Origin of the sequence: Amycolatopsis sp. NPDC051373, assembly GCF_040689465.1 — a bacterium.
GTDB lineage: Bacteria > Actinomycetota > Actinomycetes > Mycobacteriales > Pseudonocardiaceae > Amycolatopsis.
This window is the reverse complement of the sequence record NZ_JBFBAE010000011.1, coordinates 55925-112363: the sequence shown is the minus strand read 5'-3', so window position 1 is coordinate 112363 and position 56439 is coordinate 55925. Positions and strand designations below refer to the sequence as shown.

The 56439-nt window shown below is 70.7% G+C and carries 55 protein-coding genes and 2 pseudogenes (2 of these 57 only partly in view); 29 read left to right on the top strand and 28 right to left on the bottom strand.

Annotated elements, in window-relative coordinates; translation table 11 throughout:
- From AB0383_RS21845 to AB0383_RS21835, 3 genes are all read right to left on the bottom strand, one after another.
- On the bottom strand, positions 1–302 hold the start of the coding sequence (locus AB0383_RS21845) for a thiamine pyrophosphate-dependent enzyme (protein ID WP_366188378.1). The gene continues 1303 nt to the left of window position 1, outside the view; the window shows 302 of its 1605 coding nt (coding positions 1–302); it begins with the start codon at positions 300–302; its stop codon lies off the left edge, out of view.
- A gap of 82 nt (positions 303–384) precedes the next feature.
- Positions 385–1110 carry an IclR family transcriptional regulator gene (locus AB0383_RS21840; protein WP_364171062.1) on the bottom strand — a complete coding sequence of 242 codons (726 nt, stop codon included), beginning with the start codon at positions 1108–1110 and terminating at the stop codon, positions 385–387.
- A gap of 122 nt (positions 1111–1232) precedes the next feature.
- A complete protein-coding gene (locus tag AB0383_RS21835) occupies positions 1233–2186 on the bottom strand; it encodes a PHB depolymerase family esterase (RefSeq protein WP_366188449.1) in 954 nt (317 codons plus the stop codon).
- A gap of 154 nt (positions 2187–2340) precedes the next feature.
- Between AB0383_RS21835 and AB0383_RS21830 the strand changes: the two are divergent.
- Positions 2341–3689 (top strand): annotated as a pseudogene (locus AB0383_RS21830) (tannase/feruloyl esterase family alpha/beta hydrolase).
- Positions 3690–3705: 16 nt separating this feature from the next.
- On the opposite strand, the gene AB0383_RS21825 reads toward AB0383_RS21830, so the two are convergent.
- From AB0383_RS21825 to AB0383_RS21795, 7 genes are all read right to left on the bottom strand, one after another.
- Positions 3706–5061: a solute carrier family 23 protein gene (locus tag AB0383_RS21825; protein WP_364171066.1), complete on the bottom strand. Its 1356-nt coding sequence runs from the start codon at positions 5059–5061 to the stop codon at positions 3706–3708.
- A 91-nt stretch (positions 5062–5152) separates the two neighbouring features.
- Positions 5153–5830, bottom strand: a complete 678-nt coding sequence (locus tag AB0383_RS21820) for an SRPBCC family protein (RefSeq protein WP_364171068.1) — start codon at positions 5828–5830, stop codon at positions 5153–5155.
- A 10-nt stretch (positions 5831–5840) separates the two neighbouring features.
- Positions 5841–8192, bottom strand: coding sequence for a xanthine dehydrogenase family protein molybdopterin-binding subunit (locus AB0383_RS21815; protein WP_364171069.1), 2352 nt, complete (start codon positions 8190–8192; stop codon positions 5841–5843).
- A complete protein-coding gene (locus AB0383_RS21810) occupies positions 8189–8653 on the bottom strand; it encodes a (2Fe-2S)-binding protein (protein ID WP_366188448.1) in 465 nt (154 codons plus the stop codon). Before AB0383_RS21810 ends, AB0383_RS21815 begins: the two co-directional genes overlap by 4 nt.
- A 46-nt stretch (positions 8654–8699) precedes the next feature.
- Positions 8700–9581 (bottom strand): xanthine dehydrogenase family protein subunit M, encoded by an 882-nt coding sequence (locus tag AB0383_RS21805; protein WP_366188377.1) that lies wholly within the window; start codon positions 9579–9581, stop codon positions 8700–8702.
- Positions 9578–10381, bottom strand: a complete 804-nt coding sequence (locus AB0383_RS21800) for an alpha/beta fold hydrolase (protein WP_364171073.1) — start codon at positions 10379–10381, stop codon at positions 9578–9580. Before AB0383_RS21800 ends, AB0383_RS21805 begins: the two co-directional genes overlap by 4 nt.
- Positions 10378–11412: an amidohydrolase family protein gene (locus AB0383_RS21795; RefSeq protein ID WP_364171075.1), complete on the bottom strand. Its 1035-nt coding sequence runs from the start codon at positions 11410–11412 to the stop codon at positions 10378–10380. Before AB0383_RS21795 ends, AB0383_RS21800 begins: the two co-directional genes overlap by 4 nt.
- Before the next feature lie 236 nt (positions 11413–11648).
- On the opposite strand from AB0383_RS21795, the gene AB0383_RS21790 reads away from it, so the two are divergent.
- From AB0383_RS21790 to AB0383_RS21780, 3 genes are read left to right on the top strand one after another with little or no spacing between them, the layout of a single operon-like run.
- Positions 11649–12233: a UbiX family flavin prenyltransferase gene (locus AB0383_RS21790; protein ID WP_364171077.1), complete on the top strand. Its 585-nt coding sequence runs from the start codon at positions 11649–11651 to the stop codon at positions 12231–12233.
- 36 nt (positions 12234–12269) lie between these two features.
- Positions 12270–13178, top strand: a complete 909-nt coding sequence (locus AB0383_RS21785) for a LysR family transcriptional regulator (RefSeq protein ID WP_364171079.1) — start codon at positions 12270–12272, stop codon at positions 13176–13178.
- The gene (locus tag AB0383_RS21780; protein WP_364171081.1) at positions 13175–13924 is read left to right on the top strand and encodes a GntR family transcriptional regulator; all 750 of its coding nucleotides are present in this window, start codon (positions 13175–13177) and stop codon (positions 13922–13924) included. The genes AB0383_RS21785 and AB0383_RS21780 overlap by 4 nt, the downstream gene beginning before the upstream one ends.
- 107 nt (positions 13925–14031) lie before the next feature.
- Here AB0383_RS21780 and AB0383_RS21775 read toward each other — a convergent pair whose 3' ends face one another.
- From AB0383_RS21775 to AB0383_RS21745, 7 genes are all read right to left on the bottom strand, one after another.
- The gene (locus tag AB0383_RS21775; RefSeq protein WP_220241180.1) at positions 14032–14736 is read right to left on the bottom strand and encodes a GntR family transcriptional regulator; all 705 of its coding nucleotides are present in this window, start codon (positions 14734–14736) and stop codon (positions 14032–14034) included.
- Positions 14736–16172 (bottom strand): UbiD family decarboxylase, encoded by a 1437-nt coding sequence (locus AB0383_RS21770; protein ID WP_366188376.1) that lies wholly within the window; start codon positions 16170–16172, stop codon positions 14736–14738. The genes AB0383_RS21775 and AB0383_RS21770 overlap by 1 nt, the downstream gene beginning before the upstream one ends.
- Positions 16169–16900, bottom strand: coding sequence for an isochorismatase family protein (locus AB0383_RS21765; protein ID WP_220241183.1), 732 nt, complete (start codon positions 16898–16900; stop codon positions 16169–16171). Before AB0383_RS21765 ends, AB0383_RS21770 begins: the two co-directional genes overlap by 4 nt.
- Positions 16897–17880 (bottom strand): ABC transporter substrate-binding protein, encoded by a 984-nt coding sequence (locus tag AB0383_RS21760; RefSeq protein WP_364171085.1) that lies wholly within the window; start codon positions 17878–17880, stop codon positions 16897–16899. Before AB0383_RS21760 ends, AB0383_RS21765 begins: the two co-directional genes overlap by 4 nt.
- Positions 17877–18581 (bottom strand): ABC transporter permease, encoded by a 705-nt coding sequence (locus AB0383_RS21755; RefSeq protein WP_366188375.1) that lies wholly within the window; start codon positions 18579–18581, stop codon positions 17877–17879. The genes AB0383_RS21760 and AB0383_RS21755 overlap by 4 nt, the downstream gene beginning before the upstream one ends.
- 37 nt (positions 18582–18618) lie before the next feature.
- Positions 18619–19572, bottom strand: a complete 954-nt coding sequence (locus tag AB0383_RS21750) for an ABC transporter ATP-binding protein (protein WP_364171089.1) — start codon at positions 19570–19572, stop codon at positions 18619–18621.
- Positions 19573–19882: 310 nt separating this feature from the next.
- The gene (locus tag AB0383_RS21745; protein WP_364171091.1) at positions 19883–20632 is read right to left on the bottom strand and encodes a nucleotidyltransferase domain-containing protein; all 750 of its coding nucleotides are present in this window, start codon (positions 20630–20632) and stop codon (positions 19883–19885) included.
- Positions 20633–20711: 79 nt separating this feature from the next.
- On the opposite strand from AB0383_RS21745, the gene AB0383_RS21740 reads away from it, so the two are divergent.
- From AB0383_RS21740 to AB0383_RS21730, 3 genes and pseudogenes are all read left to right on the top strand, one after another.
- Positions 20712–22109, top strand: coding sequence for a hypothetical protein (locus AB0383_RS21740; RefSeq protein WP_364171093.1), 1398 nt, complete (start codon positions 20712–20714; stop codon positions 22107–22109).
- Positions 22110–22474: 365 nt separating this feature from the next.
- A pseudogene (locus AB0383_RS21735) lies at positions 22475–23958 on the top strand (sugar porter family MFS transporter).
- A 9-nt stretch (positions 23959–23967) separates the two neighbouring features.
- Positions 23968–24858: an NAD-dependent protein deacetylase gene (locus tag AB0383_RS21730; protein WP_364171095.1), complete on the top strand. Its 891-nt coding sequence runs from the start codon at positions 23968–23970 to the stop codon at positions 24856–24858.
- Between the two features lie 86 nt (positions 24859–24944).
- Here AB0383_RS21730 and AB0383_RS21725 read toward each other — a convergent pair whose 3' ends face one another.
- The gene (locus AB0383_RS21725; RefSeq protein WP_366188374.1) at positions 24945–25763 is read right to left on the bottom strand and encodes an NAD(P)H-binding protein; all 819 of its coding nucleotides are present in this window, start codon (positions 25761–25763) and stop codon (positions 24945–24947) included.
- Between the two features lie 93 nt (positions 25764–25856).
- Between AB0383_RS21725 and AB0383_RS21720 the strand changes: the two genes are divergently transcribed.
- The 3 genes from AB0383_RS21720 to AB0383_RS21710 all read left to right on the top strand — a co-directional run bounded on the left by AB0383_RS21720 (position 25857) and on the right by AB0383_RS21710 (position 29051).
- The gene (locus AB0383_RS21720) at positions 25857–26267 is read left to right on the top strand and encodes a helix-turn-helix domain-containing protein (protein WP_364171098.1); all 411 of its coding nucleotides are present in this window, start codon (positions 25857–25859) and stop codon (positions 26265–26267) included.
- Positions 26268–26269: 2 nt separating this feature from the next.
- Positions 26270–28675: a glycoside hydrolase family 2 TIM barrel-domain containing protein gene (locus AB0383_RS21715; protein ID WP_364171100.1), complete on the top strand. Its 2406-nt coding sequence runs from the start codon at positions 26270–26272 to the stop codon at positions 28673–28675.
- Between the two features lie 67 nt (positions 28676–28742).
- On the top strand, positions 28743–29051 hold the full coding sequence (locus AB0383_RS21710) for a helix-turn-helix transcriptional regulator (RefSeq protein WP_220241202.1): 309 nt from the start codon (positions 28743–28745) through the stop codon (positions 29049–29051).
- Positions 29052–29087: 36 nt separating this feature from the next.
- On the opposite strand, the gene AB0383_RS21705 is transcribed toward AB0383_RS21710, so the two are convergent.
- The 5 genes from AB0383_RS21705 to AB0383_RS21685 form a co-directional block, all read right to left on the bottom strand.
- Positions 29088–29780, bottom strand: a complete 693-nt coding sequence (locus AB0383_RS21705) for a TetR/AcrR family transcriptional regulator (RefSeq protein ID WP_354875420.1) — start codon at positions 29778–29780, stop codon at positions 29088–29090.
- Between the two features lie 130 nt (positions 29781–29910).
- On the bottom strand, positions 29911–31125 hold the full coding sequence (locus tag AB0383_RS21700; protein WP_364171102.1) for a cytochrome P450: 1215 nt from the start codon (positions 31123–31125) through the stop codon (positions 29911–29913).
- On the bottom strand, positions 31122–31649 hold the full coding sequence (locus AB0383_RS21695; protein ID WP_364171104.1) for a PadR family transcriptional regulator: 528 nt from the start codon (positions 31647–31649) through the stop codon (positions 31122–31124). Before AB0383_RS21695 ends, AB0383_RS21700 begins: the two co-directional genes overlap by 4 nt.
- Positions 31650–31720: 71 nt before the next feature.
- The gene (locus AB0383_RS21690; protein ID WP_364171378.1) at positions 31721–32716 is read right to left on the bottom strand and encodes a zinc-binding alcohol dehydrogenase family protein; all 996 of its coding nucleotides are present in this window, start codon (positions 32714–32716) and stop codon (positions 31721–31723) included.
- 105 nt (positions 32717–32821) lie between these two features.
- The gene (locus tag AB0383_RS21685) at positions 32822–34330 is read right to left on the bottom strand and encodes a glycoside hydrolase family 30 beta sandwich domain-containing protein (protein WP_364171106.1); all 1509 of its coding nucleotides are present in this window, start codon (positions 34328–34330) and stop codon (positions 32822–32824) included.
- Between the two features lie 313 nt (positions 34331–34643).
- Between AB0383_RS21685 and AB0383_RS21680 the strand changes: the two genes are divergently transcribed.
- The 6 genes from AB0383_RS21680 (at position 34644) to AB0383_RS21655 (ending at position 38550) form a co-directional block, all read left to right on the top strand.
- Positions 34644–35456 carry an LLM class flavin-dependent oxidoreductase gene (locus tag AB0383_RS21680; protein WP_364171108.1) on the top strand — a complete coding sequence of 271 codons (813 nt, stop codon included), beginning with the start codon at positions 34644–34646 and terminating at the stop codon, positions 35454–35456.
- A gap of 331 nt (positions 35457–35787) precedes the next feature.
- Entirely contained in the window at positions 35788–36174 is a 387-nt protein-coding gene (locus tag AB0383_RS21675; RefSeq protein ID WP_364171110.1) for an STAS domain-containing protein, read from the top strand.
- Between the two features lie 34 nt (positions 36175–36208).
- Complete coding sequence (locus AB0383_RS21670) at positions 36209–36706, top strand: hypothetical protein (RefSeq protein WP_364171112.1); 498 nt, start codon at positions 36209–36211, stop codon at positions 36704–36706.
- A 180-nt stretch (positions 36707–36886) separates the two neighbouring features.
- Complete coding sequence (locus AB0383_RS21665) at positions 36887–37315, top strand: STAS domain-containing protein (protein ID WP_364171114.1); 429 nt, start codon at positions 36887–36889, stop codon at positions 37313–37315.
- Between the two features lie 91 nt (positions 37316–37406).
- Positions 37407–38309, top strand: coding sequence for a TIGR03619 family F420-dependent LLM class oxidoreductase (locus AB0383_RS21660; protein WP_364171116.1), 903 nt, complete (start codon positions 37407–37409; stop codon positions 38307–38309).
- A 55-nt stretch (positions 38310–38364) separates the two neighbouring features.
- A complete protein-coding gene (locus tag AB0383_RS21655) occupies positions 38365–38550 on the top strand; it encodes a hypothetical protein (protein ID WP_354875434.1) in 186 nt (61 codons plus the stop codon).
- A 227-nt stretch (positions 38551–38777) separates the two neighbouring features.
- On the opposite strand, the gene AB0383_RS21650 is transcribed toward AB0383_RS21655, so the two are convergent.
- Both AB0383_RS21650 and AB0383_RS21645 read right to left on the bottom strand, forming a co-directional pair.
- On the bottom strand, positions 38778–39311 hold the full coding sequence (locus tag AB0383_RS21650) for a bifunctional nuclease family protein (protein ID WP_364171118.1): 534 nt from the start codon (positions 39309–39311) through the stop codon (positions 38778–38780).
- 85 nt (positions 39312–39396) lie between these two features.
- The gene (locus AB0383_RS21645) at positions 39397–40128 is read right to left on the bottom strand and encodes a GAF and ANTAR domain-containing protein (protein ID WP_220241220.1); all 732 of its coding nucleotides are present in this window, start codon (positions 40126–40128) and stop codon (positions 39397–39399) included.
- Positions 40129–40344: 216 nt separating this feature from the next.
- On the opposite strand from AB0383_RS21645, the gene AB0383_RS21640 reads away from it, so the two are divergent.
- From AB0383_RS21640 to AB0383_RS21625, 4 genes are all read left to right on the top strand, one after another.
- Positions 40345–40797, top strand: a complete 453-nt coding sequence (locus tag AB0383_RS21640; protein WP_364171120.1) for an ATP-binding protein — start codon at positions 40345–40347, stop codon at positions 40795–40797.
- Entirely contained in the window at positions 40794–41579 is a 786-nt protein-coding gene (locus AB0383_RS21635; protein ID WP_364171122.1) for a SigB/SigF/SigG family RNA polymerase sigma factor, read from the top strand. Before AB0383_RS21640 ends, AB0383_RS21635 begins: the two co-directional genes overlap by 4 nt.
- Positions 41580–41768: 189 nt before the next feature.
- Complete coding sequence (locus AB0383_RS21630) at positions 41769–42182, top strand: VOC family protein (RefSeq protein WP_364171123.1); 414 nt, start codon at positions 41769–41771, stop codon at positions 42180–42182.
- An 88-nt stretch (positions 42183–42270) separates the two neighbouring features.
- Positions 42271–43566, top strand: a complete 1296-nt coding sequence (locus AB0383_RS21625; protein ID WP_364171125.1) for an NAD(P)/FAD-dependent oxidoreductase — start codon at positions 42271–42273, stop codon at positions 43564–43566.
- A 37-nt stretch (positions 43567–43603) separates the two neighbouring features.
- Here AB0383_RS21625 and AB0383_RS21620 read toward each other — a convergent pair whose 3' ends face one another.
- Entirely contained in the window at positions 43604–44134 is a 531-nt protein-coding gene (locus tag AB0383_RS21620) for a L,D-transpeptidase (RefSeq protein ID WP_364171127.1), read from the bottom strand.
- A 148-nt stretch (positions 44135–44282) separates the two neighbouring features.
- On the opposite strand from AB0383_RS21620, the gene AB0383_RS21615 reads away from it, so the two are divergent.
- Positions 44283–45314 (top strand): LLM class flavin-dependent oxidoreductase, encoded by a 1032-nt coding sequence (locus AB0383_RS21615; protein WP_364171129.1) that lies wholly within the window; start codon positions 44283–44285, stop codon positions 45312–45314.
- 22 nt (positions 45315–45336) lie between these two features.
- Here the strand turns inward: AB0383_RS21615 and AB0383_RS21610 are convergent, their stop codons facing one another.
- Both AB0383_RS21610 and AB0383_RS21605 read right to left on the bottom strand, forming a co-directional pair.
- Positions 45337–45879: an enoyl-CoA hydratase-related protein gene (locus AB0383_RS21610; protein ID WP_364171130.1), complete on the bottom strand. Its 543-nt coding sequence runs from the start codon at positions 45877–45879 to the stop codon at positions 45337–45339.
- 46 nt (positions 45880–45925) lie between these two features.
- Positions 45926–47644, bottom strand: coding sequence for a helix-turn-helix domain-containing protein (locus AB0383_RS21605; protein WP_364171132.1), 1719 nt, complete (start codon positions 47642–47644; stop codon positions 45926–45928).
- 340 nt (positions 47645–47984) lie between these two features.
- On the opposite strand from AB0383_RS21605, the gene AB0383_RS21600 reads away from it, so the two are divergent.
- The 8 genes from AB0383_RS21600 to groL all read left to right on the top strand — a co-directional run.
- Entirely contained in the window at positions 47985–49622 is a 1638-nt protein-coding gene (locus AB0383_RS21600) for an aromatic/alkene/methane monooxygenase hydroxylase/oxygenase subunit alpha (protein ID WP_285966586.1), read from the top strand.
- A gap of 91 nt (positions 49623–49713) precedes the next feature.
- The gene (locus AB0383_RS21595; protein ID WP_366188372.1) at positions 49714–50763 is read left to right on the top strand and encodes an FAD-binding oxidoreductase; all 1050 of its coding nucleotides are present in this window, start codon (positions 49714–49716) and stop codon (positions 50761–50763) included.
- A 54-nt stretch (positions 50764–50817) separates the two neighbouring features.
- Positions 50818–51921 (top strand): aromatic/alkene monooxygenase hydroxylase subunit beta, encoded by a 1104-nt coding sequence (locus tag AB0383_RS21590; protein ID WP_364171136.1) that lies wholly within the window; start codon positions 50818–50820, stop codon positions 51919–51921.
- Entirely contained in the window at positions 51918–52268 is a 351-nt protein-coding gene (mimD, locus tag AB0383_RS21585) for a propane 2-monooxygenase effector subunit MimD (RefSeq protein ID WP_364171138.1), read from the top strand. The genes AB0383_RS21590 and mimD overlap by 4 nt, the downstream gene beginning before the upstream one ends.
- 100 nt (positions 52269–52368) lie before the next feature.
- A complete protein-coding gene (locus AB0383_RS21580) occupies positions 52369–53403 on the top strand; it encodes an amidohydrolase family protein (protein WP_364171140.1) in 1035 nt (344 codons plus the stop codon).
- Entirely contained in the window at positions 53400–53969 is a 570-nt protein-coding gene (locus AB0383_RS21575) for an iron-sulfur cluster assembly protein (protein ID WP_364171142.1), read from the top strand. The genes AB0383_RS21580 and AB0383_RS21575 overlap by 4 nt, the downstream gene beginning before the upstream one ends.
- Positions 53966–54991, top strand: coding sequence for an NAD(P)-dependent alcohol dehydrogenase (locus AB0383_RS21570; RefSeq protein ID WP_364171144.1), 1026 nt, complete (start codon positions 53966–53968; stop codon positions 54989–54991). The genes AB0383_RS21575 and AB0383_RS21570 overlap by 4 nt, the downstream gene beginning before the upstream one ends.
- 50 nt (positions 54992–55041) lie before the next feature.
- Positions 55042–56439: the 5' portion of a chaperonin GroEL gene (groL, locus tag AB0383_RS21565; RefSeq protein WP_364171146.1), read on the top strand. 252 nt of this gene lie beyond the right edge of the window; the window shows 1398 of its 1650 coding nt (coding positions 1–1398); its start codon is at positions 55042–55044; its stop codon lies beyond the right edge, outside the window.

The following is a 56439-nucleotide window of genomic DNA, read 5'->3' as shown; positions in this document are numbered from 1 at the left end:
TCCTGCTGCCCGACGAGCACGACCAGCGGCGCCCGGTTGACGCGCGCGGTCGCCAGTGCACCCACGGCGTTGCCCAGGCCTGCCGTGGTGTGCAGGATCGCGACCGCCGGCCGGTCCGCGGCGAGCGCCCAGCCCGCGGCCATCCCGACCACCGAGCCCTCGTGCAGCGCCAGCACGAACTCGAAGTCACCCGGCAGGTCGGTGAGCAGCGTGATCTCGGTCGAGCCGGGGTTGGCGAACAACGTCGTCGCGCCGTAGCTGCGGAGGACGTCGAACGCGGCGTCTCGGACGGTGGCGGGCAAGGAACCTCCCTGGCGTGTGTGGCTCAGGAGTGTCCGGTACGTCCGTCTGCCGCGCCCAGCCCCACTCTCACTGGACGGAAATTCAGGCCGTCTGGATCGCGCGCGAGACGTTGAGCGCGGCCATCCGGACGACCGGGATCAGCGGCGAGAGGTTCGGCGTGCTGCTGGGCACGACCACGGAGATGGCGGCGATGACCTCGTCGGCGAGCCCGCGCACCGGCGCGGCGACCGACGACGCGCCGTCGGTCATCTCGTCGCGCGAAATGCTGAAACCGGAGCGGCGGATCTCGGCGAGCACGCCACGCAGCTGCGCGGGATCGGTGATGGTGCCGCTGGCGCGGCGATCCAGGCCGGCCGACACCACCTCGTCGACGCACTCGGCGGGCGCGTGCGCGAGCAGCACCTTGCCGGGCCCGGTCGCGTGCAGCGGCAACCGCTTCCCGACGCGGGACGTGACCACCACGTCCGGGTGCGCCTCGAGTTTTTCGAGGTAGAGCGCACGGCCTTCGTCGAGCACCACGAGGTGCACGACCTCGTGGGTCACCTGCAGCAGATCCTGCAGGAACGGCAGCGCGACGTCCCGCAGCTCTCGCCCGCTCGGCGCCTGTGAGCCGAGCTGCCACAGCCGCAGGCCGATGCGGTAGCGGCCGCGGCCGGTGCGTTCGAGCGCGCCCCAGCCGACGAGCTCCGCGAGCAGCCGGTACACCGTGGCGGGCGCGAACCCGGTGGCCCGCGTGATCTCGCCGTGCGTCTGCTCGGGACGGCCGTCGAGGAACGAATCCAGGATCGCGAACGCACGGCTGAGCACCGTGCGCCCGGGTTCGGCAGCGTTGCCGGCGATCGCGCGCCTCCCTGACCTCGGGGATACCGAGCCGCCCATCATCCGCCCGTGACGCGGCGGAGGCAAGCGGGGGCGACCCGGTTCCCCCGTCAGGAGGCCAGGTTCCACGCCTTCCCGACCTGCGCCGCCGCGCAGACGCCGACGGCGAGGAGGTATGCGCCGGCGTGCCCGCACTGGTCGGGACCCGTGCCGGGAGCGACCGGCTGGCCGTGGCCCATGCCCGTGATCGAGTAGGTCTCGACCGCGGCGCGGCCCGAGCCGTCGCGATAGACCGCGTGCGGGAAACCGCCGACAGTGTCCGTTGTGGACGGTGCGGCAGGCACGCCCGCGACGTTCGTCCACTGATCGGTGAGCTCACGCAGGTTCACCGGCGCGACGGTGAAGTCCGCCGTGCCCTGCCACAGGCTCACCGTGGGCCGCGGGCCGGAAAACGGTGCCGACGCACGGACTTTCGCACCCCACTGCGCGGGCGTGAGGTCCTTGCCCGGGTACATGCACGAGTACGCGTCGAACGCCGAAGACGCGCAGCCGTACGGCAGACCGGCCACCACCGCGCCGCCGGCGAACAACTCCGGATACGCGGCGAGCATCACCGAAGTCATCGCCCCGCCCGCCGACAGACCGGTGACGTACACCCGCGACGCGTTGGCGCCCGTGTCCGCGACCGCGCGCCGCACCATCTGCGCGATCGACTCGGCCTCCCCCGACCCGCGGGTGGTGTCGGAGGCCTGGAACCAGTCGAAGCAGCTCGTGATGTTGTTCGCGGACTGCTGCTGCGGCAGCACGAGGGAGAAGTGCCAGCGGTCGGCCAGCTCGACCCAGCCGGCGCCCTGGCCGTAGCCCGTCGCGTTCTGCGTGCAGCCGTGCAACGCCACCACCACGGGCCGTCCGGTGGGCAGCCCGTCGGGCACGTACTCGTACATTTTCAGCGCGCCGGGGTTCGCCCCGAACCCCGTGACCTCCTTGATCGCCGCCGCCGACGCGAACCCGGGCAGGAGCACCAGCAGAGCCGACACCAGCAGCCCGGTGAGGACCTTCCGCACATCGACCACCTCCTTGTGACCTCGGTGAGCATCGTCACGCTCAGCGTAGGAACGCCGACTCCGCGTTCCCACGGTGCGGACCACCACAACTCGCGCCCGGTTTGTGTGGTCCCGCCGGATACCGCCCGCAGTGGTCCGGACCTACGGTTCCGGCATGCGTACGCGGCGGCTCCCCCTCGTCCTCGCCGGCCTGCTCGCCGGCACCGTCCTCGCGGCCCCGGCGGCGACCGCCGCCCGGTGCGCGCCGGTCCTCGTTCCCGGTGCGGCACACCAGGAACAGGCGTGCCTCGCCGACCTGACCACCACCGGCACGCTCGCCACCGGCCACACCGTCCAGGCGGACTGGGCGGGCCTGACCTCGGCGGCGCTGCCCGCGCCGAGCGGCGTGCCCGGTGTTCAGGTCGACGGCTACTTCCCCGACACGTCGACGACCAACACCAACCACGGCTGGAACCACGACGCGCAGTTCGTGCTGCGCCTGCCCGATCACTGGAACGGCGGGCTCGTGGTCTCCGGCTCTCCCGGCACGCGCCGTCAGTACGCCAACGACCGCGCAATCGGCGATCAGGTGCTCGCCGCCGGCTACGCGTTCGCCGCCACGGACAAGGGGAACACCGGCGTGGACTTCTACGCCGACGGACGGCGTCCGGGCGACGCGCTCGCCGAGTGGAACGACCGCGTCACCCAGCTGACCGTCGCCGCGAAGCTCGCCGCGGCCCGGCACTACGGCCGCGCGCCGGCGCGGACCATCGCGGCCGGGCTGTCCAACGGCGGTTACCTCGTGCGCTGGCAGCTGGAAAACCGGCCGTGGCTCTACGACGGCGGTGTCGACTGGGAGGGCACGCTCTGGACGGCCGACGGGCCGAACCTGCTGACGTTCCTGCCGCCCGCCCTCCGGAACTACCCCGCCTACGCCGCCGGCGATGCCCAGGCGCACCAAGCGATCCTCGACGCGGGCTTCGCGCCGGGCTCGGAGTTCCTCTGGCCCTACCACGACCAGGTCTACTGGGACCTCACGCAACGCACCTACCGCGCCGAGGTCGATCCCGGCTTCGACGGCGCGCTTGTGGCGGGATCCCGTTCTGCACCAGCGGAACCCCGGCGTGCGACGCCGACTACGACTATGCATCGCGACCGGCCGCGGTGCACCGCGCGGTGGAGCGCGTGGCGCTGACCGGGCGCATCGGCCGCCCGCTGCTGACCCTGCACGGCACGCTCGACAGCCTCCTGCCGATCAGCCGCGACTCCGACGTCTACGACCGGATGGTCGAGCGCGCCGGGCGGGGCGCGCTGCACCGCTACTACCGCATCCAGGACGGCAACCACGTCGACGGGCTGGTCGACACGTTCCCGGACCGGCTCCGGCCGATCGCCCCGTGTTTCCGCACGGCGTTCACCGCGCTCGCGGGCTGGCTGCGCGGGGTGCGGCCACCGGTCTCGGCGACGGTGGCCCGCCCCGCGGGTGCGACTCCCGCGGAGCTGGCCACCGCCTGCTCACTGTGACCGAGTCCCCAGAACCTCAGGACTCCTTGCGACGCAGGCCGTACCCGGCCTTCATCAGGAGCAGCAGCACCGTGCCGAGGATCAGCGGCTGCTGCAGGATCAGCTGCACCACCTGCGGCAGCACCTTCATCGTCGCGGGCGGCACGAACAGCCCGCCGATCGCGGTGATGAACGGGAAGCCCGCGAGCATGAGGTTGTCGCGGGACCAGTGCACCCCCGAGAGCGCGTCGATGGCGCTCGCGAACAGCACTCCGAACAGGACGGTGCCGGCCGCGGCGAGCACGGGCAGGGGCACGGCCTGCAGCAGGTGGTCGAACGGGCCGAGACCGCCCAGCACGAGCAGGATGACACCGGTCGCCAGTGTCACGTAGCGGGAGCCGACCTTCGTCACGCGCAGCAGGCCGATGTTGTCCGGGTAGGCCAGCGTGGACATGCCGCCGAAGACCGCGCCGACGGTGCTGCCCACGACCTCGCCGAACACGCCCTGCGAGACGCGGTAGCCGGACAGCTCCTGGCGGCCCCAGCCGGCGACGATGTCGTAGGTCGCGATGCTCTCCGCGATGGCCGGCAGCAGCGTGATGAAGAAGATCACCACGAGATCGCCCTGCACGGCGAAGCCGAACGGGAAGATCCGCGGCACCGTGAATCCGACGTTGTGCACCACGCCGGCGAAGTGCGTCGGCTCGAAGATCGCGTACACGACCGTGCCGACGATCACCGCGACCAGCACGGCGCCGCGGCGCAGCACGGTTCCCTTGGGCAGCAACGTGAGCAGGATGACGACCAGCGCCGTGACCAAGCCCGACACGAGGTTCATGCCGGGGAACCCGGGTGAACCGGGGGTGCCCAGCACGTTGGGCAACGCGGTGCTGGTGAGCTGGGTGGCGAGGATCAGCACGAGCACGCCGCAGATGATGGGGTCGCGCACGAACTTCGACAGGTACGTGATCAGCCCGTACTTCTTGAGCGGGATCGCGAGTACGCACCAGATCAGCCCGGCCACGACCATCGAGCCGAACGCGGCACCCAACCCGCCCTTGCCATGGCCCACGGCCAGCAGCGCGGCCAGCGAACCGGCGTACGGGCCCTGCACGATCGGCAGCCGCAGCAGGAACACCGACTGCAGGATCACCACGAGCCCGGACGTCATGAACGTGACGCCGTAGAGGTAGGCGGTGTCGGTGGCCGACAGCTTGAACGCGGTGCCGATCAGGGCGGGGAAGATCAGCAGCCCGGCCATGCCGAGGATGTTCTGGACCCCGAGCCCGATCGAGCTCGAGACCTTGACCTTGTCGTCGATCCCGACGTCGAAGATCGGCACGGATTCGGTTTCGGGAGTGGCAGGAGCCGTGGCGGCGGCGGTGACGGCCATGGGGGAAGCTCCAAGCGATGACGGACGGCTGCGGCGGCCATCGAGCGGGGGGACGGGGAGCGGAGCGTTAATCGGTCGGGCGGTGGACGGGTCAGGCTTCGGCGGACTTGCGCAGGCGCGCGGCCCACCTTTCGAGGTAACCGGCGAGCACGATGCGGATCAGCACCGACGCCTTCATCGGCGGTGCTTCGTCGAACTGCGGAGCGGGACGGGGCGGGGTCGCGGTAGCCGTTGCAGTAGCGGTCGCGGCGGGCGTGGGAGCGGCCGAACCGTTGACCGCGGCGGCAGGGGCGGGAGCGGGAGCCACTGCCGGCGCTTCTTCCCCGGCTTCGATCCGCTGCCGCACCCGCGAAGCCAGCTCGCCGACCATCCGCCCGGACACGTCGGACATGATGCCCCGGCCGAACTGCGCGAGCTTGCCGGAGATGGTCAGGTCGGTCTCGAGGGAGACGTGCGCACCCCCTTCGGCCGGTGTCACGCGCATGGTCGCCTTGGCTTTCGCCGTGCCGGCGCCGCGGGTGTCCTTGCCGTCGGCCACCAGCACGGCCACGCGGGCTGCGCCGTCCTTCTCCACGATCTTCGCGACGCCCTGGTAGGCCGCGGTGACCGGGCCGACCTTGATCTTCACCTTGCCGCGGTAGGAGTCGTCGCCCAGGTCCTCCACGAGCTCGGCGCCCGGGAAACAGGCGGCGACGTTGTGCGCGTCCTGCAGGAAGGTGAAGACCTCGTCCGGGTCGGCGGCGACGTCGAAGGAGTTTTCGATGAGCATCCGGTGCCTTTCAGTCCTGGTCCGCGGCGGCAGCCACGATGGCGTCGACGATGCGCGCCGGGGTGATGGGCGCGCGAGTGACGCGGGCCCGCAGCGGACGCAGCGCGTCCTCCACGGCGTTGGCGATCGTGGCCGGCGCCGGGATCGTGCCGCCCTCCCCCGCGCCCTTCACCCCGAGCGGGTTGAGCGGGCTGGGGGTCTGGATGTGGAACAGCTCGACCGGCGGCACCTCGGTGGCCGACACGAGCGCGTAGTCGAGGTAGCTCGTCGCCTGGGGCTGGCCTTCGACGTCGTAGACCGGCTCCTCGTACATCGCGTTGCCGATGCCGTGGGCGAAGCCGCCGAGCACCTGGCCGTCGACGAGCAGCGGGTTGATCACGTTGCCGCAGTCGTGGCCGATCACGTACTTGAGGATCTCGATCTCGCCGGTCTCCGGGTCGACCTCCACGAGCGCGGCGTGCGCACCGCTGGCGTACGCGGCCCGCTCCGGCGAGAAGTAGCTCGACGTCTCGATGCCGGCCTTGATGCCGCGCGGCATCGTGATGCCGTGCTTGCCGATGTTCGCCGTCTGCGCGAGCTGTTGCAGAGAAACGGATTTCTCCAGGTCCCCGCCGAGGCAGGCCTTGTCGCCGACGAAGTCCACTTCGGACGCGTCGCAGCCGAGCAGCACCGACGCGGTGTCGAGCAGCCGCTCGCGCATCTGCTTCGCCGCGTCCATCACGGCCGGCCCGCAGGTGGCCGTGATGCGGGAGGCGAACGTGCCCTGCCCGAACGGGATCCGGGCCGTGTCGCCGGTCTTCACTTCGATGTAGTCCATGTCGAGCCCGATGCCGTCGGCGGCGATCTGCGCGTAGACGGTCTCGTAGCCCTGGCCCTGCCCGGCCGCCGCGAGCGTGACGAGGATGCGGCCCTTGTTGGTCAGCCGGATCTTCGCGCCCTCGTACGGGCCGAGACCACAACCCTCGATGTACACCGACAGGCCGATACCGAGGTAGCGGCCCTCCTGGCGGAGCTTGGCCTGCAGCACTCGCGCCTCGTCGTAGCCGATGCGTTCGAGAGTGCCTTCCAGCAGCGTCGGGAAGTCGCCGCTGTCGTAGGTGAGCGGGCTGCCGTCGCGGAACATGATGCCGACCTTGTACGGGAACTCGTCGGCCTGGATCAGGTTGCGGCGCCGCACTTCCGCCGGGTCGAGCCCGAGGTGCTCGGCGATCCGGTCGATCATCCGTTCCATCACGAACACCGCCTGCGGGCGGCCCGCGCCGCGCACCGACGACGTCGGCACCATGTTGGTGTAGCACGCGCGCAGCTCGATCGCGATGTTCGGCACGTGGTACGGGCCGGGCACGGTCGAGGTGGTGATCGACGGGACCTGCAGGCCCGCGCAATACGCGCCCTGGTCGTGCTCGATCACGTCCTTCACCGCCAGCAGCAAGCCGTCGTTGTCGAAGCCGACGTCGACGCGGTGGGTCTGCGAGCGCTCCATCATCGAGGTGACCATGTTCTCCTGGCGGTCCTCGACCCACTTCACCGCGCGGCCCAGCTTCATCGCGACCCACGGGATCACGACCTCTTCGCCGTAGAACTGGGCCTTCGGGCCGAACCCGCCGCCGACATCGGCCGGCGCGATCACGCGGATGTCGTCCTCGGCCATCTCGTAGATGACCGAAAGCTGCTGGCGCGCGTAGTGCGGGGCCTGCGTGGTGTCCCAGATGGTGACCTGCCCGGTCGCCGCCTCGAACCGCGCCGCGACGCCGCGGGTCTCCATCGAGTGGCCGCCGCCGCGCATCACGAAGAACTCGTCGGACAGCACATTCGGCGCCTCGGCCAGCGCCTTCGCCGCGTCGCCCGCGCTCTGGCTGAGCAGCACGGCGACGTTGGTCTCGTCGCCGGAGTGGGCCAGCGGGCCGTTCTCCTGCAACGCGACGGCGGTGGACGCGACCGCGGGCAGCACCTCGAAGTCGACCTCGATGAGCTCCATCGCGTCTTCGGCGATGTACCGCGACTCGGCGATCACCACGGCGAGCGGCTCGCCGACGTAGTGCAGTTCGGCCGGCGGCATCGGCAGGCGCGGGTAGTCGCGCAGCTGCGGGTGCTGCACCTTCGGTGCCAGCGGCTTCTGGATCTCCATCAGATCGGCGCCGGAGAACACGGCGATCACGCCGGGCAGCGCCAGCGCCTCGGTGGCGTCGAAGGAGAGGATCTTCGCGTGGGCGTGGGGCGAGCGCAGGAACGCGGCCGCGAGCGCGTCGGGCAGGTCGAGGTCGTCGAGGTAACCGCCGTGGCCGGTCAGCAGGCGCTCGTCCTCGCGGCGCTCCATGCGCCGGCCGATCATCGTGCCTTCGGGGACCAGGGTGTCGCTCATGCCTGGGCGTCCTTTCCGGCAGAGGCTTCCAGTACGGACTTCACGAGGCCGGTGTAGCCGGTGCAGCGGCAGATGTTGCCGGACAGCACCTCGCGGGCCTGCTGCTCGGTCGTCACGCTCTCCTCGCGCAGCGCCGCGGTCACGCTCATCAGGAAACCGGGCGTGCAGAAACCGCACTGCAGCGCGTGGTTGCGCTTGAACGCGCACTGCAGCGGCGAAAGCTCGCCGTCTTCGGCCAGGCCCTCGACGGTTTCGACCTGGGCACCGTCGGCCTGCACGGCGAGCATGAGGCACGAGCGCGTGGCGGCGCCGTCGACGATCACCGTGCACGCGCCGCACACGCCGTGCTCGCAGCCGAGGTGCGTGCCGGTGAGGCGCAGCTTCTCGCGCAGGAAGTCGGCGAGCGTCATCCGCGGGTCGACGACGGCCTCGTACTCGCGGCCGTTGACCGTGCACCCCACGGTGTGTGTCTCGTCCTGGGTGCGGGTGGGGAACTCCGTCGCGTGGTCACGCACGGGTGGCCTCCAGTTTTCCTCGGATGTCGGCGAGCGCGCGCTTGACCAGCACGCCGGTGAGCCGGCTGCGGTACTCGGCGCTCGCGTGGATGTCGCCGGTCGGCTCGACCTGCGCGCGGGCGGCGGCTTCGGCCTCGGGCAACAGGTCGTCGCCGAGCGACGCGCCGGTGACCAGCGCCTCGACGTCGGTGAGCCGGTGCGGGGTGGGCGCGACGCCCGCCGCGGCGATGCGGCACGTGGTGACCACGCCTGCGGCGTCGACCTCGCACACCGCGGCCACGCCGGCGAGCGCGAAGTCCCCGCGTCGCGTCGCGAACTCGCTGAACGCCGAGAACTGGTTCGCCGGCGGACGCGGCACGCTGACCTGCAGCAGCAGCTCATCGGGTTCGAGCGAGGTGGTGAGGTGGAAGAGGAAGAACTCCTCCGCCGGCACTTCGCGCACCCCGCGCGACGAAGCGATCGTGAACGTCGCGTCGAGCACCGAAAGCACGCTCGGCAGCTCGGCCGCCGGGTCGGCGTGGGCCAGGCTGCCGCAGATCGTGCCGCGGTTGCGGATCTGCGGGTGTGCCACCTGCTGCAACGCCTCGGTGAGCACCGGCAGCACGGCGGCGGCCTCGGCGGAGCGTTCGACGCGGCGCTGCCGCACGAGCAGCGGGATCGTGATGCGCGTGTCGCCGAACGTCGGCTCGGCGTACTCGGCGCCGACGCGGTTCACGTCGACCAGGTGCTCGAAGCGCGCCAGGCGGAAGTTGAGCATGGGCATCAGGCTCTGGCCGCCGGCCAGGACCTTGGCGTCGTCGCCGTAGACCTGCAGCGTCGCGAGCGCCTCGTCGAGGCTGCGCGGCGAGTGGTAGGTGAACCTGCCGGGTTTCATGCGGTCTCCGTGCCGGTCGTGCCGGTCTTGAGGTGCGCCCGCACGCGCTCGGCGAGTGCGGGCCGTTCGATCAGGGACATGTGCCGCAGGCCGGTCTGGATCTCGAGTTCGGCGCCGGGGATGCCCTCGGCCAGCGCGGCCGCCATCTCCGGCGGCGTCGCGTAGTCGTGCTCCCCGACGAGCACGAGCGTGCTCGCGGTGACCGACGGAAGCAGCGAGCGGGAGTCCATCTCGCCCATCGCGATCGACGCCGCGGCGTGCGCCTCGCTGTTGGTGCGCAGGAAGATCTTCACGATCCGGTCGGCCTCGTTCGGGTTCGCCTCGCGGAACTCCGGGGAGAACCAGCGGTCCAGCTGGAACGCGACCTGCTTCGAGCGCGGCACGGACACGGCCTTCTCCGCGCGCTCGGCCCAGACCTGCGGCGCGCCGTCGCCGTAGTACGCCGTGGTGTCGGCGAGCACGAGCGAACGCACGCGGCCCGGGAAGCGGCCGGCGAAGTTCACGCCGACGCTGCCGCCCATCGACAGGCCCAGCAGCGACACGCTCTCGAGCCCGAGCGAGTCGAACGCGGTGCCGAGGTCGTCGGCCAGGTCGGCGATCGAGAACGGCTTGCCGTCCCAGGACGACTCGCCGTGGCCGCGCAGGTCGAACGCGAACACCTGGAACTCGTCGGCCAGCGCTTCGGCCAGCGGCGTCCACAGCTCGCCGGAGGTGGCGAGCGGGTGGAGCAGCACCACGGGCTCGCCCGCGCCCCAGCGGCGGACCGCCAGCGGGCCCGCGGTCGAGGTGGACGGGATCATGCGGGCCTCCGGAAGATGTTCTCGGCGTTGGTGCGCAGGATCGCCTCGGTGTCGCTTTCGGACAGTCCGGCGTCCAGCACGGTGTGCACGGGGCGCGGGTCGCCCAGCGCGAACGGGTAGTCGCTGCCCAGTACCACGTGGTCGGAGCCGACGAGTCCGGTGAGGAAGCGGATGGCGGGCGCGGACAGCGCGACGGTGTCGTAGACGAAGTCGCGCAGGTAGTCCGACGGCTTCTCCCGCTCCAGCTCCCCCGCGAACGCCTCCTTGGTGCGGTAGCCGCCGTCGAGCCGGCTCGCCTGGTACGGCAGGAACCCGCCGCCGTGCACGAGGATCACCTTGAGGCCGGGGTGGCGGTCGAGCAGGCCGTGGAGGATCAGCTCGGTCACAGCGACGGTGTTGTCGATCAGCCGGCCGTGGACGTTGCCCATGGTGCCGAGCGTGGCGAGCTCACCCGAGGGCCCGTACGTGGGCGGGTGCAGCACCACCGGGATCTCCTCGCGCGCGGCGACCGTCCACAGTGGTTCGAAGTTCTCCTCGTGCGGCGCCGAACCGGTGAGCGGGTCGGTGCTCAGCATGACGCCGGTGAACTCCGGGCGCTTCCACGCCTCCAGCAGGTCGGCGGCGGCCTGCTCGCCGTCGTCGGTGGCCACGGACGCCAGCGCGGTCGTGCCGCCGCCGAGCTCGGCCACGGACTCCGCCATCGCGTCGTTGACCGTGCGGGCCCAGTCGCGCGCGGCGGGCGGTTCCAGGAACGCCGACTGGATGTCCATCCACGGCGAGATGACCTGGGTCGCCACGCCCGTCTGCGCACGCCAGCCCGCCCGCGGGCCGGTCTCGTTCATCCGCGCGCCGATCGGGCGGGTCTCGCCCATGCCGGGCACGTCGACGACCCAGCCCTTCTCCGTGCGCCGGGCGCTGAAGCCGCACGCGGGCGCCTTCTCGAGCGCCGCGAGCAGCGACGGCGGGACGATGTGCGCGTGCGTGTCGAGAACCGGGTAGGGGACGATCTCGTCGCTGTCCGTCCGACTCACCTCTCAGTGCCGAAGACCACGTGTGGGAAAACTCGCTGGTCCTCGACGCTAGGTGGCCAGGACAGGGGCAACCAGCGCGCTTTGCTGTCGGCCCCGGTAAGCAGTTCTTACAGCGGCCCCCTCGCGCGAGCGGGGCCCGGCGTGATGCGATGACCCGAACCCGGCACCACAACCGGGTGACAGTGAAAGGCAGGTGCCCGTTGACGGGGACAGGACTTCCGCGGCGCAACGTAGTCGTGGCCATCACCGGGGCGAGCGGTGCGTGTTACGGCGTGCGCATTCTGCAACTGCTCCGCGAGCGTCTGGACTTCTCGACGCACCTCATCCTGTCGAAGGCCGGGATCGTGACGCTGCGCCACGAGTGCGGCTTGTCCGCCGAGGACGTGCGCGAGCTGGCCGACGTCACCCACCGGCCCGGCGAGATCGGCGCGACCATCGCTTCGGGCTCGTTCCCCGTGGAGGCCATGGTGGTGGCCCCGTGCTCGATCAAGACGCTCTCGGCCATCGCCACCGGTTACACCGACGACCTCGTCGCCCGCGCCGCCGACGTGTGTCTCAAGGAGGGCCGGCCGCTGCTGCTCATGGTGCGCGAGACGCCGCTGCACCTCGGGCACCTCAAGTCGATGACCGCCGCGGCCGAAGCGGGCGCCATCATCGCGCCCCCGGTTCCGGCCTTCTATTCTCGACCCGAGACGATCGACGAACTGGTGGATTTCACCGCCCGCCGCGCGCTCTCCCGGGTGGGCCTGTGGGAGCTCGCTCCCCCGGCGTGGGACGGTGACGTGACCAGACGCAAAGACGCTCTCACCCACGGTGGCTGACGGCGGGACCGCGCGAGCGGTCGGGAAAGGAGTCGGGTGCTCGAAGCTCGGCGACTGCAGATCTTCTCGGCGGTGGCCGAACGCGGCTCGTTCACCGCGGCGGCCGAAGCCCTGTTCATGACCCATTCCGCCGTGTCGCAGCAGATGGCGCTGCTGGAGCGGCAGCTGGGCGTGCCGCTCATGATCCGCGGCCCCCGCGGCATCGAGCTCACCGACTCCGGGCGCATCCTCGCCGAGCGCAGCACAGGCCTGCTCGGCACGATCGCGAACATCGAGCAGGAGATGGCCGACCTCAAGGCACAGCAGTCGTACGTGCGCCTCGGCGCGTTCCCCACCGCCGGCGCGGACCTCATCCCGCGCGTGGTGCGGACGTACCAGGAGCGCTACCCCGACACGAAGATCGTGCTGCGCTCGGCCCACGCCTTCGACATGCCCGCGAACCTGCGCGACGGCTCGATCCACCTGGGCCTGGCCTGGGACTACGACTTCGACCCGCGCTCGGTGCCCGCCGACATCGAGTGGATCCATCTGGCCGACGACCCGCTGTGCGTGCTCGTGCCGGTCGACCACCCCGTGGCCGGTGAGTCCGAAGTGGAGCTGCGTGAGCTCGCGGGCGAGAGCTGGGTGGTGCGCAGCCACCGCCCGCCGTACGACGAGGCGTTCACGACGCTGTGCCGACTCGCCGGGTTCGAACCGGACATCGGCTTCGCCACGGAGGACTACCTGTCGGCGCAGGGCCTGGTGGCGGCGGGCGTCGGCATCAGCGCGGCGCCGCGGCTCGCGCTGGTGGCGCTGCGGCCCGACGTCGTCGCCGTGGACATCGCCGGTCCCGCGCCGCGCCGGCGCATCGCGGCCGTCCGGCTGCTCAACGCGAGCCACCCCCCGGCCGCCCAGCAGATGCTCGACGTCCTGCGCGCGGCCACGACCCCCGAGGAGAACCCGTGACCGTGCCGGACGAAACCGGCGAACGGCCCGGCACCGACGTCCTGCGCCGCATCCTGCGCGACGGGCGCACCGAGATCTCGCTCGTGGACCGCATCGTCGAGGACCTCGCGGTGCAGATCATCGACGGCCGCCTGCCGCCGGGTGCCGACGTGAACTCCGTCGAGCTCGCCCGCCGCTACACCAGCAGCCGCACGCCCGTGCGCGAAGCGCTGCTGACGCTGCAGCGCGAAGGACTCGTGGACATCCCGGCCCGCCGGCGCCCGCGGGTGGCCCCGGTGACGCTGAGCCAGGCGCGCGAGATGTACGAGATCCGCGCGAGCCTGCACGGCCTGGTCAGCGAGCTGATCGTGCGCAACGCGCCCGACAGCGCGCTCGACGTGCTGGACAAGTGGCAGGCCCACCTGCGCGCGGACGCCGAACGCGGCGACGTGGACTCCTACTTCTGGCACAACGTCACCTTCCGCCAGGCCGAGGCGGAGGTCGCGGGCAACCACCAGCTCACCCGCCTGCTCGGCTCGCTGGGCCTGCGCACGCTCCAGCTGCGCCACGTGAGCCTGTCGCTGCCCGGCCGCCTCACGCGCTCCGTGGACGACCACGAGCGGCTCCTGGAGGCCTACCGCGACCGCGACGCCCCGCTCGCCGTGGCGCTGACGAAGTCCATCATCTCGGCCGGGCTGCAGGCGATAGAGGAGTCCGGCTGGTCGGGCCTGTCGGTCGAAAGCTCCCCCGGTCCGACCGACGCCTGACGTCCCGGCCGGACGCGGGTGACCGGCGCCTGTGCGCGGGTCGGGGCCTCGCGCGCACAGACGGCGGTTACGCGCGCCCGGCCGGGAAGCCGGGCACTACGACTGCCTCATACCTGACCGGACCGCTCGATCGCCCGGTAACCCCGCAGCACCAGCGACCGGCTCACCGCCGCGGCGAGCGGCGCGTCGCGGTCGGCGTAGGCGTTGACGAGGCGCTCGTGGTCGGCGACCGAGTGCAGCAGCCGGCCCGGCAGCGACAGGCTCAGGTGCCGGAAGCGGTGCATCTGCAGGCCCAGCGAGGACAGTCGCCGCTGCAGCTCGCCGTTCTGCGAGAGGCTCGCCTCGGCGTTGCGGAACCCGACGTTGTGCCAGAAGTACCCGTGGACGTCGCCGCGTTCGGCGTCGTCGGCCAGCACCTTCTGCCAGGCGCGCAGGCCGTCGATCTCCTCGTCCGTGGCGCGGGCGACCACCAGCTCGCTGACCAGCCCGTAGAGGCTGCCCCGGATCTCGTAGATCTCCCGCACCTGCCGCATGTCCACCGGCGAGACGTACGGCCGCCGCCGCGGCGGCACGATCACCAGCGACTCCCGTTCCAGCAGGAGCAGCGCCTCCCGCACCGGGGTGCGGGAGGTGCTGAACCGCCGGGCCAGCTCGGCCGAGTTGACCTCGTGGCCGGGCCGGAGCCTGCCCTCCACGATGCTCGTGGCGAGCTCGCGGAAGATCGTGAACGCGAGCGACGAGTCGCCGTCGGACCCGCGCAACGCGCTGAACAACAGCTCCTTCCGCAGGTCTTCGACGCCCGCGTCGGTCACTAGCCGAGCACCTCGGGCCAGCGCCTGGTCACCGAAGCCACCAGGTCGTCGGTCGACTCGGCCACCGCCGGGAAGTCCGCGAGCCGCGCGAACGGCCGGCACGCGTCGATCACCGCGCGGCTGTTGAACGGGATCTCGCCCGGCAGGGTGAGCGGGTCGACGCGGCTGCCCCACGTCCGCTTCATGACCTCGATGTCGAGCTCGGGGTTGGTGCGCCCGCACATCGCCCACACGACCTCGCCGAGGTCACGCGGGTTCACATCGTGGTCCACCACCACCGTGAAGCGGTTCATGTACGCGGCGTTCGGCAGCTGCGCAGTGAGGTACGCGGCCTGGCGCGCGTGCCCCGGGTACTTCTGCTCGATCGCCACGATCAGCAGCGACCGGCCACCGCCGGCCTCGTGCGCCCACACCGTGCGCACGCCGGGCAGCCCGGTCTTGCGCAGCGAGTCGGTGATGATCGCGGACTTCATCACCGTGCGCATGTACGAGTAGTCGTGCGGCGGCTTGCCGGGAGGCGCCCCGAGCAGGATCGGGTCGTCGCGGTAGTAGACCTTCTCGATGTCGATCGCGAGGATCGGGTCCTGCGAACCGGAGTAGTACCCGGTCCACTCGCCGAACGGGCCCTCCGGCCGCGTGTCGGCCGGGCGCACCCAGCCCTCGATCGCGATCTCCGCGTCGTGCGGCAGCGGCAGGCCCGTGGCCAGGCCCGCGATCGTGCGCACCGGCGAGCCGGTCATCGCGCCGACATAGTCGTACTCCGACACGTCGCCGGGCACCTCGACGCCGGCCGCCACCAGGTACGCCGGGTGGTGGCCGAGCGAGGCGGCGATGGGCGCGCGGCCCTCGGCCTCGAACCAGCGACGCAGGTGCTGCGCGCCGTGCTTGCCCGCCTCGATGTTCACGGTCGCCGAGCGACCCTCGTCCTGCACCTGCATGCGGTAGGCGCCGAGGTTGATCCGGCCGGTGTCGTAGTCGCGCGTGACCACGGCGCAGCCCGTGCCGATGTAGCGCCCGCCGTCGCCCTCGTGCCAGCGCGGCACGGGGAACTTCAGCAGGTCGACCTCGTCGTCCACATGGGACAGCAGCGGGCCGTCGGTCACCGTGACGGCGCGGAACTCGGCCGCGTTGGCCGCCCACTCGCCCGGCTTCACCGCGAGGGTCTCCATGAGATCCTCGTCGGTGTTTTCCCACCCGAGGCCCAGCACGGAGCCGAGCAGCCGCGGGTTGCTGACCGAACCGGACAGCACCCGCGAGCCCGCGGAGTAGTCCTTGATGGAGTCGAACAGCATCGCCTTCGGCGAGCTGCGCCGGTAGTTGACCTGCGAGAGCGCGCCGATCTCCAGCTCCCAGTGGGCGCCTTCGATCGGCTGGACCTCGCCTTCGCGCTCGGCTTCGGCGAGCCAGCGCCGCAGGTCGGGACCGGTGTCGTTCATGCTGCTCCTCGTCGCGTGTCGGCCTGGAAGTACTCGGTGGCCGCGTCGGCGGTGATCACGTCGGCGTACTTCTGGTTGAGATCGAACAGGCTCAGCCAGTGCGACGACTCGAACCGGTCGAAGCACAGGTCGCCGACCACGCCCACGCGGTAGCCGCGGCTGCACGCGTCGACCACGGTCGAGCGCACACAGCCACTGGTGGCCTCGCCGACCACGAGCAGCGTGTCGTAGCCCCCCGCCCGGAGGATGGTGTCGAGCGGGGTCTCGAAGAAGCAGCTCGGGCCGATCTTCCGAAGCACGATGTCACCCTCGGCCGGGGCCACCTCCGCGACGATGGCGTTGCCGTCCACCGCGCGCGGCTTCGGCGCGAGCGCCGGAGCCGGTTTGCGGTTCCAGCGCCCGTATTCCGGTGGCGTGGCGTGGAAGTACGCCACGCGCACGCCGGCGTCACGCGCTGCCTGCAGGAACGGCGCGGTGCGGTCGACGACCTCCCAGCCGGCGTCCCCGCACGAGCTGGGCCAGTCGGCGACCGACTCCACGATGCCGGCCCGCGGCAGGCCGAGCGCGGCGTAGTACAGGTCGACGGCCACCACGAGCGGGCGCGAGCCCAGGCCGAACGGCGCCTGCTTGGCCCACGACGTGGCCGCGAGCACGGCCCGGTCGCGATCCGTCAGGTAGGGCGCCCAGCCGTCCTCGAACACGGCGGCGGCCGTCTTCGGCACGGTCATGCCGCCGCCAGCGTGCTGTCGATGTACTTCGTGACGTCCGCGGGCGGGGTCGACTTCGCGTTGTGCGCCGCTTCGTCGAACGCCTGCTTGATCACCTTGGGGTCGACCTCGGGGGTCTGCGACCACACGGTGAGGAAGAAGTCGTACGCGTAGTTGGCCAGGTCGTCGCTCTGCACGCCGCTGTACTTCTTGATTGCCTTCACGGTCTCGGCCTTGTGCGAGCGCAGGTACTGCAGGGACTCGGCTTCCGCGGCGTAGAACCGCTTCACCGCTTCACGGTTGTTCTGCAGGAACTTGTTCTGCACGGTGTAGGCGCCGAGCGGGAACTGCAGATCGGCCAGCGAAGCCAGGCGGTGCGCGCCTTTCTCCCGGCTCTGCGTGCCGTTCGGCGGTTGGGTCAGCAGCGCGGACACGGCACCGCTGCCGAGCGCCGCGACCTCGGCGGGCACGCTCTTCACGAACACCGCCTGCACGTCTTCGCGCTTCATGCCGTTGGCCTCGAGCAGGTCGGTCAGCCCGAAGTCGCTCTGCGAACCGGGCGAGGAGATCGCGACCTTCTTGCCCTTGAGGTCCTTGATCGTCTTGATGTCGGGACTGGCCCACATCTCGAGGTTGTAGTGCGGTTCCGACATCGCGACGTACTTGAGGTCGGAGCCCTTCATGATCGCGGCGGCGGAGTCCGCTGCCACGCCGACCCCGATGTTCACGCTGTTGCTCGAAAGCGCGGCGACGAGCTGCGAGCTGTCGTTGAGCCGGTTGAGCGTGACCTTCAGGCCGTGCTTGGCGAAGATGCCTTCGTCCTGGGCCACGTACAGGTCGGAGTAGCCCGCGCCGAGCGCGGTGTAACCGATGGTGATCGGCAGGGCGCCGTTGGCATCGGCCTTGACGGGGGCTGTGCCGCCACCCTTGCCGGCACAGCCGGAGAGGACGAGCGCCAGCGCCGCGGCGGCCGCGACCGCCGAGAGGATTTTCTTGTTCACTGCGAACCTGCCCAGTGGGTGAAGCGGCGTTCGATCATCCGCACGGCGCCGTTGAGCAGCAGCGCGACGACGGCGAGGATGATGATGCCGGCCATGGCGTTGTCCATGTTGAAGTTCGAGGTCTGGGTCTGGACGAAGTACCCGAGGCCCTGGCTCGCGAGGAACAGCTCCGCGACGATCGCACCGACCAACGCGCGGCCGACGGCGAGGCGCACACCCGCGAGGATGTACGGCAGCGTCGCGGGCAGCGCGATGGCGTAGAAGAACCGCAGCCGCGGCGTGCAGAACACCGTGGCCACGCGGGTGTAGTCGCTGTCGAGGTTCCGCACGCCGGCGGTGATGTTGATGATGAGCGGCAGGATCGCGGCCCAGATGATCACGAGGATGCGCGAGACGTCGCCGATGCCGAACCAGAAGATGATGATCGGCAGGAACATCACGTACGGCACGGAGTAGAGGATGTTGACCATCGGCTCGGTCATGTCGTGCAGGATCTTGCTGCGGCCCAGCACGAGCCCGACCGGGATGCCGACGACGAACGTGATCAGCAGGCCCCACAACAGCTCGAGACCGGTCGCGCCGAGCGCGGGCCAGATGTCGCCCGAGCCGAACAGGTCGATCTCGGAGGAGACGATGCGCGTCGGGCTGCTGCTGAAGGAGACGTCGACGACGCCGGTGGCGCTGCAGACCTGCCACAGCACCAGGACGATGAGAAGCCCGGCCGCGCCGAGCAGTCCGCTACGCCTGCGCTGAACCCAGGCGGACAGACCCCTGGACTCCACTGCCGCGGGTTGCCCGGGCGGGCTCGGCGGCCTGGTCAGTGTTGACGCCGTTGTCATGGTTCCTCGCTGAGTCTTCCGCAGCCGCGGATTCCTGGGTGGGGGTGGGGTTCACGCTCTCGTCGGCCGGCTTGTGGTGCAGCGCCTCGAGAATCCGGTCGCCGTAGGCGAGGAACTCGGAGCTGCGCCGCCAGGCCGCGTCGCGGGGGCGGGGCGCGTCGATCTTGACCTCGAGGGCGACCCGGGCCGGGGATGGGGAGAACACGAGCACGCGGTCGGCCAGCAGCACCGCCTCGTTCACGTCGTGGGTCACGAACATCGCGGTCTTCTTGGCGCTGACGGTGTCCGCCTGCCAGATCCGCAGGAGCTCGTCCTGCAGGTTCTCGCGCGTCTGCGCGTCGAGCGCACCGAAGGGCTCGTCGAGCAACAGCAGGGTGGGGTCGGTGGCCAGGGCCCGTGCGAGGTTCACGCGCTGCTTCATGCCACCCGAAAGCTCGTGCGGGTACTTGCGGGCGACGTGCGAGAGGCCCACGATCTCCAGCAGTTCCTCGGCCCGGGCACGCACCTGCTGCGTGAGCCGGCCTTGCACCTGCGGTCCGAAGAGGACGTTGTCCAGCACCGTGCGCCACGGGTAGAGCGACGCGTGCTGGAACACCAGCGATCGTTCGGGGCCCGGTCCCTTGACGGCCTTGCCGCCCACCTCGAGCGCACCGCCGGCGACCGGGACCAGCCCGGCGACGGCTTCGAGGAACGTGGTCTTGCCGCACCCGCTGGGTCCGACGATGACCACGAACTCCTCGTCCATGATCTGGAGGTTGAGGTCGAGGACCGCCGTGGAGAACGCGTTGCCGCGCCGGGCCTTGTGGCCCAGCAGCAGATCACGCGCGTCCAGACATACATTCGACGACGTCATCGGCCGACCGCCACCCCAACCGGTCGGACTTCTGGGTTGCTCACTACTGCTCCTCCTTGCTGATGGCTGCACTGCTATTCGCAAGGTGTCGACACTTCGGGAGAGTCTCTGCCCCAGCCCAGGCTGTGTCAAGGGTCGCAGTGAGACGATTGCCATGATCGACCGCGAAAAAGATCTTCCACGACAGGGAAAATTCCAGGTCACGCAAGCGAAGCGACGCGTCGATTCCTCTCGGTACGGATCGTCCCGTTATCGAGGTGTCATCGCGCGGGAGTCCTCAACTGTCGACACTAGCCACTTCGTTCGACCGTCAGCGGGCCGCCCGCAGCAGCGCGGTGGCCGTGGCGAAGGCGCCTTCAAGGTCGTGGGCGAGGCCGCTGAGCACGTCATCGAGCCCGCGCAGCCCGGCGCGCTCGATGAGGGTCTTCTCGTTCGTGACCCACTCGCCCCGGCCGGCGAGCACGGCGTGCGCGGCCTGCAGCGCCGCGACGCCCACCGACGCCGCCGTCTCCGTGGCGTGCCCGCGTTCGACGTGCGCGCTCTTCGCGTTGCCGAGCGTCTGCTCCGCCGAGGCGCGCCAGAACTTCGGCGCGGTCTCCCGCAGCGCCGGCGGGTACTCCGGACGCGGCAGGCTCCCCCGCAGCACCTCGTTGATGGCCAGTTCGGCCACCACGAGGTAGCTCCGGATGCCGGCGAGGTGGAACGCGAGCGGCTCCCAGTGGAACCGCCCGGCGCGCGCTTCGGCCAGCTCGTGTTCGACGGAGTCGAGGTCGCGGTAGTGGACGTCGACGCGCCGGCCGTCGATCGTGAGCCACGCGCCGCCGATGAACACGCCGCCGCCCCACTCGCCGAGCCCGGACACCTCGCCGGGGTAGCCGAGCGCGCGCAGGTCGCCGGGGTCGAACGCGCCGCGGTAGTAGACCGCCACGTCCCAGTCGCTGTCCGGGCCGGCGCTGCCCTGGGCGCGCGACCCGCCCAGCGCGACCGCCTCGACCCCGGGCAGCGCGCCCAGCACGTCGGCCACCTGGTCGGCAAAGATTTTCCCGTTGTTGTCCGGCATCGTCCGAACATGCCATGAACCCGGCGAATGATCGCTACGATTTCGCCACTTTCCGCACTCGACCTGGGGGTCCCCACACATGCACCGCTTCCGCGCGCCCGTCGCGCTCGCCGCGGCTGCCACCGCGTTCGCGCTGGTCACGGCACCCGCCACCGCGGCGGGCACACCGTTCACCTCGACGATCTTCAAGGCCACCCACAACAGCTACTCCGGCGACGTGGACGGCGCGAAGGGCTCGATCACCTACCAGCTCGACCACGGTGTCCGCTTCGTCGAGTTCGACATCCACGACAACGGCTACGCCACCACCCACGACTACGGCATCGGGCACGGCAGCCCGGGCGACCTGGTCGACCACGCCGGCAACCCCTCGTCGAACAACCTGCGCGACTGGCTCGCCGTGGTGAACACCTGGTCGGCCGCCCACTCCACGGCCGCGCCGATCGTGGTGATGCTCGACCTCAAGGACGACCTCACCGACAACACGTCCTTCGCCGCCGGCAACCTGGCCGCGGTGAACCAGAAGCTGCAGACCGCCTTCGGCCCGCGGCTGCTGCTCGCCAAGGACTACCCGGCCGGCGCGACCACGGACTCGTTGCGCGGCAAGGTGCTCACGCTGCTCTCCGGCGACAGCGGCACGCGCGCCGAGTACCGCCGCGACGTCGGCTACAACCCGGCGGTGGCGATCAACGGCCGCGGCCAAGTCGTGGAGGTGCACGACTCCGGCGCGGGCGCCCTGTGGTACTGGACCGGGACGTACGGCGCCGACGGCCGCGTGACCTGGAACCGCCACGGCCACTACGACAGCGGCCAGACCCCGGCGATCGCGCTCGACGACTCGGGCCGGCTCGTGGAGGTCCACCAGTCGCAGACCGCGACCACGCTCTGGTCCCACACGGCGAAGCTCGGCGCCGACGGCGAGCTGACCTGGTCGGCGAGCCAGAAGTACGACAACGGCGTGTCCCCCACCGTCGCCTTCACCGGCACCGGCGTGCGCGAGATCCACCGCAGCCAGTCGTCCGGCCAGAACTGGCAGTGGCAGGGCGCGCTCGACGCGTCTGGCGCCGTGACCTGGAGCGGCAACGCGATGACCTCGGACGCGCTGTTCCCGAAGGCCACCGGCACGTCCGGCATCCGCCGCGTGACCGTGTCGACCGGCGCCGACGGCCCGACTCCCGCCCAGACCCTGCGCTACGCCACCGACAGCGTCTCCGGTGAGCGCGTGCGCTACTCGCAGGTCGCGTTCGACGAGTACCAGCAGGGCGACCCGGCGCAGCTGCAGCAGGACGCGCTGTTCTACGGCGGCCCCGCCACGGAGTCGGCGTTCATCACCTCGGCCCGGCAGAGCGGGCACCTGGTCCGCGGCTGGGACTTCGACTCGGCCGGCCTGGCCACGAACCCGCCCGCGAACTTCGCGGCGACCAACCATCCGTGGGACGCGTGGTACCAAACCCTCACCTCGGGCGCGGCCCAGTAGTCACCCCGCGCGCGAGACGAGCCGGGCTCCCGCACCCCGACGGTGGGAGCCCGGCCCTTTCCCCGAAGGTGCCCACGCCGGTCACCGTCCTTGGCCGCCGCCCGCGGCCATGACCGGCGCCGCACCACGTTCCCGGTTTCACCCGGTGGTCCGCACCAGGCGGAAGTCAGTGCGGTAGCGCTACCACCGGACGCGCACCTTCGCGGTCCGCAGTCCGGCGAAGCGTTGTCCGTTCAGGCGCAAGCCCTTCCGGCGCGCCTACGCCCGCAGCGGGTCTCGGCGGGACCCGGGCGCAGTGCTGCTCGAACCGCTCCATCAACACAGCGGCGACCATCAGGACCACGGGTGTACCCAACGCGAACCACATGCCTTTTGAGGTACCCAGCCGCACCCCCGTCGAACCCGCTTCTGCTCCGTCCGGGGGATTTGTCTTGCCCTGCCGGGAGAAATCGCTTTCACGCTGCCGCTCGTCGCCGCGGGTCATGATCGAAAGGTGGGCGCGGCGGGCAGCGAACTTCGGCATCTGGTTCTTCGGCGCACTGGGCGGGATCCTGTGGGGCTACGACACCGGGGTCATCTCCGGCGGGTTGCTCTACATCGGCCGCGACATCTCGTTGAGCCCCATCGTGCAGGGCATGGTCGTCTCCGGGCTGCTGGCCGGGTCGATGGCGGGCGCCGGGCTCGCGGGGCGCCTGGCCGACTCGCTGGGCCGGCGCCGGATGATCCTCGGCTCCGGGGTCGTGTTCATCGTCGGCACGGTCGGCGCCGCCTTGGCGGGCGCGGCGCCGATGCTCGTGGCCTTCCGGTTCGTGATGGGCATCGGCGTGGGCATCGCTTCGGTCGTGGTGCCGATGTACCTGTCGGAGCTGGCGCCGAAAGAGGTCCGCGGCAAGCTCACCTCGCTGATGCAACTGCTGGTCACCGTCGGGATCCTGGTCGCCTACATCGCCGACTACGCGCTGTCGGGCTGGGGCGCGTGGCGGTGGATGATCGGGCTCGCGTGGTGCCTGCCGTGCTGCTCGTCGCCGGGATCTACACGCAGCCCGAGAGCCCGCGCTGGCTCGCGGCCAACAAGCACGACGAACGCACGGCCCGCACCGTCCTGACCCGGCTGCGCGGCAGCGAGGACGCGGCCGACGCCGAACTGGCCGACATCCGCGCCGGCGCCCGCGACGAGGCCGAACGCGCGGAGCCGTTGCGGCTGCGGATGCTCACGGGCGGCCGGCTGCGGAAAGTGTTCACGGTCGGGATGCTGCTCGTGTTCTTCCAGAACTTCGTGGGCATCAACACGATCATCTACTACGCGCCCACGCTGCTGACCGACGTCGGGTTCGGCTCGTCCGGCGCGATCCTGGCCAACGTGGGTGTCGGCGCCGTGAACATGCTCATGACGCTGCCCGCGATGCGGCTGATCGACCGCGCGGGCCGGCGGCCGCTGCTGCTCGTAGGCGCGCTCGGCATGTGCGCGGCGATGGTGCTGCTGGCCGTGGTCAACCTCGGCGGGATGGCCAAGGGGCCGCTGCTGCTCGGCCTGACGCTGGCCGGGATCGCCGTGTACGTCGCGTCGTTCTCGGTGTCGTGGGGCCCGGTGCAGTGGGTCGCGCTGCCGGAGCTGTTCCCGCTGCGGATCCGCGCGGCGGCCGTGAGCGTGTGCGTGGTCTTCAACTGGCTGTTCAACCTTGCGGTGGCGCTCGTGTTCCCGCCGCTGCTGGACGCCTTCGGGGCCGGGCTCAACTTCGGGTTCTTCGCCGTGATGACAGCGCTCGCGTTCGCCTTCGTGTGGCGGCTGATGCCGGAGACCGAGGGGCGCAGTCTCGAGGACCTCGAACGCGAGCTCGTGGGTGCGTAAGCTGATCGGGTGCGGACACGACCGACCCTGACCTGGACCGGCACGGGTGAAGCGCTCCCGCGCACCGGTAGCGTCGCCGAGGTGGCCGAGGTCGTCTCCCACGGCCGCGTGGTGGTGCTGAGCGGGGCGGGGATCTCCACCGAGTCCGGTATTCCCGACTACCGCGGCGAGTCCGGCAGCCTGCGCCGGCACACCCCGATGACCTACGACGAGTTCGCGAGCAGCGCCGAGGGCCGCCGCCGCTACTGGGCGCGCAGCCACCTGGGCTGGCGCACCATCGCGCGCGCCGAGCCCAACTCCGGGCACCACGCCGTCGCGACCTTGCGCGAAGCCGGCCTGTTGTCCGGCGTGATCACGCAGAACGTCGACGGCCTGCACCGCGCGGCGGGCACGCGCGGCGTGGTGGAGCTGCACGGCAACCTCGACCGCGTGATCTGCCTCGGCTGCCGCCGCACCACGCCGCGCGAAGAGCTGGACGACCGCCTGCGCGCGGCCAACCCGGACTTCGGCGGCACCGCCACGCGGATCAACCCCGACGGCGACGTCGAGCTCGCCGAGGAAGCCGTGCGCACGTTCACGCTCGTCGACTGCACCACGTGCGCGGGCGTGCTGAAGCCCGACGTGGTGTTCTTCGGCGAGAACGTGCCGCGCCCACGCGTCGAACGCTGTTACCGCCTGGTCGACGAATCCTCGGCGGTGCTCGTCCTCGGCTCGTCGCTCACGGTCATGTCCGGTCTGCGCTTTGTCCGCCTCGCCGCGAAAACCGGCAAACCCGTCCTCATCGTCAACCGGGGCCAGACCCGCGGCGACGCCTACGCGCGGGTCCGCGTCGACCTGCCGCTGGGCGAGGCGCTGGCCGACCTGGTCGACCTCGTCGGCGGGCCCGCGCGCCTCGCCTGACGCGGGCCCGCCGCAGCCCGTGCGCGCCGGCCCACGCGGACATCGACGCGGCCGGCGCGGCGGGCTGGTGCACCTTCGCCGGTCTCTCAGCGGAACGCGGCGACAGAGTCCGCCACCCACTCGGCGAACGCACGGGCCGGGCGGCCCAGCACCCGCGGCACGTCGGGGCTCACCCGGCGTTCGGCGGGCAGCGGGGAACCCAGCACGCCCAGCGTCGCCTCGACGATCGGCGGCGGCATGAACGCCAGCATCCGCGCGCGAGCCTCGTCCGGCGTCTGCTCGGCGAACCGGACGGGCTCGCCGAGCGCGGTGCCGATCACCGCCGCCCGCTCACGCGGGGTCAGCGCCTCCGGACCGGTCACCTCGTACTCGGCGCCGTCGTGCGAGTCGTCCAGCAGCGCCGCGGCGGCGACCGCCGCGATGTCCGCCGGGTCGACGAACGGGAGCGCCACGTCGCCGAAGGGAGCCTCGAAAAGGCGCGAAGCACGCACCGAAGGAGCCCACCCCAGCGTGTTCGTGGTGCACCCGCTCGGCCGCAGGATCGTCGCCGCCGGCACCGACGAGCGCACAGCCCGTTCGTACGCCGTGAAAAACGCGTAAGCCTGCGGCCGCGTGGCCGCGCCCTGCGAGGACAGCAGCACGAGCCGCCGCACTCCCCCGGCCTTCGCGACGTCGGCCAGCTCCGCCGGAGCCGGGCCGCCCGGGAACAGGAACAGCGCGTCCGCCCCGGCCACCACGTCGCGCAGCGATTCCGGCGCGGCCAGGTCGGCAACCTGGTGCACGACTCCCTCGGGCAGCCCGGCCGGCGCCGTCCGCGACACCGCCGTCACCGGCGCACCCGCCGCCGCCAGCGCCGCCACCAGCGGCCGGCCGATGTTCCCCGTCGCTCCTGTCACCACGATCATCTTCGAACCCCAATCCCTACGATCCACAGTGGTCACGAAGGTGCCCTGCGCGTCCCCCGGCCGGAAGGACGCACCTTTAAGTAAGCTCACGACATGGAGGAATGGACGCAGTTCGCGGGCCGGTCGGCCCGTGACGGGTATGAGGTGTTTCACACCGACTGCCCCGCGCGGACGGTGCTCGACCACGTCACCAGCCGTTGGGGCGTGTGGGTGCTGATCGCCTTGCGCGAACGGGAACTGCGGTTCTTCGAGCTCCGCCGCAGCATCGAAGGCGTCAGCGAGAAGATGCTCGCTCAGACGCTGCGCACCCTCGTGCGCGACGGCCTCGTGTGGCGCCGGGTCGAGCCCACCACGCCGCCGCAGGTCACCTACGGCCTCACGCCGCTCGGCCGCGGCACCGGCGACCAGCTCTCGACGCTGTTCTCCTGGCTGCGCGACCACGCCGTCGACATCCTCGCCACGCAGTCCGGGTACGACGAGTCCGGCGGCCGGCAGAGCGCGTAGGCATGACGGAGGAAGAACCAGGGGGCACGGCTGTCCCGAGGACCGGTCACGCCCGGCGCACGTTCCTGTTCGGCGCCGGCGCGGCCATCGCGGCTTCCGGCGCGCTCTCGGCCGCGCTGCACCAGCCGACGCCGGTCGAGGCGACGAGCGGGTTCGGCGCCGACTGGCTGTTCGGCCCGTTCGTGCCGGGCTGTACCGAAGTCGACTTCGACGACCGGTCCATGACGCTCGTTTCGGTGCCCCACTGCGTCACACCGTTGTCGTGGGAGGGCTGGCACCCGAACGACTGGCAGCACCTGTGGGTGTACCGCCAGCACTTCTTCGTACCGCCGCAGCTGCGCAAGAACCGCGCGTTCCTGCGGTTCGACGGGGTCCTCAGCGCCACCACCGTGTTCCTCAACGGCCGCCGCGTCGCCTCGCAGAGCGGCGGCTACCTGCCGCTCACGTGCGAGATCACCGGGCTGCTCACCGGCTCCGACAACGTGCTGGCCGTGGCCGTCGACGGCCGCTGGCAGCAGGACACTCCCCCGGACCTGCCCGAGTACCCGAACCCGACGGCCATCGACTTCTACCAGCCGGCGGGGATCTACCGCACTGTCAACCTGTACGGCACCCCGCAGGCCTACCTGTCCGATGTGTACGCCCAGCAGATCGCCGTGCTCACGCCCAACCGCGCGGTGGTGGTGCACTGCACGGTCGACGCGGCAAAGGCGGTGAAGGGTCCCGTGCGGCTCACGGCGACGCTGAGCCAGGCCGGCACGGAGATCGCCACCGCGGTCACCGACATCACGGGGCTGCGCAAGGGCGAGACGAACACGGCCGTCACACTCGAAGGCCTCGACGCGGTGAAGCTGTGGGACGTCGACGAGCCGGCGATGTGCGACGTCCTGGTCACCCTCTCGGTGGCCGGGCGCAAGGTCCACACCTACCCCGTGCGCACCGGGCTGCGCGACGCCCAGTTCACTGTGGACGGTTTCCGCCTCAACGGCCGCCCGCTCAAGCTCTTCGGGCTCAACCGCCACCAGTGGTACCCGTTCGTCGGCGGCGCGATGCCCGAGCGCGTGCAGCGGCGCGACGCCGAGATCCTCAAGAACGAGCTCAACGTCAACATGGTCCGCTGCTCGCACTACCCGCAGTCGCCCGCGTTCCTCGACGCCTGTGACGAGCTCGGCATCCTCGTGTGGGAGGAGCTGCCGGGCTGGGACCACGTCGGCGATACCGCGTGGCAGGAGCTCGCGGTGCGCGATGTGCACGACATGATCGTGCGCGACCGCAACCACCCGTCGATCATCGTGTGGGGCACGCGCGTGAACGAGACGCTCGGCCAGTACACGCTCTACGGCAAGACCGACCAGCTCGCCGCCGAGCTCGATCCGATGCGGCCGTGCACCGGCGCGGTTGCCGGGCAGAGGGGCTACGTCTCGCCGCTGTACCCGGTGAAGGAGAACGGCGGGGTGTTCTCGTTCAACGACTACAGCCGCCCGCCCTCGCGCAACGCGCCACCGCCGTTGCGCCCGCCGCGCCGGGGCGTGCCGTACCTGGTGAGCGAAGCCGTGGGCACGCTCGTGGGCGCGCCGTATTTCCGCCGCACCGACGCCGCCGACGTGCAGCGGGAGCAGAGCATGCTGCACGCGTGGGTGCACGAACACGCCGCGGCCGACCCACGCTACTGCGGGCTGATCGCGTGGTGCGGCTTCGACTACCCGTCCGGCTGGTACCACTCGCTGCGCGGGGTGAAGTACCCCGGCGTGGTCGACTTCTTCCGGATTCCCAAGCTGGGCGCGGGTTTCTACCGCGCGCAACGGGCCCCGTCACGCGGCGCCGTGATCGAGCCCGCGTTCTACTGGGACTTCGGGCCCGGCTCGCCGCGGGGCGGACCCGGCCGCAACGCGCTGATCTGGTCGAACTGCGACCAGCTCGTGGTCACGGTCGCGGGCCGGCGGCCGGTCACCGTGCACCCCGACCGGGCGCGGTTCGGTCACCTGGAGCACCCGCCGTTCCTGGTGAACCTCACCGTGACCGGGAAAGGTCACCCGGACCTGACGATCGAGGGCCGGGTGAAGGGGCAGACGGTGCTGCGCCGCAGGTTCAGTGCCGACCCGGCGTTCGACACGCTGGCCGTGGCCGCGGACGACGGCGCCATCACCGCCGACGGCCAGGACACCACGCGCGTCACCCTTCGGTCGGTGGACCGCTACGGTGCACCGCGCCCGCACGCCCGAGGGGTGCTCAGCGTCTCGGTCGACGGGCCGGGAGTCCTGATCGGCGACCCGTTCCTGGACTTCGGCGCCCTCGGCGGCGCAGCGGCGGTGTGGATCCGCTCGATGCGCAACACGCCCGGGACGATCACCGTGACCGCGTCGCATCCGTTTCTGGACACGGGATCGGCCACGATCTCCGCGGTCTGAGCCACTCGCCGGACACGGGTACCATCGGTGAGGACGCCGGAGTGACACGAGAACGCCGGGAGGCGGCATGGCGCGGACGCTGACCCACACTGATCCGGCCGAGGTGACTTTGCAACAGGCGCTCGACGCCCTGACCGATCCGGTGCGCCGCACGATCCTGCGCGAGCTCTCGGACGGGCCTGACTTCTCGCGCGCGTGCGGCACCTTCGACCTGCCGGTGTCGAAAGCGACGGCGAGCCACCACTTCGCGGTGCTGCGGTCCACGGGGCTGCTCGAACAGCTCGACCGCGGACCGCGGCGCTACAACCGGCTGCGGCGCTCCGAGTTCGACGCGCGCTTTCCGGGCCTGCTCGACCTCGTGCTCACCGAGCCCTGAGCCCGCCGGTCTGGACGTCCGTCCACTTCGGACTCGTCAGTCGCGGGTCAGGCCGTCGAGCCACTTCAGCAGCAGCTGCGTCTCCTCCGTGCCGAGCGTGGTGTCCTCGGTGCGCAGGAGTGCCGCGAGCTGCAGGGCCGCGGTCGGCAGCGGCGCTGCCGAACTTTCAGTCTCCTCGGTGCCGTTCTCGGGTGTGAGCAGACTGTCGTGCACGGCGTCGCGCACGCGCCGGGACAGCTCGGGATCGGTGTACACGTCCGGCTGGGTGACCATGTTGAGCGCCACCCCGATGTTCGCCGACATCACGCGCTGCGCGGCGGCGTCCGGGTCCACACGCAGCCGGCCGATCGCGGCGCAGCGCACGAGCACCTCCCGCAGCAGGCGCAGCGCTTCCTGCGCGGCACTGGGGATTTCGGTGAACGCCGGGGAGTACATCAGCCGGTAGACAGCCGGGTGCTCCTGGGCGAAGGCGATGTGGGTGTCCCAGCCGTTCTTGAGGTCGGCGATCGGGTCGGCCGACGGCTCGGCCGCGCGCTTGGTGGCCAGGTAGCGATCGAACCCGTGGTCCACGACGGCCGAGAGCAGGCCGTTCTTGTCGCCGAACAGGCGGTACAACATCGGCGCGCCGACCCCGACCGCCTCGCACACGGCGCGCGTGGAGATGTCGCGGTCGGGCGAGGCGTCGAGCAGCTTCTCGGCGGCCTCCAGCATCTGGGTGCGGATGTCCATGCGTCCAGTGTAGCTCAGATATCGCGTCCACGTAGCACTGTTACGCAGGTCATAGCACCGCTACGGATTATCTCTACCAACGATAGAGCGACGCGGGCCGCACCCGCGGAAGGAGTGCGGCCCGGCGCGGTCACCAGGTGACCGGCACGCTCGAAACCCCGCCCGTCAAGCGGTTGGAGCGCACGTCGAGGTCGTCGACGTCCACGGCCAGGCGCAGGTTCGGGAAACGGCGGAACAGCGAGCTGAACACCACGCGCAGCTCGGTGCGTGCCAGGCTTGCGCCGATGCAGAAGAACCCGCCGTAGCCGAAAGCGATGTGGGAGTTGGGTTTGCGGTCGGCGTCGAACGCCTCGGGGTCGGCGAACACGCTCGCGTCACGGTTGGCCGACGAGGTCGAGATCATCACGGCGTCACCGCGCTGGATCGCGACGCCGCCGATCTCCACGTCCTCGTGGGCATAGCGCAGCAAGCCCAGGCCACCCGGCGCGGACATCCGCAGGATCTCCTCGACCGTGCCGTGCACGCGACCCTCGGGGTCGGCGGCCAGCGCGTCGCGGCGGACGGTGTCGGTGAGCAGGAACAGCACGCCGAGGTCGATGCGGTTCGACGTCGTCTCGTGGCCGGCGAAGAGCAGTCCCGCACCCAGCCGGGCGAGGTCGTCGTCGGTGAACGTCGGGTCGTCGGCCTGCGCGGCGACGAGGTCGGACACGACGTCCTGCGCCGGCTCCGCGCGCTTCTTGTCGGCCAGTTCGCCCATGTAGGCGGCGAACTCGTCCATCGCGCGCTTCGCGTCGCCGCCGCTGTCGAGCACGCCGATGCGGTCGGACAGGTCGCGGAACTTGTCGCGGTCGGCGTACGGCACGCCGAGCAGCTCGCAGATCACCAGCACCGGCAAGGGGAACGACAGGAAGTCGTGCAGGTTCACGGGTTCGCCGCCCGCGGCGTCGTGCGCGGCTTCGAGCTCGTCGAGGCATCGGTCGGCAAGCTCCTGGATGTGCTCGCCGAGCTTGCGCATCCGGTTGGCCGAGAACGCCGGCACCAGCAGGCGCCGCAGCCGCGCGTGCTCGGCCTCTTCGTTCTCGTAGTCGCCCTGTGGGCCGCTGAGCACCGCGGCGTCGGACACCGCCGAGGCCTGCTCCGGCTTCGGGTGCGAACGGCCGAAGCGCGCGTCGGCGAACACCGCGCGGGCCTCCTCGAACCGCGTCACGAGCCAGGCCGGGTCGCCGGCCGGTGTAGTCACGCGCGCGATCGGGCCTTCGCGGCGCAGAACCTGGTACAGCGGCGCGATCTCGAGCACGTTGGGCCGGTCGAACGGCAGCCGCGGCGCACGCTCGGTGGTGGTCATCGGGTCTCCTCCTCGGGTGACGGTTTCCGGGCCCGCGCACGCACCGTCGCGAGCCAGCTCAGTTCCTGCTCGGCCCGCCGGCCGACCTCGGCCAGCACCAGCCGGCTCCACGGGTCCTCCTGCGCCTCGGCGAGCTTCCCCAGCCGCTCGCCCTGAGCGGCGAGCGCGGTTTCCCGCGCGTCGAGCACCCGCAGGCGTTCCGCGGGCTCGAGCCAGCCGAACCCGGCGAGCCGGGAGAGGAACTCGGTCGAGTCTCCGGCCAGGTCGGGCGGCAGGTCCGCGAGCAGGTCGTGCAGCAGCTCGCGGCCGACGTCGGTGATCGTGTAGACGTGGCGCGGCGGCTTGCCCTCGTGCGTCTCGGCGCTTCGCGTGACTGCGCCGGCCTCGGCGAAGCGGCGCAGCGTCGGGTAGAGCGAGTTGTTGGACAGCGCCCGGCCGCTCGACTCCTCGACCTTCCGGCGCAGTTCGTAGCCGTGCCTGGGCTGCTTGGCAAGGCTCGCGAGCAGCAGGACGTCGATCCACATCTAGGTCACCGTAACCTAGGTCATGGTGACCTATCAACGGCCGAACGAGTCACACCGGCGGAAAATCCCCGTCAGGCGCGCAGCACGGCGGCGCCGGTGAACCGGCCTGCAGAGAGGTCCGTGAGGGCCTGATCCGCGTCGGCCAGCGCGTACGGACGAGTGGTCACTTCGAGGTGGTGGCGGCCCGCGAAGGCGAGAAACTCCCGCGCGTCGGCCCGCGTGTTGGCCGTGACGCTGCGGACCTGCCGCTCCTGGAACAGGTGGCGCTGGTAGTTCAGCACCGGCACGTCGGACAGGTGGATGCCCGCGATCGCGAGCGTGCCGCCGCGGTCCAGCGCGGCGAGCGCGACCGGCACCAGGCCCCCGGCGGGGGCGAACAGGATCGCGGAGTCGAGCGGCTCGGGCGGCGGCTCCTCCCCTGCCGACGCCGCCCCGAGGTCGAACGCCAGCCGCTGCGCCGCGCGGCTGCGCGTGACCACGTGGACGATCGCGCCCTGCGCGAGGGCCACCTGCGTGGCGAGGTGCGCGCTGCCGCCGAAGCCGTATACGCCGAGACACCCGCCTTCGAGCACTTCGGCCCGCAGCAGCGCGCGGTAGCCGATGAGACCGGCGCACAGCAGCGGCCCGAGCTCGTCGTCGCTGTAGCCGGCGGGCAGGTGGTGGGCGTAGTCCGCCGGGACCACGGCGTACTCCGCGTAGCCGCCGTCGGCGTCCCAGCCGGTGTAGCGCGATGCCAGGCATAGGTTTTCCGTGCCCCGCAAGCAGAACTTGCACGTGCCGCACGTGTGACGCAGCCAGGCGATGCCTGCGCGGTCACCGATCGCGAAGGTGCCGCCGGCGCCGGCTCCCAGGGCGACGACCTCGCCGACCACCTCGTGCCCCGGTGTCACCGCCGACCGGTGCACCGGCAGATCCCCTTCTGCGACATGGAGATCGGTGCGGCACACGCCGCACACGAGCACCCGCACGAGCAGCTCACCGGGCGCCGGTTCGGGCACCGGTCCGCTCGCGGGCTTCATCGGCCCGGTACCGATCGGCCCCGGCGCCGTGACGCGCCACGACCGCATGGTGGCCGGTAGTCCCGTCATCGCCGCTCCTTCGTCCGGGAACCCGAACGTACCGCGTGCGATGCGGGGCGGCGGGCGCTGCGCCGCCCCGCATCACCCGGTCGGTCAGCGGCCGCTCCACTGGAAGGTGACGGTGGCGCCGGCGCCCACGGTCGCGTCGAACGAGCGGTCACCGGAGACGACGGTGAACTTCTGCTCGGTCTTCGCGGTGTTCAGCGCGACCACGGTGGTCGAGTGGTCGGGGTTCGTGAACGCGACCGCCTCGATCGGTGTGCTGCTGCCGCTGGTGTAGACCACGGACGAGGCGATGTGCACCGAACCCGGCGGAACGAACTTCGAGAAGTGCTCGATGTCGCGGTACTGGTCGTTGTACGTCACGGCCTTCGTCTGCGAGTTCACGGTGATGGTGCCGTTGCAGGTGCCGCAGCCGCCCAGGTGCGGGCCGTGGTTCTCGTCGAGCGCGATGTTCCAGTCGATCGAGCTGCGGCCCCAGTTCTGCATCACGCCGAGGATCGTGGACGAGTCGCCGCCCTCGCACTCGGTCATGAAGATGTCCTTGCCGGGAAATGATGCCTTCAGCGGCGTCTGCGCGTCGGACGAGCCGTAGTAGCAGTGGTAGGCGGTGCCGGCCATCCACTTCGCGGCCGGGGTGGACAGCAGGTCGTACGGGTACTCCGGCTGCGGGTCCTCCCCCGCCCGCTGGTGCGAGGCGATGTCACCGGGGTGCTCGCTCCAGTTGTGGTCGAAGCCGAGGATCTTCGTGTCGAGCCCGGCGGCGCGGATGGCGGGGCCGAGGGCCTCGATCACCTTCGCCTCCTGCTGCCACGGCAGGTCGGTGCCCGGGTAGTTGTTGCGCTCCAGCGCCTGCGGCTCGTTCTGCACGGTCAGGTAGTCCACGTGCACGCCCGCCTTGCGGTAGGCCTGCAGGAACTTGACCAGGTACAGCGCGTAGGCGCGGTAGATCTTCGGCGAGTCGATGAGCTTGCCGTCGATCATCGAGCCGGACGTCTTCATCCAGCCCGGCATGCTCCACGGGCTGGCGACGATCTCCAGCTGCGGGTTCAGCTTCTTCGCCTGGCGCACGAGCGGGAGGATCTGTGCCTCGTCGTGGGCGATGGAGAAGTGCTTCATGTCGTAGTCGGTCTGCCCGGCCGGCAGGTCGTCGTAGCCGTAGTCCTGGCCGACGGCGAAGTCCGACGCGCCGATGGGCTGGCGCAGGAAGCTGATGCCCGCGCCGGTGCGCGGGTCGAAGAGGTTCTTCATGACCTCGTCGCGATTGCCCGGTGTGAGGCCGTAGAGCACCTGGGCCGACGAATCGGTGATGGCCGCGCCGAAGCCGGACACGGTCTGGAACTTCACGTTCGGATCGAGGCGGACCGTCGTGGGCGCCGCCGCGGCCGGGCTCTGCCAGCTCAGCTGCGTGTCGACGGGCGTCGCATCACCGGGGTTCGTGAGCCACTCGTGGACGGTCCGCGACACGGCGGCAGGGGCCGGGGCGGCGGGCGCCGCCGGCGTGATCTCGGGCCCGGAGGCGGCGGTCGCCGACCCGGCCGCCACGGTCACGGCGGCCGCCGCGGCCGTCACCGAACACAGCACTCTTCGCAAGCGCGGCATGCAGATTCCTTCGTTTCACGGGGAAAACCCAGCGGACACGGCACCTGATCGGCACCGTGGGGAACCCGTGCCCGCGTTGGCGGCCGCGACCGGGGGTCCGCACCGACACAACCAAACCGCGGGCGCGGTGACAAGATCCCCGCCCCGGTTTCCCATCGTTGGGGCGGTTTGTCCGCACGTCTGACCCCTCCTCGTGCCACTGACCGGCAACCGCCCGCGCGGGTTCCCGTTGTCGGGCAAGGCAATTCAGCCCGCCGAACGCGGACTCGTTACGGTGGCCCGATTCCCGCACCGCTGACGTGAGGAGACCCCGGTGAGCACCCTGCGCCACGGCCTGTACCTGCCGCCGTTCGGACCTTTCGGCGACCCGGCGGTGCTCGTCGAGCTCGCCGTGCGCGCCGAGGCCGCCGGCTGGGACGGGGTGTTCCTGTGGGACCACGTCGTGCCCGGCGCGCCACCGATCGCGGACCCGTGGACCACGCTCGGCGCGATCGCCCAGGCGACAAGCACGATCCTTCTCGGCCCGATGGTCACTCCCCCGGCGCGGCGCCGGCCGTGGGTGCTCGCGCGGCAGGCCTCGACCGTCAGCCGCCTCTCGCACGGCCGCCTCATCCTCGGCACCGGCCTCGGCTCCGACGAGACCGGCGACTTCAGCCGCTTCGGCGAACCCCTCGGCCCCCGCTCGGCGAAGTTCGACGAGGCAATGGCCTTCGCCCGCGCGATCTGGTCGGGCGCCGAGGTGCGCCACCGCGGCGAGCACTTCCACGTCGACCTCGACGCCGGCCCACCCGAACCGCACCCCATCCCCGTCTGGACCGCGATGTCCACCGACCACCCGCGCGTTCGCACCCGCGCCACCGCCGGCGACGGCATCTTCCCCCTGGCCGGCCCGCACCCGCCGGCACCGGAGGAGCTGGCCCGGCTGGTCACCGCCGTGCACCCTGCCGGCCGCCCCTTCGACGTCGCGGTGGCCGGCAACGCCAGCCCGGCCTGGGACCAACCCCCGACGGTCGACCTCGGCGCGCTGACCGAGGCGGGCATGACGTGGTGGCTCGAATCCCTGATCCACTTCGACCCGCTCGACCTCTCGTTGGCCGTCGTCGACGCCGGGCCACCACGCCGGTGACGCCTCGAACCGCCCAGCCGAACGCGACCCGACACCCGGGACCGGCGGGCCCCACCCGAAATCGAAACAAGTCCGCCCGCCCGTCGAACTCGGCGCACTGACCGAAAACCGGCCCACCGACCCCCTCGACCCATCGTGCACCGTCACCGACGCCGGGCCGCCACGCCAGTAACGCCCCGGGCTGCCTGGCGAGGCCGGGGCTGTTACGTTCGGACGAACCACGGTTGAGCACCCAGCCGTCACCAGGCCCTGTCCCGGCCGCAGGCCGGGCACCGGGCCTGCCGGGTGCTCGTCCGGCCCGGCGGGCCCGTGACCGCGGAGGGAACGTGTCGTGACCGACAACCTCAGAGCGGCCGGCGCGCGACGCCTGCCCACGCTCCACATCACCACCATGACCACCGCCGCGACGACGGTGGTCACCGCCACCGGGGAAATCGACACCGCGGTGTCGGACGCACTGCGCGACCAGCTGGTCGCGGCCCTGGAAGCCCGCCCCGACGTGCTCGTCGTGGACCTGTCCGAGGTGCCGTTCTGCGATTCCAGCGGCCTTTCGGTGCTGATCGACGTCCGGGGCCGCGCGACCGAGGCCGGGATCCCGTTCCGCATCGTCACTCAGCAGCGCGGCCTGCTGCGGCCGATCGGGTTGCTGCACCTCGACTCGGTGCTGGAGATCCACCCGAACCTGGAGGCGGCCACCGGTACCGTCCCCTCGTCGTAGTGCGAGGCCGCGGCAGTGGGCCTAATGTCCTCACATGAGCGATCTGCCGCGGTTTCCCGAGGATTCCACGCCGCCTTCCTTCTCCGGCGAGCCCCCACGTCCGGCCGTGCCCAACACCATCACGGTCGCGTTCTGGGCGTTCGTCGCCTCGACTGTGATCGGCATCGTCGCCGCCCTGCTGCTGTTCGGGCAGAAGGACGACCTCGTCGACGCCGCCCGCCGCACCAATCCCAACCTCGACCAGGCGCAGCTCGACCAGGCCGCGAACATCGCGCTTGTCGTGGCGGTCGTGATCGCGGTCCTCATCGCGCTGCTGTACTTGCTGTTCGCGGTGAAGCTTCGGGCCGGGCGCAACTGGGCGCGGATCGTGCTGACCGTACTCACGGCGCTGCAGGTCCTGTCGCTCATCACGGGCAACGGCGGCACCTGGCTGAGCTACCTCTCGGCGCTGGCGGCCGTGATCGGCGTCGTGTTCTCGTTCGTCGGCGACTCCAACACCTACATAGCGGCGGGCAAACAGGTTCGGAGGTAACCACTCCGGCGGTGGCTGGCGGCTCTAGTGCACGTGCACTATCCTGGGTCTCGGTTGAGCCACCAGCCGCCGCGATTTCACCGCGCTCCGGGAGCGTTGGCGCCGATCGGCTGGGATGCCCGAACTTCCGGCCCGGATCGGCCGTCACCCGGGTGCGCGGCCTACGAGAGGCGGGCCGCCATGAGCGCCCTACGCCGCACGAAAGCTCCTTCCGCCAGGGTCGGCCAACTCGACCCGAAACGCCTGCTCGACCTGCACGTCCACCGTCCCGTGCCAGGCGTGTCCGTGGTGGAGGTGGTCGGCGAGGTCGATCTCTGCACCGCCCCGCACCTCTCCGAGGTCGTCGAAGCCAGGATCCGCAGCACGGTCGGCGTGGTGATCATCGACCTCGGCCGCACCACGTTCCTCGCGGTCGCCGGCCTGAAGGTCCTGCGCCGCATGCAGTTGCTGGCCGAGCTTCTCGACACCGACTTCTACGTGGACCCCGGCGACTCCCACCCGGCTCGCCGCCTGCTGCAGCTCATGCCACTCGGCTGCGAACGCCCCGGCGCCGCCACGGGCCTTTCACCCGTCGACGTCCCCGGCCAGCGGCGGCGGCTCACCACTTGAGGATTTCCCGGCGCACTTCCGTGGCCGCGAACCCGGGTTCCAGTGGCAAGATCACCACGGGGACCACCACCGCGGACGCCGGGAGAGCACCATGCGCATCGGTTTCACCCTGCCCCAGTTCGGCCCGTTCGCCGGAGACGGCTCGGGCGTCACCCGCTTCGCCCGGCGTGCCGAGGAACTCGGTGCCGCGAGTCTGTGGGTCGGCGACCGACTGCTCGCGCCGGTGCACCCGACGGTCGGGTACGGCGGCTCCGACGCGATCCCGGCCGAGTTCGCCGTGCGACTCGACCCGTTCGCGCTGCTGGCCGCCGCGGCCGCGGTGACCGAGCGGGTGCGGCTCGGCACCAACGTGCTCAACGCGCCCTGGTACCCGCCCGCCGTGCTCGCGCGCTCGCTCACCACGATCGACGCGCTCAGCGGCGGCCGGCTGGTCCCGGGGCTGGGCACGGGCTGGTCTCCCGAGGAGTACGAGGCCGTGAACGTGCCGATGACCGAACGCGGCGCGCGGCTCGACGAATGCCTCGACGCCCTCGGAGCGCTGTGGACCACCGATCCCGCCGAATACCGCGGCCGGCACTGGACCGTGCCCGAAACCCACGACTCGTTCAAGCCGGTCCGCACGCCGCCGGTGTACCTCGCCGGGTACGCACCGGCCGCGATGCGCCGGATCGCGCGGCGGGCGGCGGGCTGGCTGCCGGTGGTCACGCCGCCGGCCGAGTACGACCCGGGGACCGCGATCCTCGCACCGCTGGCGAACCTGCGGCAGCTGGCCGAGGAAGCCGGCCGTGACCCCGCGGAACTGGGCGCGATCCTGCGCGTCTACCCGCTGGCGGGCGCCGGCGTGGCCGACGTGGTCACCGCCATCGAGCGCACTGCCCAGGACACCGAGCTGCGCGACGTGTTCGTCGACCTCACCTTCACCGCGCGCAGCACCGACGATGCCCTGGAGCTCGTGGAGTCGATCCTCGGGCAGACCGCCCACGAGCCCGCGTGACGCGTTCACCCTCCGTTGGTTGCCCGCCGGGGTCCGGACTGCCGAAGATGTCGGGATGATCGAGCGCCACCACCACCGGCACGAGTCCGACGAGAACGACGGACTCGCCGAAGCCGCCCGGCACGCCGGCTTCGACCTCGGGACCGACGTCGCCCAGCCGGTGGCCGGGCACGAGCACAACGCCTTCGACGCGGAGGTCGACCTCGGCGTGGACGGCGAGCCGCCGGAGCTGCGCGGCTGAGCGAAGATCACCCCGGGCACGAGGATGGCCCCCGACCGGAGCCAGGTCGGGGGCCATCGTCTCGGGCCGGTGCGCTGTGGCCGCCTCTCGGCAGATCGCGCGACGCGGCGCCGGACGGATGCCGGGGCAGCCGGACGGAACACCGCCTCGACGAGGGGTGAGCCCGGCGGACACGAAGCGCATCGGCCGACTCGTTCAACATCACGAGCGGCGATCGCTATTCCCGCTCAGGCGGGCCCTGGTCCGGGGTCGCGGAAGTCGTCCGGGCTGACCTCGTCGAGCAGGTCGCGGAACTGGCGGATCTCGTCCTCGGTGCCCACGCCCGGCTCGCCGCCGAGCGCTTCGGCCGGGTCCTCGCCGCCGGCCACGGTGACGTCCACCGCGGCCTCGGCGAGCACGGCCTCGGCCACCTCGATGGGTGCGTGGGCTCGCAGCCCCACGGCGATCGCGTCGCTGGGCCGCGCCGACACGCGCACGCCGTCCGAGAGCACCAGGTCGGCGTGGAAGATGCTGTCGCGCAGCTCGGTGACCTCGACGCTCGTGACGTGCCGTCCGAACGCCGACACCACCTCGAGGATGAGCTCGACCGTGCCCGGCCGGGCCGAGGTCACCTGCTCCTGCGCGGCGGCCAGTTCCTGCGCCTCCGGTGCGCCGATGGTGATGGCCAGCCAGCGGCGCTGCCCGGTTTCCTCGCGCAGCAGCACCACCGGCGCCACCTCCTGGGCGACGACGGCGAGACCCTGGACCCGCACTTGCACCATGTGGTTCACCCGCTTCCGGACTGAGAGCCCCCTCGGGGACGTACCCAGTGTCGCGCGCGGGCACGCGTACCCGCGCGGGGCGGGGTCAGGTAAAACTGGACACGGCGGCCACGAACTCGGCCGCCACGTCGTAGAGCTTGCGGTTTCCGTCCTGCGAACGCTTCACGAGCCGTTGGAAAGCTTCCTCGGCCGTGATGCGGTGAGCGGCCATCAGGATGCCTTTGGCCTGGTCGATGACGGCGCGCGTGTCCAGTGCGCGGTTGAGCTGCGCCACCAGCTCCTGCGCGTCGAAGTAGCGCCGCGCGCTGCGCAGGCCGAACACCACCGTCGCGGTGTAGAGCTCCAGGATTTTCACCTCGAGGTCGCTGAACCCGTGTTCGCCGAACCCGAACAGGTTCATCGCGCCGCTGATGTCGCCGTCGACGGTGAGCGGGGCGGCGAGGAAGCTCGCCACGCCGAGCTCGTCGGCGGCCGACGCGAACTGCGGCCACTGGTCGGCCACCGCGCCGACCCCGACCCGCACGGGCGCCCCCGTCTCGGCCGCGCGCAGGCACGGTCCGTCACCGATGCGGTACTGCTCGCGGTCGAAGTTCACCGCGCGCTGATCGGTGCTGGCGACGGTCTCCCCGACGCCGTCCCGAACCAGCGTGATGCTGGCCATGTCTGCCCCGGCCACCACACCGACCACGTGCTCGCAGACCGCCTGCAGCATCTGGCCGAGATCGAGTTCCTGGTGGTCGAGCATCGCGGTCAGCGACTCCATCGCCACGGTGACTTCGTCAAGCCGCGCGGATAGCCGTTCCTGGCCGCCGGTCATGTTTCCCAGACCCTTCTCTTGGGTACTCGAAGGGCGCTGCTGACCAGGAGAGACCCGGGCGCGCGCCACCATTGGCCGCTAGCGCTTTAACGGGTCCTCGGGCGACATTACTGCATCCCGATCACCTGTCGGACACGCGGTGCCGCTCCCTCGCACCCCCGGCACGCATCGCGAAACCGAGGTGTCGAAGCCTGACTGAGTGGGTATGCGGGGGGCATGGAGAACGAAGCCGCCGGCAGCTCGCCGAGCCACGGGATGCCGGCCGTCGACAACCTGCTCGCGGAGGTGGTCGAGCTGCGCCTGCCCGCCGAGACCGCACAGATCCCGCTGGCGCGGATGCTGGCCCAGGCGGTGGCCGCGCGCGCCGACTACGGGCTCGACGCGATCGCCGACGCGAAGATGGCTGTCGACGAGGCGTGCGCGCAGCTCGTGGAACTCGCCGACTTCGGCGAGACCATGACCTGCCGCTTCCGCGTGGCACCCGAGGGCATCGCCATCACCGTGGAGACCCGCACCGGGCACGCGCGGCTGCCGAGCGAGCGCAGCTTCGGCTGGCACGTGCTCACGACGCTGGCCGCCACCGTGTCGTCGACCAACACCCCGGCTCCCGACGGCGTCGGCAACACCCTGGCGATCCACCTCGAGCTGGGCCAGGGGACGGCCAGGTGAACCCGCCGCCGATCACCCGGCGCCGGGACGAATACGCCCACACGGTGCCGCTGTTCGAAGAGTTCGCCGCCCTCGACGCCGACGATCCGCGCCGCCCACGCCTGCGCGAGCAACTCGTGACGGAGTTCCTCCCGGTCGCCGAGCACATCGCCACGCGCTTCACCGGCCGCGGCGAGCCGCGCGAGGACCTCGTGCAGGTGGCCCGCATCGGGCTGCTCAACGCCATCGACCGGTTCACCCCGGACCGCGGCCCGGACTTCCTCTCCTTCGCCGTGCCCACGATCATGGGCGAGATCCGCCGCCACTTCCGCGACACCGGCTGGTCCGTGCGGGTGCCGCGCCGGCTGAAGGAGCTGCACCTCGCCCTGAGCCACGGCTCGAGCGCGCTGTCGCAGACCCTCGGCCGCGCGCCGACGCCGACGGAGCTCGCGGAGCACCTCGGACTCGACGTCGGCGAAGTCCACGAAGGTCTCATCGCCGGCAACGCCTACCAGACGCTGTCGGTCGACAAGCCCGTGCACGACGACGCCGAACCCCTCTCGCTCGCGGACACCCTCGGCGAGGAAGACGCGGAACTCGAGCACATCGAAAACCACGAGGCGCTGGAACCGCTGCTGCGCGAACTGCCGCAGCGCGAACGCGCGATCCTCGTGATGCGCTTCTTCGGCGGTCTCACGCAAACCCAGATCGCCGACCGCGTGGGCATTTCCCAGATGCACGTCTCGCGCCTGTTGTCACAGACCCTGGAACAACTTCGCGGAAAACTCACCATCGAGCCGTGAGCACGGTCATAACCGAAAATCTTTTCACCGAGCACACCGGAAACCGCCATGCTGCAACGGAAAACCCACAACTTACGGCACTGGTCCCCGTTACCGAAGCGCGATTTCTTCACCTGCCGGAGCGACCCCGTTGTCCACCCCTTCGTCTTCTGCGAGGATTCATTCCCGTCCACGACGAAGGAGTGTCCGGTGGCTTCGATCCTCAACCCGTACATCAGCTTCCGCGACGACGCCCGGCAGGCGATGGAGTTCTACCGGGACGTGTTCGGCGGGACGCTGACCGTGAACACGTTCGGGGAATCCGGTATGCCGGACTCCCCCGCGGCGAACAACATCATGCACGCTCAGCTCGAGACCGAGAACGGATTCACGTTGATGGCGGCCGACACGCCGCCGGGCATGGACCACAACCCCGGCACCAACATCTCGGTGAGCCTCAGCGGCGACGACGGCGACCAGCTGCGCGGCTACTGGACCAAGCTCTCCGACGGCGGCAACGTCGCGGTGCCGCTGGAAAAGCAGATGTGGGGCGACGAGTTCGGCATGTGCGTCGACAAGTTCGGCATCGGCTGGATGGTCAACATCACGCAGCCGCAGGGCTGAGCGCACCCGGCGGCGGCATCCGGGGTTGCCGCGGCCGCCGCCGGGTGACCGCCACGTGTCCGGCAACCGTACGGGGAGGAAAAACGTGATGCGGGTCGTGATCGTCGGGGGCGGGTTCGCCGGGTACAACGCGGCGAAGCGGCTGCGCAGGACCGCGGGCGACGACGTGGAAGTGGTGGTGGTCAACCCCACCGACTACTTCCTCTACCTGCCACTGCTGCCGGAGGTCTCGGCCGGGCTGCTCGACCCGCGCAGCATCACCGTCTCGATCCCCGGCACCCTGCGCGGCGTGCGACTGGCACTCGGCACAGTGACCACTGTGGACTTCGACGCGCACACGATCGGCTACACCGACCCCGAAGGCCACGGCCACGAGTTGTCCTACGACCGGCTCGTGCTCGCCGCCGGCAGCGTGAACAAGCTCCTGCCGATCCCCGGCGTCGCCGAGACGGCCCACGGGTTCCGCGGGGTGCCGGAGGCGCTCTACCTGCGCGACCACATCACCCGTCAGATCGAGCTCGCCGCCGCCGCCGACGATCCGGAGGAGCGCACGGCTCGCTGCACGTTCGTCGTCGTGGGCGCCGGTTACACCGGCACCGAGGTCGCGGCTCAGGGCCCGGCGTTCACCGAAGCGCTCGTCGCGCGCCACCCCGAGCTCACGGGGCAGCCGGTGCGCTGGCTGCTGCTCGACATCGCCGATCGCGTGCTGCCCGAGCTGTCGCCGCGCCTGGGCAAGACCGCCGACGCGGTGCTGCGCGAGCGGGGCGTCGAGGTGGTGATGAAGACGTCGGTGAAGGACGCCACCGCCGACGCCGTCACGCTCACCAGCGGCGAACGCGTCCCGACGCGGTCGCTCGTGTGGTGCGTCGGGGTGCGGCCCGACCCGCTCGTCGCCGACGTCGGCCTGCCCACGGCCAAGGGCCGCGTCGTGGTGACCGCGCAGCTCGCCGTGCCGGGCTACCCGGACGTGTTCGCGTGCGGCGACGTCGCGGCCGTGCCCGACCTGACCCGGCCGGGTGAGTGCACGGCGATGACCGCGCAGCACGCCGAACGCCAGGGCAAGCTCGCGGGAACCAACGTCGCCGCGTCACTCGGATACGGCCGGCCCGGCACCTACCGCCACCACGACCTCGGGTTCGTGGTCGACCTGGGTGCCGGCCGCGCGGCGGCCAACCCGCTGCACATACCGCTTTCGGGCTGGCCCGCGAAGATCGTGACCCGCGCTTACCACCTGCTCGCGATGCCGGGCAACCGCCTGCGCACCGCCACCAACTGGGGACTCGCGACGGTGAGCCGCCGCCCGACCGTCCAACTGGGACTGGTCCGGGGCTCGTCCGTGCCGCTCGACACCGACTCCCCCGAGGTGCCGCACCGCCGGCACTGAGTCCACTGTGGATCTCATCTGTTCCACAGTGGACTAATCAGGCCTTCACCTCGACGGGCGCGCCCACCGGCAGCCCGGCGAAGAACACCTCCGAGTCGGCGTCGGTCAGGTGAATGCAGCCGTGGGAGGGCTTGTCCAACGGCCCGGCGTGGAACGCGATCCCGCCGGCCGCGAAGAACACCGAGTTCGGCATCGGGTCGCCGTACTCGCTGCTGGTGTGCACCTTGTCCTTCCACGCGACCTTGAAGCTGCCCACAGGTGTCGGCTGGCTCGCGTCACCCGGCTCCATCGCGACCGGTCCGCGCACGACGACGCCGTCCTTGAGCAGCCACGCGAGCCGCAGCGACAGGCTCGCGCACGCGCCCGTGGACACCTCTGCGACCGCGCACGGCGGGGGCGGAGGCGGAGGCGGGGTGGTCGAGGTGGGCGTGGTCTCCGTGGTGGCGGGCGCGAGGCTCGCGGTCTCGGCCAGCGGCGTGGGGGTGGTGGCCGCCTGCGGCGCCGTGCACGCCGTCAGCGCGGCCGCGGCTGCCACGAGCGCTCCCGTCCCGAAGGTCTTTCCCTGCATCGACAACTCCTGTCGTCCGGTCCACCGTGATCAACGGGTGAGCGGACGGGAAGGTTGAGTCCGTGACCGCGGACACTACCGGCAGGAAATGTTGACGCGTCATCAAAGCCTGGTAGGTTCGACGCCAGGAACTCGCGAGGAAGTGGACATGGAACTCGGTATCTACAGCTTCGGCGACCGGACGCCCGACCCGGCGACCGGTGAACAGGTGTCGGTGGCGCAGCGGCTCGCCGAGACGGTGGAGCGCATCAAGCTCGCCGACGAGCTCGGGCTCGGGTTCTACGGCCTGGGCGAGCACCACCTGGAGCACTACGCCATCTCGAACCCCGCCACCGTGCTGGCCGCGGCGGCGAGCGTCACCGAGCACATCACGCTCGCGAGCGCGGTCACGGTGCTCTCCACCGAGGACCCGGTGCGCGTGTACCAGCAGTTCACCACGCTCGATCAGCTCAGCCGCGGCCGTGCGGAGCTGCTCGCCGGGCGCGGGTCGTTCACCGAGTCGTTCCCGCTCTTCGGCGCCGACCTCGGCGACTACGACGAGCTGTTCGAGGAGAAGCTCGCCCTGCTGCTGCGCATCGACCGCGAGGACCCGATCACGTGGTCGGGCCGCTTCCGCCCGCCGCTGAACGACGCGCACATCTACCCGCGCCCGTACGGCCGGCGCCTGCGCATCTCCGTCGGCACCGGCGGAAACCCCGAGTCCTCGATCCGCGCCGGGCTGCTCGGCCTGCCCGTGGTCTACGCCGTGATCGGCGGCGAGCCGGAGCGCTTCGCACCGCTGGTGGACCTCTACCGCCGCGCGGCCGCGGCCGGCGAGCACGCCGACGACGAGCACGACGTGACCATGGGCGCCATCGGCTTCGTCGCCGAGAACTCCCAGGATGCCAAGGAAACCTTCTACCCGTACTGGCTCGAGACGATGAAGTGGGGCGCGCGCTCGCGCGGCTGGGCCGTGCCCACGCGCCGCGAGTACGACCAGTACACCGAGGGCGCCCGCGCGCTGTTCGTCGGCAGCCCGAACGAGGTGGCCGAGCGCATCATCAGCGTCGGCAAGCTGACCGGCGCCGACCGCTACGCCATGCAGATGGACTGGTCGGGTGTGCCGCACGCGAAGGTGATGAAGGCGATCGAGCTGCTGGGCACCGAGGTGCTCCCGCAGATCCGCAAGGAGTTCGGCTGAGGCCCGAGTACCGGGAAGAGCCTCAGCAGAACTGCTTGGCCCCGCCGGCCAGCCGCGCCGCCCGCTCCACCGCCACGTGCAGCAGATCGGTTGGGGCGCAACACGTTTCCACCAGTCCGGCGACGAGTGCCGCCTCCGGGGTGAACGTTCGCTCGCCCGAGCGGACCGTGCGCCAGACCGGGCCGGCGTGGCGGCGCAGCACCGCCTCGACGGCGGGCGGCACGTGCGCGACCGCGCCGAGCCCGAGCCGCCCCTGAGCCATCACGCGCAGGTCGGTGGCCGCCGCCAGCGCGTAGCCGGCGCCCAGCGCGTCTCCGCCGATCGCGGCGACGACCGGGCTCGGGTGGTTCGCGATGGCGAGCACGGCCCGCTCCAGCCGGTCCGCCGTGCCGGCGAAGCCGCGGGCGAACACGTCGTCACCGCCGGTGAGGACGACCGCGTACGAGCCGCCGATGTAGCCCAGCGCGGCGGTGATCCGGTCCAGTGTCTCGGGAACCATGCTCCCGCAGGGGTTCTCGTGCATCCGGACCACCGCGACGCCGTGGTCGTGCTCCAGGTCGATCATGCGCCGTCCTCCCCGCACCCGATCGCAGCGCCCCACGCGAGATGGCTCACGAGGGGATGTCGATGCCGTAGTCCCGGATCTTGCGGTAGATCGTGGCCCTCGACATGCCCAGGGAATGGGCCGCGCGGGACTTGTTCCCGTCGGCGTCGAGGAGGCTGCGCACGATCGCGTCGCGCTCCAGCGACTCCAGCGGGTTGAGCACGCGCTTGACCACCGTCCGGCATTCCGGCGGCAGGTCCTCGGGCTCGATCACGCCGGCGCGGCGGGTGTGCACGACCTTGCGCAGCACCTGCCGCAGCTGGGCGACGTTGCCCGGCCACTCGTTGCGCAGGAGCAGCTGCAGGGCGGCCGGCGAGCAGTGCAGCAGGGGGCCCTTGCCGAGCTGCGCGAGCAGGAACGGCACGAGCACGCGCACGTCCTCGATGTGGTGGCGCAGCGGCGGCACCGTGACCGACGTCGGGAAGTGGCGCATCAGGTCGGTGTCGAGACCGTCCTGCTCACCCTCCGCCACCGTCGCGACGCCCCACACGCGGGCGTCGAGCCGCGCGTCGTCGAGCACCGCGGCCAATGCCCGCTGCTCCTGCTGCGAGAGCTTGTCCAGGTGGCGGAACACCACCGTGCCCGGGCCCTTGCGCAGCACGCGCCGCACCGGGGCCTCCCACTCCCCCGGCTTGATGCCGTCGAGCTCCACGACCTCGCAAGGCGCGCTCGCCGTGGAGCCGGAGTGCGCGGCGCGGGCGATGGCGAGCTTGCCGCTGCCGGGTTCGCCCTCGACCACGGTCCACTTCCGGTCGCGCGCGAAGCGGCCGACCGAGTGACACGCCCGCACCCACAACGCGCCCGTGCCGACGATGCCGGGCAGCACGGGCTGGCGCGTGTCGATCCGCGCGGACACGACCTCGGGCTCCTGCAGCAGCCGGGCCCGCACGACGCCGCCGGCCGGGCCGACGTCGCTCGAGACCGGCGTGTACGACAGCCGCGCACGGGCCCCGCTGGGCAGGTCCATCGACAGCGAGCGGTCCGACTGCGAGCTCAGCGCCTCGACGGCCCGGGCCAGCAGCGCGGCCTGGTCCTCGGGCACGAGCAGCTGGCGGGCGTGGTCGTTGAGCATCACGAGGTCGTTGTTGACCGCGAGCACGATCCCCTGCCCGCGCCGGCACGCCCGCAGGTACGCCGAGAACAGGCTCAGCTCGCGCAGGCCGACCTGAGTGGTCAGCTCCGTCTCGATGTCGTGCGCGGTCGCCTTGGCCAGCGCCAGCAGCAGCGGGCCGGCATCCTTCTTCCAGCACGTGAGATCCAGCAGGCCGAGGACCTGGCCCGAGATCGGGTGGCGGATGGGCACGCCGGCGCACGCGAGCGTGTCGAGGTTCTCCGCGTAGTGCTCGTGACCGAACACCGCGGTCGCCTGCCTGCCTTCGAGCGCCGTGCCGATCCCATTCGTGCCGACGAACTCCTCGGCGTAGCTGAACCCGCGCGCCAGCTGCACGCCGTCGAGGTACCGCTCGAGCGCGCGGTCCTCCGTCCGGCGGTCCAGCACCAGCGCCTGGTCGTCGGTGAGCACCACGCTCACGGCGAGGTCGCTGAGCTTGTCCTCCAGCGCGTCGAGCACCGCGCCCGCGCTCTGCAGCAGCGGCGTTTCGAGGTTCGGATCCGCCACGTACGGGGTCTTCACGTGGTCGGCGGCTACCTGGTGCGTACGGGAGCGCCACCACGAGGCGAGGATCGTCTTGCGGACGCTTTCCGCGTCGACCTCCTCCGTGGACAAGAACTGCTCCCTGGCGTTCGCCAGCCTGTCCGGCGACGAAATGGAGGCGCCTGCGTCGGTCAAAGCCTCACCTCCCGGCAGAAGGGCGTCGTGCGCCCCGGCCAGGCACACGACGTCGTGTGCCAGTCACCATAACGGCAGCACCGACCACTGCCTGTCTCATATTGAGACCACCATCACAGGGTACTCGCGGTGTCATTCCCTGCATCCGGACGGCGACGTGCGAGCTGCATCCGGTGCCCGGCGGCCAGGCGGCCGGGTACCGGATCACCACCCGCGAGCGGCGCGAACCAAGCCGAGCCAGGAACTGCCGACGACCGATCAGGTGGAGGTACACGGCGTGAGTCGACAAAGTCTGAGCAAGGCGCACAAGAAGATCACGGAACTGTCGTGGGAACCGACCTTCGCGACCCCCGCGAAGCGCTTCGGGACCGACTACAAGTTCGACAAGGCCCCCAAGAAGGACCCGCTCAAGCAGATCCTTCGGTCCTACTTCCCGATGGAGGAGGAAAAGGACAACCGCGTGTTCGGCGCCATGGACGGCGCCATCCGCGGCAACATGTTCCGCCAGGTCCAGGAACGCTGGATGGAGTGGCAGAAGCTGTTCCTGTCCATCATCCCGTTCCCGGAGATCTCGGCCGCCCGCGCGATGCCGATGGCCATCGACGCTGTGCCGAACCCCGAGGTGCACAACGGCCTCGCGGTGCAGATGATCGACGAGGTTCGCCACTCGACGATCCAGATGAACCTCAAGCGCCTCTACATGAACCACTACATCGACCCCGCCGGGTTCGACATCACGGAGAAGGCGTTCTCCAACAACTACGCCGGCACGATCGGCCGGCAGTTCGGCGAGGGCTTCATCACCGGTGACGCGATCACCGCGGCGAACATCTACCTCACGGTGGTGGCCGAGACCGCGTTCACGAACACCCTGTTCGTCGCCATGCCCTCGGAGGCGGCGGCCAACGGCGACTACCTGCTGCCCACGGTGTTCCACTCCGTGCAGTCCGACGAGTCCCGCCACATCAGCAACGGCTACTCCATCCTGCTGATGGCGCTGGCGGACGAGGACAACCGGCAGCTGCTCGAGCGCGACCTGCGGTACGCGTGGTGGAACAACCACTGCGTGGTCGACGCGGCCATCGGCACCTTCATCGAGTACGGCACGAAGGACCGCCGCAAGGACCGTGACAGCTACGCGGAGATGTGGCGTCGGTGGATCTACGACGACTACTACCGCAGCTACCTCATCCCGCTCGAGAAGTACGGCCTGAAGATCCCCCACGACCTCGTCGAAGAGGCGTGGAACCGGATCATCAACAAGCACTACGTGCACCGCGTGGCGCAGTTCTTCGCCACCGGGTGGCCGGTGAACTACTGGCGCATCGACCCGATGACCGACACCGACTTCGAGTGGTTCGAGTCGAAGTACCCGGGCTGGTACAACCAGTTCGGCAAGTGGTGGGAGGCGTACAACCGCCTGCGCTACCCGGGCAAGAACAAGCCGATCGCGTTCGAGAACGTGGGCTACGAGTACCCGCACCGCTGCTGGACCTGCATGGTCCCCGCCCTCATCCGCGAGGACATGGTGACCGAGAAGGTCGACGGCCAGTGGCGCACCTACTGCTCGGAGACCTGCGCCTGGACCGACACCACGGCGTTCCGCGGCGAGTACGAGGGCCGCGAGACCCCGAACATGGGCCGGCTCACGGGCAAGCGCGAGTGGGAGACGCTCTACGACGGCATGGACCTCGCCGACATCATCTCCGACCTCGGCTACGTCCGCGACGACGGGAAGACCCTCATCCCGCAGCCGCACCTCGACCTCGACGACCCGAAGAAGCTGTGGACTCTCAACGACGTCCGCGGGATCACCTTCGGCAGCCCGAACATCGCGCTCAACAAGATGTCGGACGCCGAGCGCGAGGCGCACATCGCCGCGTACAAGGCGAACCCGAACGTCACGGTGGCCTGAGGCCGCACCCCGAAACGGTATCCCGCCGGGGTTCCGAGGGTTTCGAACCCCGGGACCCCGGTGGGTGCCCCCATCCCCAGGAGCGGCGTCCATGGGCGACAAGCACAAGATCCGGTTCGAACCGGTCGGCATCGACATCGAGGCCGACGAGGACGAGACCATCCTCGATGCGGCCTTCCGGCAGGGCGTCATGCTCATGCACGGCTGCAAGGAGGGGCAGTGCTCGGCGTGCAAGTCCTTCTTGCTCGAGGGCGACCTGCAGATGGACCGGTACTCCACGTTCGCGTTGGCCGACTACGAAAGCGAGGAAGGGTTCGTGCTGCTCTGCCGAGGGCACGCGTACTCCGACCTCGAGATCGAGCTGACCAACTACGACGAGGACATGATCCGGTCCGGCCTGCCGGTCGTCACGGCGGGAACCACGGTGGATTCGATCACCGACCTGACCCACGACATCTCGCTCGTCCGCCTGAAGGTGGACGAGGACGCGGGCATCCGGTTCCACCCGGGGCAGTACGTGGACATCAAGATCCCGGGCACGGACGAGCACCGTTCGTTCTCCATGGCCAATGTCACGGTGGCCGACGGGATCCTCGAGTTCATCATCAAGCGCTACCCCGGTGGCAAGTTCTCCGGGCTGCTCGAAGGACCCCTCTCCGCCGGCGACCCGCTGGAGGTGACCGGGCCGTACGGCACGTTCACCCTGCGGGTCAGCTCCGATCGGCGGCTGGTCTTCGTCGGCGGCGGGGCCGGGATGTCCCCCATCCTGGCGCTGCTGCGGCAGATGGCGGAAAGCGGCAACGAGCGGGAGGTCGTGTACTACTACGGCGCCCGCACCGAGCGGGACCTCTTCCACCTCGACGAGATGGCGGAGCTCGCCCGGCAGCTGCCGAAGTTCCGGTTCGTGCCGTGCCTGTCCGACACCGCACCCGTTGGCTGGCCGGGTGACGGCGAAGGCGAAACCGGGCTCGTGACCCAGGTGCTCGAACGGCGGGAGGACAACATCGCCGAATGCGACGTGTACCTGTGCGGCCCGCCGCCGATGATCGACGCGGCCCTGCCCCTGCTGGAAAGCCTGGGTGTGCCGTCCGATCAGGTCTTCTACGACAAGTTCACGATCACGGCCGCGGCGGAGGACTGACCCCGCAGGCCGATCCCACCCGAAGCAGACCACCACACACAGAGAGGTGTGCTCATGGTCAGTACGGAAAAGCCCCAGCAGAGCTTCCCGAAGCCCGAGTTCACGGGCGCCGAAGCCGGGTTGCTGGACTTCCCGAGCTCGAAGAGCCGTAGCTACAACTACTTCAAGCCGCGCAAGATGCGCGCGACGATGTACGAGGACGTGACCTTCGACGTCCAGCCCGACCCCGATCGGCACCTCTCGCAGGGCTGGATCTACGGCTTCGCGGACGGCCCCGGCGGCTACCCGAAGGAGTGGACGGAGCTCAAGTCCGGCAACTGGCACCAGTTCCTCGACCCCAACGAGGAGTGGGAACAGACGATCTTCCGGAACAACTCCAACGTCGTCCGGCAGATCCAGCTCAACCTCGAAAACGCGAAGAAGGCCGGCGCCTACCAGAACTGGGCGCCGAGCTGGAGCAAGTTCGTGGAGCGGCACCTCGGTGCGTGGATGCACGCCGAGCACGGTCTCGGCATGCACGTGTTCTGCTCGGAGCAGCGTTCGGCCCCGACGAACATGATCAACAACGCGATCGCCGTGAACACCGCGCACAAGCTGCGCTTCGCCCAGGACCTGGCGCTGTACAACCTGGACGTGACCGAGTCGGAGATCGAGTTCGACGGTTCGGTGCACCGCTCGGTGTGGCACGAGGACCCGGCGTGGCAGGGCGTGCGCGAGAACGTGGAGCGCCTGACCGCGATCGGCGACTGGGCCGAGTCGCTCTTCGCGGCCAACGTGGTGTTCGAGTCGCTCGTGGGTGTGCTGTTCCGCAGCCACCTGGTGATGCAGGTCGCCGCCCGCAACGGCGACTACGTCACGCCGACCGTCGTCGGTGCCGGCGAGCACGACTACGAGCGGGACCGCAGCTACACGCGGGCCCTGTTCGCCATGCTCACCAGCGACGCCGAGCACTCCGCGCACAACAAGCAGGTGCTCACCTCGTGGCTCGAGAAGTGGGTGCCGGTGTCCGAGGCCGCCGCCCGCACGCTGCAGCCGATCTGGTCGCAGCCGCAGGAGAAGGTCGTGACCTTCGCCGAGTCCTGGGACGCGTCGGTCACCGGCTTGCGCAGCCTCTTGTCCGATCTCTCCATCGACGAACCGAAAGGGCTGCTTTCATGACCGCGAGCAGGCAGTTCACCGTCGACCGCACCGCGTCGAACATGTGCGGCGTCACCCTGATGAACAACCAGAACGGCTACGTCGTGGCTGAGGTCATGCGCGGCAAGCCGGGTGTCACGGTGGCGGAGTACCCGTCCATGATCCGCGTGGACGGCACTAACAAGATCGTCTTCAACTGGGACGAGATCTCCGAGGCGATCGGCTTCGACTTCGGGCAGCCGGACTTCGAGGAGATCATGTCGACGCACTACGGGCGCATGGTCCACCTCGACGACGAGACGGTGCTGTTCGCCAACCCTGAGGACGCGGCCGAGTACATCGACTTCGACCTCGAACCGGTCGAGTAGCCCGCGCACGGACACCGGTTCGCCCCGAGGGGGGCCGGGCCGGGACGGTGCTCGCCGTCCCGGCCCTGGCCCCGGGGCCCTTCCCGCGAAAGGACTCCCCATGTACCGCAAGGACGGCGAGAGCTATTTCATCGTCGACAGCCACGTGCACTTCTGGGACGGCTCGCCCGCCAACCAGGCCAACCGGTACGGCAAGGGCTTCATCGAGTGCTTCTACGACCACCACCGCACCCTCAGCCCCGCCGAGTGGCTGTGGTCGCTGGAGAAGTTCGGCAAGTACTCCGAGGAGACACTGATCGACGACCTGTTCACGACGGGCTACGTGGACAAGGCCATCTTCCAGCCGACCTACCTCACCGAGTTCTACGTCAACGGGTTCGACACGACCGAGCAGGACGGGGCCGTCGCGGAGAACAACCCCGGCAAGTTCATCGTCAACGGCGCCTTCGACCCTCGCGACGGCGAGGCCGGGCTGGACAAGCTCGAAGCGCTGGCCGAGCGATGGGACCTCAAGGGCGTGAAGCTGTACACGGCGGAGTGGAAGGGCGAGTCGAAGGGCTGGCAGCTGTCGGACCCGTGGGCCCACCGGTACCTGGAGAAGTGCGAGCAGCTGGGGATCCGCAACGTCCACGTCCACAAAGGACCGTCGATCGACCGCAGCGAGCGGGACTCGGCCGATGTCGGCGACATCGACGACGCGGCCGTCGCGTTCCCGAACCTGAACTTCGTCGTCGAGCACGTGGGCCTGCCCCGGTTCGAGGACTTCTGCTGGATCGCCACGCAGGAACCCAACGTCTACGCCTGCCTCGCCGTGGCGATGCCGTTCATCCACACGCGACCGCGCTACTTCGCGCAGGTCGTGGGCGAGCTGTTGTACTGGCTCGGGGAGAACCGCATCACCTTCGCCAGCGACTACGCCATCTGGCAGCCGAAGTGGCTTGTCGAGTCCTTCGTGGACTTCGAGTTCCCCGAGGACATGCAGGGCGACTACGGCACGCTGTCCACCGACGCGAAGAAGAAGATCCTCGGCCTCAACGCCGCGCAGCTCTACGACCTCGAAGTGCCTGCGGAGGTGACCGCCGGGATGGCCGGTGCCGGCGCGGGCGCCGGGACGAGTTCGAAGGTCCCGGCATGACCGCGGCGACAGCGGAAACGCTGACCAGCAGAGTCTGGCGTGCCCTGGCCGACGTCGTGGACCCCGAGTTCCACGAGCCGATCACGGATCTCGGGTTCGTGGCCGGCGTCCGCGTGCGATTGCACAACGACCGCGGCCACTCGGTTTCGGTGCGGCTGCGGCTGCCCGCGTACTTCTGCGCGCCCAACTTTGCGTACCTGATGGTGGCCGACGCGCACGATGCGGTGCTGAGCCTGCCGAGCGTCGACACGGTCGACATCGTGCTGGAGGGCCGGCGCGCCGGCGACGAGGTCACCGCGGCCGGCTTCGGCGGCTCGGTCCCTGAACAGGCCGGAGGTGAGCTCGCCGAGCTCCCGGCGGGCTTCCGGCGCGAAGCACACCTGGCCTGCATGGAGCGGGCCGTGCGCAAGCTGGTGGACGAGGGCTGGCAGGTCGATGCACAGCAGTCCCCCGAGCGCGAGAGCCTGCTGCGGTTCGCCAAGAGCGTGCGCGTGTCCATCGAGGACAGCACGAAGCCGCGGTACTACCGGACCGGCGACGAGGTGCGAGAGGAGGTACCGTCGTGAAAGCGGTGCAGTTGCGCGGCTACGACCGCACCCCCGAACTCGTCGAGGTGCCCGACGCCCACGTGACGGGGCCGCTCGACGTGGTGGTGCGGATCGGCGGCGCCGGCGTGTGCCGCACGGATCTGCACATCATCGAGGGCCAGTGGGCGGAGAAGTCGGGCGTCACACTGCCCTACACGCTCGGCCACGAGAACGCGGGCTGGGTCGCGGAGATCGGCGAGGGTGTCACGTCGGTGTCCGTGGGCGACCCGGTTATCCTGCACCCGCTCGCCACGTGCGGGCTGTGCAAGGCGTGCCGCGCGGGCGATGACGTCCACTGTGTACAGTCGGCGTTCCCGGGCATCGACCGTGACGGCGGCTACGCGGAATACCTGCGCACCAACGCGCGGGCTGTGGTAAAGCTGGACTCCTCGCTCGAACCGGCGGCCGTGGCGGCGCTGGCCGACGCGGGGCTCACCGCGTACCACGCCGCCCGCAAGGCGGCGGCCCACCTGCACCCGGGTGAGCGCGTGGTATCGATCGGCGCGGGCGGGCTCGGCCACATCGGCATCCAGGTGCTGAAGGCGATTTGCCCGGCAGAGCTGATCGTGGTCGACCGGTCTCCGGAGGCGCTGAGGCTCGCGGGCGAGCTCGGTGCCGACCACCTCGTGGTGGCCGACGGCTCGGAAGCCCAGGCGGTGCTCGAGCTCACCGGCGGCGAAGGCGCGGAAGCCGTCGTCGACTTCGTGGGCGAGGGCGGCGCGATCGAGGCCGGCGTGAAGATGTTGCGACGCGCCGGGAACTACTACGTGGTCGGCTACGGCGGGACGCTGGCGGTGCCGACCATCGACATCATTTCCACCGAAATCAACTTCGTCGGCAACCTCGTCGGGTCCTATTCGGATCTCGCCGAGCTCATGGTGCTGGCCGCGCAAGGAAAAGTCGCGCTGCACACCAGTACGTACGCCCTGACCGACTTCGAGAAGGCGCTCGACGATCTGGACCGCGGCCTCGTCCGCGGTCGCGCGATCCTCGTACCCTGACCGCCGGCAGGTTCAGCCGCGACCACGACCACCGTAGGAGAAGGACAGACATGGCCAAGGACTTGCGCTTCAACGTCGAAGCCCGCCAGCTGCTGGAGTCGGGCGTGAACGCGCTCGCCGACGCGGTGAAGGTGACGCTCGGCCCCAAGGGACGCAACGCCGTGATCGAGAAGCTCACCGGAGCCCCGACGATCACGAACGACGGCGTCACCATCGCCAAGGAGATCCAGCTGCGCAACCCGTTCGCCAACATGGGCGCGCAGCTGGTGAAGGAGGTGGCGATGAAGACCAACGGGGTGGCGGGCGACGGCACGACCACCGCCACCGTGCTGGCGCAGGCGATCGTGCGCGAAGGCCTGCGCGCCGTCGACGAGGGCGCCAACCCGCAGCTGCTGAAGAACGGTATCCAGAAGGCCGTGCAGCGCGTGGTCGAGGTGCTGCAGGCAGGCGCCCGCGAGGTGACGGAGGCGGGCGACCTCGCGCACGTCGCGACGCTTTCGGCGAACAACGACCCGGAGATCGGCGACATCATCGCCGAGGCGATGGGCCGCGTCGGGCTCGGCGGTGTGGTCACCGTGGAGGAGTCGCCGGCGTTCGGGCTGCAGGTGAACTTCGCGGACGGCGTGGAGTTCGACAACGGCTACATCTCGCCGTACATGGCCACCGACAAGGACCGCATGGAGACGGTGTTCGAGGACCCGTACATCCTGCTCACCAACGAGAAGATCTCGAAGGTGCAGACGCTGATGCCGGTCCTGGAGCAGGTGACCCGCACGCAGAAGCCGCTGGTGATCATCGCGGAGAACGTGGACGGGCCCGCGCTGGGCATGCTCGTGGCGAACAACGTGCACAACACGTTCCGCTCCGTCGTGGTGCGGGCGCCGGGCTTCGGCCACCGCCGCATCGCGGAGCTGTCGGACCTCGGCGTGTTCACCGGCGGCGAGGTGGTGACCGGCGACGCGGGGCAGAGCATCGACGCGGTGCGCCTCGAACAGCTGGGCCGCTGCCGGCGCATCACCATCACCGAGGGCAGCACCACGCTCGTCGGCGGGGCCGGCAACGAGACCGCGGTCTCCGCGCGGATCGAGCAGATCAAGCGGGAGCTGGAGCGCGCCGAGAACGAGCACGACCAGGACAGCCTGCAGGCCCGCATCGCCCGGCTCTCGGGCAGCGTCGCGGTGATCCACGTCGGTGCGGCCACCGAGGTCGAGCTGCGGGAGAAGCAGCACCGCGTGGAGGACTCGCTGTCGGCCACGCGCGCCGCGATCGAGGAGGGCATCGTCGCCGGCGGCGGCACCGCCCTCGTGCAGGCCCGCGCCGAAGTCGACAGCCTCGACCTCACCGGCGACGCCGCCGTGGGCCGCGACATCGTCCGGCGCGCGCTGGTCGAGCCCCTGCGCTGGATCGCCATCAACGCCGGCTACGACGGCGACGAGGTCCTCGCGGCG

What these genes read in the sequence shown, in the direction of transcription:
- AB0383_RS21825 (WP_364171066.1), bottom strand. Translation starts at nt 5,061, where the DNA reads ATGGCCGTCACCGCCGCCGCCACGGCTCCTGCCACTCCCGAAACCGAA.
- AB0383_RS21820 (WP_364171068.1), bottom strand. Translation starts at nt 5,830, where the DNA reads ATGCTCATCGAAAACTCCTTCGACGTCGCCGCCGACCCGGACGAGGTC.
- AB0383_RS21815 (WP_364171069.1), bottom strand. Translation starts at nt 8,192, where the DNA reads ATGAGCGACACCCTGGTCCCCGAAGGCACGATGATCGGCCGGCGCATG.
- AB0383_RS21805 (WP_366188377.1), bottom strand. Translation starts at nt 9,581, where the DNA reads ATGAAACCCGGCAGGTTCACCTACCACTCGCCGCGCAGCCTCGACGAG.
- AB0383_RS21800 (WP_364171073.1), bottom strand. Translation starts at nt 10,381, where the DNA reads ATGATCCCGTCCACCTCGACCGCGGGCCCGCTGGCGGTCCGCCGCTGG.
- AB0383_RS21770 (WP_366188376.1), bottom strand. Translation starts at nt 16,172, where the DNA reads ATGAACGACACCGGTCCCGACCTGCGGCGCTGGCTCGCCGAAGCCGAG.
- AB0383_RS21765 (WP_220241183.1), bottom strand. Translation starts at nt 16,900, where the DNA reads ATGACCGTGCCGAAGACGGCCGCCGCCGTGTTCGAGGACGGCTGGGCG.
- AB0383_RS21750 (WP_364171089.1), bottom strand. Translation starts at nt 19,572, where the DNA reads ATGACGTCGTCGAATGTATGTCTGGACGCGCGTGATCTGCTGCTGGGC.
- AB0383_RS21745 (WP_364171091.1), bottom strand. Translation starts at nt 20,632, where the DNA reads ATGCCGGACAACAACGGGAAAATCTTTGCCGACCAGGTGGCCGACGTG.
- AB0383_RS21740 (WP_364171093.1), top strand. Translation starts at nt 20,712, where the DNA reads ATGCACCGCTTCCGCGCGCCCGTCGCGCTCGCCGCGGCTGCCACCGCG.
- AB0383_RS21725 (WP_366188374.1), bottom strand. Translation starts at nt 25,763, where the DNA reads ATGATCGTGGTGACAGGAGCGACGGGGAACATCGGCCGGCCGCTGGTG.
- AB0383_RS21720 (WP_364171098.1), top strand. Translation starts at nt 25,857, where the DNA reads ATGGAGGAATGGACGCAGTTCGCGGGCCGGTCGGCCCGTGACGGGTAT.
- AB0383_RS21715 (WP_364171100.1), top strand. Translation starts at nt 26,270, where the DNA reads ATGACGGAGGAAGAACCAGGGGGCACGGCTGTCCCGAGGACCGGTCAC.
- AB0383_RS21710 (WP_220241202.1), top strand. Translation starts at nt 28,743, where the DNA reads ATGGCGCGGACGCTGACCCACACTGATCCGGCCGAGGTGACTTTGCAA.
- AB0383_RS21705 (WP_354875420.1), bottom strand. Translation starts at nt 29,780, where the DNA reads ATGGACATCCGCACCCAGATGCTGGAGGCCGCCGAGAAGCTGCTCGAC.
- AB0383_RS21700 (WP_364171102.1), bottom strand. Translation starts at nt 31,125, where the DNA reads ATGACCACCACCGAGCGTGCGCCGCGGCTGCCGTTCGACCGGCCCAAC.
- AB0383_RS21695 (WP_364171104.1), bottom strand. Translation starts at nt 31,649, where the DNA reads ATGTGGATCGACGTCCTGCTGCTCGCGAGCCTTGCCAAGCAGCCCAGG.
- AB0383_RS21690 (WP_364171378.1), bottom strand. Translation starts at nt 32,716, where the DNA reads ATGCGGTCGTGGCGCGTCACGGCGCCGGGGCCGATCGGTACCGGGCCG.
- AB0383_RS21685 (WP_364171106.1), bottom strand. Translation starts at nt 34,330, where the DNA reads ATGCCGCGCTTGCGAAGAGTGCTGTGTTCGGTGACGGCCGCGGCGGCC.
- AB0383_RS21670 (WP_364171112.1), top strand. Translation starts at nt 36,209, where the DNA reads ATGAGCGATCTGCCGCGGTTTCCCGAGGATTCCACGCCGCCTTCCTTC.
- AB0383_RS21665 (WP_364171114.1), top strand. Translation starts at nt 36,887, where the DNA reads ATGAGCGCCCTACGCCGCACGAAAGCTCCTTCCGCCAGGGTCGGCCAA.
- AB0383_RS21660 (WP_364171116.1), top strand. Translation starts at nt 37,407, where the DNA reads ATGCGCATCGGTTTCACCCTGCCCCAGTTCGGCCCGTTCGCCGGAGAC.
- AB0383_RS21655 (WP_354875434.1), top strand. Translation starts at nt 38,365, where the DNA reads ATGATCGAGCGCCACCACCACCGGCACGAGTCCGACGAGAACGACGGA.
- AB0383_RS21650 (WP_364171118.1), bottom strand. Translation starts at nt 39,311, where the DNA reads ATGGTGCAAGTGCGGGTCCAGGGTCTCGCCGTCGTCGCCCAGGAGGTG.
- AB0383_RS21645 (WP_220241220.1), bottom strand. Translation starts at nt 40,128, where the DNA reads ATGACCGGCGGCCAGGAACGGCTATCCGCGCGGCTTGACGAAGTCACC.
- AB0383_RS21640 (WP_364171120.1), top strand. Translation starts at nt 40,345, where the DNA reads ATGGAGAACGAAGCCGCCGGCAGCTCGCCGAGCCACGGGATGCCGGCC.
- AB0383_RS21625 (WP_364171125.1), top strand. Translation starts at nt 42,271, where the DNA reads ATGCGGGTCGTGATCGTCGGGGGCGGGTTCGCCGGGTACAACGCGGCG.
- AB0383_RS21620 (WP_364171127.1), bottom strand. Translation starts at nt 44,134, where the DNA reads ATGCAGGGAAAGACCTTCGGGACGGGAGCGCTCGTGGCAGCCGCGGCC.
- AB0383_RS21615 (WP_364171129.1), top strand. Translation starts at nt 44,283, where the DNA reads ATGGAACTCGGTATCTACAGCTTCGGCGACCGGACGCCCGACCCGGCG.
- AB0383_RS21610 (WP_364171130.1), bottom strand. Translation starts at nt 45,879, where the DNA reads ATGATCGACCTGGAGCACGACCACGGCGTCGCGGTGGTCCGGATGCAC.
- AB0383_RS21595 (WP_366188372.1), top strand. Translation starts at nt 49,714, where the DNA reads ATGGGCGACAAGCACAAGATCCGGTTCGAACCGGTCGGCATCGACATC.
- AB0383_RS21590 (WP_364171136.1), top strand. Translation starts at nt 50,818, where the DNA reads ATGGTCAGTACGGAAAAGCCCCAGCAGAGCTTCCCGAAGCCCGAGTTC.
- mimD (WP_364171138.1), top strand. Translation starts at nt 51,918, where the DNA reads ATGACCGCGAGCAGGCAGTTCACCGTCGACCGCACCGCGTCGAACATG.
- AB0383_RS21580 (WP_364171140.1), top strand. Translation starts at nt 52,369, where the DNA reads ATGTACCGCAAGGACGGCGAGAGCTATTTCATCGTCGACAGCCACGTG.
- AB0383_RS21575 (WP_364171142.1), top strand. Translation starts at nt 53,400, where the DNA reads ATGACCGCGGCGACAGCGGAAACGCTGACCAGCAGAGTCTGGCGTGCC.